Origin of the sequence: Mitsuaria sp. RG, from assembly GCF_028369275.1 — a bacterium.
GTDB lineage: Bacteria > Pseudomonadota > Gammaproteobacteria > Pseudomonadales > Pseudomonadaceae > Aquipseudomonas > Aquipseudomonas peradeniyensis.
In genome coordinates this window covers 1-56,599 of the sequence record NZ_JAQMYQ010000010.1, presented here as the reverse complement: position 1 = coordinate 56,599, position 56,599 = coordinate 1, and the positions used below count along the sequence as shown (strand labels likewise).

General features: G+C 65.5%; 50 protein-coding genes and 1 riboswitch (1 of these 51 cut by a window edge). Of the genes, 22 read left to right on the top strand and 28 right to left on the bottom strand.

All coding sequences use genetic code 11. From position 1 onward, the window contains the following. Nucleotides 1–1,538: the 5' portion of a hypothetical protein gene (locus tag POF53_RS08315; protein WP_498967209.1), read on the bottom strand. The gene continues 184 nt to the left of window position 1, outside the view; only the first 1,538 of its 1,722 coding nucleotides appear in the window; it begins with the start codon at nucleotides 1,536–1,538; its stop codon lies off the left edge, out of view. Between the two features lie 243 nt (nucleotides 1,539–1,781). Here POF53_RS08315 and POF53_RS08310 point away from each other — a divergent pair, with 243 nt between their 5' ends. Then, the gene (locus POF53_RS08310) at nucleotides 1,782–3,449 is read left to right on the top strand and encodes an alpha/beta hydrolase (RefSeq protein WP_232856108.1); all 1,668 of its coding nucleotides are present in this window, start codon (nucleotides 1,782–1,784) and stop codon (nucleotides 3,447–3,449) included. A gap of 64 nt (nucleotides 3,450–3,513) precedes the next feature. Here POF53_RS08310 and POF53_RS08305 read toward each other — a convergent pair whose 3' ends face one another. The 3 genes from POF53_RS08305 to POF53_RS08295 are packed head-to-tail and all read right to left on the bottom strand — an operon-like array spanning nucleotide 3,514 to nucleotide 5,425. Further along, nucleotides 3,514–3,984, bottom strand: coding sequence for an arginase family protein (locus tag POF53_RS08305; RefSeq protein ID WP_332880079.1), 471 nt, complete (start codon nucleotides 3,982–3,984; stop codon nucleotides 3,514–3,516). Next, nucleotides 3,932–4,204, bottom strand: coding sequence for an arginase family protein (locus tag POF53_RS08300; protein ID WP_269806745.1), 273 nt, complete (start codon nucleotides 4,202–4,204; stop codon nucleotides 3,932–3,934). The genes POF53_RS08305 and POF53_RS08300 overlap by 53 nt, the downstream gene beginning before the upstream one ends. Before the next feature lie 24 nt (nucleotides 4,205–4,228). Next, the gene (locus POF53_RS08295) at nucleotides 4,229–5,425 is read right to left on the bottom strand and encodes an IS256 family transposase (protein ID WP_232856109.1); all 1,197 of its coding nucleotides are present in this window, start codon (nucleotides 5,423–5,425) and stop codon (nucleotides 4,229–4,231) included. Nucleotides 5,426–5,481: 56 nt separating this feature from the next. Here POF53_RS08295 and POF53_RS08290 point away from each other — a divergent pair, with 56 nt between their 5' ends. Then, the gene (locus POF53_RS08290; RefSeq protein ID WP_498967205.1) at nucleotides 5,482–7,020 is read left to right on the top strand and encodes an FAD-binding oxidoreductase; all 1,539 of its coding nucleotides are present in this window, start codon (nucleotides 5,482–5,484) and stop codon (nucleotides 7,018–7,020) included. Between the two features lie 243 nt (nucleotides 7,021–7,263). Here the strand turns inward: POF53_RS08290 and POF53_RS08285 are convergent, their stop codons facing one another. Both POF53_RS08285 and POF53_RS08280 read right to left on the bottom strand, forming a co-directional pair. Beyond that, complete coding sequence (locus tag POF53_RS08285) at nucleotides 7,264–8,208, bottom strand: serine hydrolase domain-containing protein (RefSeq protein ID WP_498967203.1); 945 nt, start codon at nucleotides 8,206–8,208, stop codon at nucleotides 7,264–7,266. A gap of 24 nt (nucleotides 8,209–8,232) precedes the next feature. Further along, entirely contained in the window at nucleotides 8,233–8,634 is a 402-nt protein-coding gene (locus tag POF53_RS08280) for a GFA family protein (RefSeq protein ID WP_498967201.1), read from the bottom strand. Between the two features lie 370 nt (nucleotides 8,635–9,004). Between POF53_RS08280 and POF53_RS08275 the strand changes: the two genes are divergently transcribed. After that, on the top strand, nucleotides 9,005–10,231 hold the full coding sequence (locus POF53_RS08275; RefSeq protein WP_232856112.1) for an MFS transporter: 1,227 nt from the start codon (nucleotides 9,005–9,007) through the stop codon (nucleotides 10,229–10,231). Between the two features lie 90 nt (nucleotides 10,232–10,321). On the opposite strand, the gene POF53_RS08270 is transcribed toward POF53_RS08275, so the two are convergent. The 3 genes from POF53_RS08270 to POF53_RS08260 all read right to left on the bottom strand — a co-directional run bounded on the left by POF53_RS08270 (nucleotide 10,322) and on the right by POF53_RS08260 (nucleotide 15,080). Beyond that, nucleotides 10,322–11,299 (bottom strand): hypothetical protein, encoded by a 978-nt coding sequence (locus POF53_RS08270; protein ID WP_498967199.1) that lies wholly within the window; start codon nucleotides 11,297–11,299, stop codon nucleotides 10,322–10,324. Between the two features lie 54 nt (nucleotides 11,300–11,353). Further along, nucleotides 11,354–12,010 (bottom strand): YEATS-associated helix-containing protein, encoded by a 657-nt coding sequence (locus POF53_RS08265; protein ID WP_498967197.1) that lies wholly within the window; start codon nucleotides 12,008–12,010, stop codon nucleotides 11,354–11,356. A gap of 205 nt (nucleotides 12,011–12,215) precedes the next feature. Continuing rightward, nucleotides 12,216–15,080 (bottom strand): HD domain-containing phosphohydrolase, encoded by a 2,865-nt coding sequence (locus tag POF53_RS08260; protein ID WP_498967195.1) that lies wholly within the window; start codon nucleotides 15,078–15,080, stop codon nucleotides 12,216–12,218. A 734-nt stretch (nucleotides 15,081–15,814) separates the two neighbouring features. Here POF53_RS08260 and POF53_RS08255 point away from each other — a divergent pair. Then, nucleotides 15,815–17,173 carry an 8-oxoguanine deaminase gene (locus POF53_RS08255; protein WP_050706082.1) on the top strand — a complete coding sequence of 453 codons (1,359 nt, stop codon included), beginning with the start codon at nucleotides 15,815–15,817 and terminating at the stop codon, nucleotides 17,171–17,173. A gap of 62 nt (nucleotides 17,174–17,235) precedes the next feature. Here POF53_RS08255 and POF53_RS08250 read toward each other — a convergent pair whose 3' ends face one another. The 3 genes from POF53_RS08250 to POF53_RS08240 are packed head-to-tail and all read right to left on the bottom strand — an operon-like array spanning nucleotide 17,236 to nucleotide 20,847. Next, on the bottom strand, nucleotides 17,236–18,159 hold the full coding sequence (locus POF53_RS08250) for an ABC transporter substrate-binding protein (RefSeq protein WP_498967193.1): 924 nt from the start codon (nucleotides 18,157–18,159) through the stop codon (nucleotides 17,236–17,238). Beyond that, entirely contained in the window at nucleotides 18,152–18,880 is a 729-nt protein-coding gene (locus POF53_RS08245; protein ID WP_498967191.1) for a (2Fe-2S) ferredoxin domain-containing protein, read from the bottom strand. Before POF53_RS08245 ends, POF53_RS08250 begins: the two co-directional genes overlap by 8 nt. An 11-nt stretch (nucleotides 18,881–18,891) precedes the next feature. Continuing rightward, nucleotides 18,892–20,847 (bottom strand): TonB-dependent receptor plug domain-containing protein, encoded by a 1,956-nt coding sequence (locus POF53_RS08240; RefSeq protein ID WP_498967189.1) that lies wholly within the window; start codon nucleotides 20,845–20,847, stop codon nucleotides 18,892–18,894. Nucleotides 20,848–20,936: 89 nt separating this feature from the next. Then, nucleotides 20,937–21,140, bottom strand: a riboswitch (cobalamin riboswitch). Nucleotides 21,141–21,282: 142 nt separating this feature from the next. On the opposite strand from POF53_RS08240, the gene POF53_RS08235 reads away from it, so the two are divergent. The 3 genes from POF53_RS08235 (at nucleotide 21,283) to POF53_RS08225 (ending at nucleotide 25,356) form a co-directional block, all read left to right on the top strand. Continuing rightward, a complete protein-coding gene (locus POF53_RS08235) occupies nucleotides 21,283–21,672 on the top strand; it encodes a DUF2946 family protein (RefSeq protein WP_203652483.1) in 390 nt (129 codons plus the stop codon). Between the two features lie 70 nt (nucleotides 21,673–21,742). Further along, entirely contained in the window at nucleotides 21,743–23,896 is a 2,154-nt protein-coding gene (locus tag POF53_RS08230; RefSeq protein ID WP_498967187.1) for a TonB-dependent receptor, read from the top strand. After that, nucleotides 23,896–25,356, top strand: coding sequence for a PepSY domain-containing protein (locus POF53_RS08225; protein ID WP_498967185.1), 1,461 nt, complete (start codon nucleotides 23,896–23,898; stop codon nucleotides 25,354–25,356). Before POF53_RS08230 ends, POF53_RS08225 begins: the two co-directional genes overlap by 1 nt. A gap of 163 nt (nucleotides 25,357–25,519) precedes the next feature. On the opposite strand, the gene ykgO is transcribed toward POF53_RS08225, so the two are convergent. Further along, nucleotides 25,520–25,666 carry a type B 50S ribosomal protein L36 gene (gene ykgO, locus POF53_RS08220; RefSeq protein WP_023632134.1) on the bottom strand — a complete coding sequence of 49 codons (147 nt, stop codon included), beginning with the start codon at nucleotides 25,664–25,666 and terminating at the stop codon, nucleotides 25,520–25,522. A 137-nt stretch (nucleotides 25,667–25,803) separates the two neighbouring features. On the opposite strand from ykgO, the gene POF53_RS08215 reads away from it, so the two are divergent. Both POF53_RS08215 and POF53_RS08210 read left to right on the top strand, forming a co-directional pair. Beyond that, nucleotides 25,804–27,894, top strand: coding sequence for a TonB-dependent siderophore receptor (locus POF53_RS08215; protein ID WP_498967183.1), 2,091 nt, complete (start codon nucleotides 25,804–25,806; stop codon nucleotides 27,892–27,894). A 22-nt stretch (nucleotides 27,895–27,916) separates the two neighbouring features. Beyond that, nucleotides 27,917–28,639 carry a DUF4198 domain-containing protein gene (locus POF53_RS08210; RefSeq protein WP_498967181.1) on the top strand — a complete coding sequence of 241 codons (723 nt, stop codon included), beginning with the start codon at nucleotides 27,917–27,919 and terminating at the stop codon, nucleotides 28,637–28,639. A 330-nt stretch (nucleotides 28,640–28,969) separates the two neighbouring features. Here the strand turns inward: POF53_RS08210 and POF53_RS08205 are convergent, their stop codons facing one another. Further along, a complete protein-coding gene (locus tag POF53_RS08205; protein WP_498967179.1) occupies nucleotides 28,970–29,389 on the bottom strand; it encodes a TonB-dependent receptor domain-containing protein in 420 nt (139 codons plus the stop codon). Nucleotides 29,390–29,623: 234 nt separating this feature from the next. On the opposite strand from POF53_RS08205, the gene mrdA reads away from it, so the two are divergent. Then, entirely contained in the window at nucleotides 29,624–31,510 is a 1,887-nt protein-coding gene (gene mrdA, locus POF53_RS08200) for a penicillin-binding protein 2 (protein WP_498967177.1), read from the top strand. Between the two features lie 117 nt (nucleotides 31,511–31,627). Here the strand turns inward: mrdA and POF53_RS08195 are convergent, their stop codons facing one another. From POF53_RS08195 to POF53_RS08160, 8 genes are all read right to left on the bottom strand, one after another. Then, a complete protein-coding gene (locus tag POF53_RS08195; RefSeq protein ID WP_232856122.1) occupies nucleotides 31,628–32,395 on the bottom strand; it encodes an RHS repeat-associated core domain-containing protein in 768 nt (255 codons plus the stop codon). 170 nt (nucleotides 32,396–32,565) lie between these two features. Continuing rightward, nucleotides 32,566–33,285: a thioesterase II family protein gene (locus POF53_RS08190; protein WP_498967175.1), complete on the bottom strand. Its 720-nt coding sequence runs from the start codon at nucleotides 33,283–33,285 to the stop codon at nucleotides 32,566–32,568. 4 nt (nucleotides 33,286–33,289) lie between these two features. Continuing rightward, complete coding sequence (locus POF53_RS08185; protein WP_003256222.1) at nucleotides 33,290–33,511, bottom strand: MbtH family protein; 222 nt, start codon at nucleotides 33,509–33,511, stop codon at nucleotides 33,290–33,292. A 241-nt stretch (nucleotides 33,512–33,752) separates the two neighbouring features. Further along, a complete protein-coding gene (locus POF53_RS08180) occupies nucleotides 33,753–35,147 on the bottom strand; it encodes an efflux transporter outer membrane subunit (protein WP_475858776.1) in 1,395 nt (464 codons plus the stop codon). After that, a complete protein-coding gene (locus tag POF53_RS08175; RefSeq protein ID WP_498967171.1) occupies nucleotides 35,144–38,227 on the bottom strand; it encodes a MexW/MexI family multidrug efflux RND transporter permease subunit in 3,084 nt (1,027 codons plus the stop codon). Before POF53_RS08175 ends, POF53_RS08180 begins: the two co-directional genes overlap by 4 nt. Nucleotides 38,228–38,245: 18 nt before the next feature. Then, nucleotides 38,246–39,340 carry an efflux RND transporter periplasmic adaptor subunit gene (locus tag POF53_RS08170; RefSeq protein ID WP_203652470.1) on the bottom strand — a complete coding sequence of 365 codons (1,095 nt, stop codon included), beginning with the start codon at nucleotides 39,338–39,340 and terminating at the stop codon, nucleotides 38,246–38,248. A gap of 14 nt (nucleotides 39,341–39,354) precedes the next feature. After that, nucleotides 39,355–39,840: a DUF2165 family protein gene (locus POF53_RS08165; protein WP_203652469.1), complete on the bottom strand. Its 486-nt coding sequence runs from the start codon at nucleotides 39,838–39,840 to the stop codon at nucleotides 39,355–39,357. 284 nt (nucleotides 39,841–40,124) lie between these two features. After that, nucleotides 40,125–41,315, bottom strand: coding sequence for a sugar transporter (locus POF53_RS08160; protein ID WP_498967167.1), 1,191 nt, complete (start codon nucleotides 41,313–41,315; stop codon nucleotides 40,125–40,127). Nucleotides 41,316–41,546: 231 nt separating this feature from the next. Here POF53_RS08160 and POF53_RS08155 point away from each other — a divergent pair, with 231 nt between their 5' ends. Further along, nucleotides 41,547–42,863 (top strand): hypothetical protein, encoded by a 1,317-nt coding sequence (locus POF53_RS08155; protein ID WP_498967165.1) that lies wholly within the window; start codon nucleotides 41,547–41,549, stop codon nucleotides 42,861–42,863. Between the two features lie 37 nt (nucleotides 42,864–42,900). On the opposite strand, the gene POF53_RS08150 is transcribed toward POF53_RS08155, so the two are convergent. Beyond that, nucleotides 42,901–43,362, bottom strand: coding sequence for a sterol desaturase family protein (locus tag POF53_RS08150; RefSeq protein ID WP_203652466.1), 462 nt, complete (start codon nucleotides 43,360–43,362; stop codon nucleotides 42,901–42,903). A 73-nt stretch (nucleotides 43,363–43,435) separates the two neighbouring features. On the opposite strand from POF53_RS08150, the gene POF53_RS08145 reads away from it, so the two are divergent. Then, entirely contained in the window at nucleotides 43,436–44,206 is a 771-nt protein-coding gene (locus POF53_RS08145) for a class I SAM-dependent methyltransferase (protein WP_498967163.1), read from the top strand. Between the two features lie 338 nt (nucleotides 44,207–44,544). Continuing rightward, nucleotides 44,545–45,258 carry an MgtC/SapB family protein gene (locus POF53_RS08140; RefSeq protein ID WP_203652464.1) on the top strand — a complete coding sequence of 238 codons (714 nt, stop codon included), beginning with the start codon at nucleotides 44,545–44,547 and terminating at the stop codon, nucleotides 45,256–45,258. Here POF53_RS08140 and dksA read toward each other — a convergent pair. The 3 genes from dksA to POF53_RS08125 form a co-directional block, all read right to left on the bottom strand. Next, a complete protein-coding gene (gene dksA, locus POF53_RS08135) occupies nucleotides 45,255–45,662 on the bottom strand; it encodes an RNA polymerase-binding protein DksA (protein WP_232856127.1) in 408 nt (135 codons plus the stop codon). The genes POF53_RS08140 and dksA overlap by 4 nt on opposite strands. Before the next feature lie 220 nt (nucleotides 45,663–45,882). Continuing rightward, on the bottom strand, nucleotides 45,883–47,220 hold the full coding sequence (locus POF53_RS08130) for a dihydroorotase (RefSeq protein ID WP_498967160.1): 1,338 nt from the start codon (nucleotides 47,218–47,220) through the stop codon (nucleotides 45,883–45,885). 2 nt (nucleotides 47,221–47,222) lie between these two features. Then, nucleotides 47,223–47,783, bottom strand: a complete 561-nt coding sequence (locus POF53_RS08125) for a gamma carbonic anhydrase family protein (RefSeq protein WP_062362175.1) — start codon at nucleotides 47,781–47,783, stop codon at nucleotides 47,223–47,225. A 32-nt stretch (nucleotides 47,784–47,815) separates the two neighbouring features. On the opposite strand from POF53_RS08125, the gene POF53_RS08120 reads away from it, so the two are divergent. The 4 genes from POF53_RS08120 (at nucleotide 47,816) to POF53_RS08105 (ending at nucleotide 51,382) form a co-directional block, all read left to right on the top strand. Then, entirely contained in the window at nucleotides 47,816–48,046 is a 231-nt protein-coding gene (locus tag POF53_RS08120; protein ID WP_203652733.1) for a hypothetical protein, read from the top strand. Between the two features lie 6 nt (nucleotides 48,047–48,052). Next, on the top strand, nucleotides 48,053–48,562 hold the full coding sequence (locus POF53_RS08115; protein ID WP_498967157.1) for a GNAT family N-acetyltransferase: 510 nt from the start codon (nucleotides 48,053–48,055) through the stop codon (nucleotides 48,560–48,562). A gap of 64 nt (nucleotides 48,563–48,626) precedes the next feature. Continuing rightward, the gene (locus POF53_RS08110) at nucleotides 48,627–50,255 is read left to right on the top strand and encodes an MFS transporter (RefSeq protein ID WP_498967155.1); all 1,629 of its coding nucleotides are present in this window, start codon (nucleotides 48,627–48,629) and stop codon (nucleotides 50,253–50,255) included. Beyond that, nucleotides 50,252–51,382: an HlyD family secretion protein gene (locus POF53_RS08105; protein WP_498967153.1), complete on the top strand. Its 1,131-nt coding sequence runs from the start codon at nucleotides 50,252–50,254 to the stop codon at nucleotides 51,380–51,382. Before POF53_RS08110 ends, POF53_RS08105 begins: the two co-directional genes overlap by 4 nt. A gap of 5 nt (nucleotides 51,383–51,387) precedes the next feature. On the opposite strand, the gene POF53_RS08100 is transcribed toward POF53_RS08105, so the two are convergent. Then, complete coding sequence (locus POF53_RS08100; RefSeq protein ID WP_232856132.1) at nucleotides 51,388–52,140, bottom strand: anti-sigma factor family protein; 753 nt, start codon at nucleotides 52,138–52,140, stop codon at nucleotides 51,388–51,390. Further along, nucleotides 52,137–52,655, bottom strand: a complete 519-nt coding sequence (locus POF53_RS08095; RefSeq protein ID WP_498967151.1) for a sigma-70 family RNA polymerase sigma factor — start codon at nucleotides 52,653–52,655, stop codon at nucleotides 52,137–52,139. The genes POF53_RS08100 and POF53_RS08095 overlap by 4 nt, the downstream gene beginning before the upstream one ends. A 133-nt stretch (nucleotides 52,656–52,788) precedes the next feature. Between POF53_RS08095 and POF53_RS08090 the strand changes: the two genes are divergently transcribed. The 5 genes from POF53_RS08090 (at nucleotide 52,789) to POF53_RS08070 (ending at nucleotide 56,569) form a co-directional block, all read left to right on the top strand. After that, nucleotides 52,789–53,835 carry a catalase family peroxidase gene (locus POF53_RS08090; RefSeq protein WP_498967149.1) on the top strand — a complete coding sequence of 349 codons (1,047 nt, stop codon included), beginning with the start codon at nucleotides 52,789–52,791 and terminating at the stop codon, nucleotides 53,833–53,835. After that, nucleotides 53,832–54,365: a cytochrome b gene (locus tag POF53_RS08085; RefSeq protein WP_232856135.1), complete on the top strand. Its 534-nt coding sequence runs from the start codon at nucleotides 53,832–53,834 to the stop codon at nucleotides 54,363–54,365. The genes POF53_RS08090 and POF53_RS08085 overlap by 4 nt, the downstream gene beginning before the upstream one ends. 78 nt (nucleotides 54,366–54,443) lie before the next feature. Next, nucleotides 54,444–55,649 (top strand): MFS transporter, encoded by a 1,206-nt coding sequence (locus tag POF53_RS08080; protein WP_203652457.1) that lies wholly within the window; start codon nucleotides 54,444–54,446, stop codon nucleotides 55,647–55,649. 79 nt (nucleotides 55,650–55,728) lie between these two features. After that, entirely contained in the window at nucleotides 55,729–56,274 is a 546-nt protein-coding gene (locus tag POF53_RS08075) for a cupin domain-containing protein (RefSeq protein WP_050705832.1), read from the top strand. Nucleotides 56,275–56,281: 7 nt separating this feature from the next. Further along, nucleotides 56,282–56,569, top strand: coding sequence for a DUF7693 family protein (locus POF53_RS08070; protein WP_498967146.1), 288 nt, complete (start codon nucleotides 56,282–56,284; stop codon nucleotides 56,567–56,569). The last annotated feature ends 30 nt before the right edge of the window (nucleotides 56,570–56,599 follow it).

Here is a 56,599-nt window from a genome sequence, read left to right as displayed (position 1 = left end):
GATTTTCCATCCGCCTTGCGCCGCGCGACGATCAACGCCACGCCGCCCTGGTTGGCGGCCTGCTGCAATTTGCTCAACGTGCCCGTCTGGCGCCAGCCGAAGTCGGGGCCAAAATCGCGCAGCCAGCGGAACAGGTCGTTTGCCCGCATTTCGCGGAGTGTCGTGCCGATCAGCGGCTCGACCGGCTTACCCTGCGACAGCGTGATCAGGGCTTTCTCCGTCCACCACACGCGCGGCAGGTATGCACCTGCCAGCATGCAGTAGTCATGGCAGTAGATATTGCAGAAGGTCATGCCGTCCCTGGGTTGGAAGCGCTTGTGAGACGGCTTGTCCACCGCCAGCCAGTCAACGATCGCCGCCAGTTCAGCGCGCAAACTGTCGGCCGAGTCACCGCGCCGCTGCGGCATGCTCGCTTCGTTGAGTGAGTGGGCACCGGCGAAATCGATCCGCCGCGTCACTACCCCTGGTTTGTGTGGCATGGCGACGGCGGTGATACCGCTGGCAGGTGAGGATACAGATGGGGCGACAACCGGAATGTCCCTCACTGTTGAGTCTGCAATCAGGAATTTCTGCGCAACGAAACCGCGCAGCAAGGCACCATTGAGTGATGTCTCCACTTCCAGGAAGCCATTGCGCGCCTTGCCGGTGAGGGCTCGCACTGGCTGGCCGTCCGGCAGGTTGGCGATCACGTTGGCTTGCGCCGGGTCGCTTTTGCGCGGTTCGCTGCGCATGCGCAACGGGCCCTCGCGCGTGTCGACCCTGAAGAGTTCGCCTTGTGCCGTCAGCTCGCTGGGAGGGGGCACCAATGAGCGTCCCGGCGCAGGCTGAGGCATCAGTGGGGGCTGGCCGTCCACGGCAACGGTGTGGGCCAGGCGGATGAAGTCGAAGAGGTTCTCGCCGTAGAACCGCTTACCGTCGAAAAAGCCCTGGCGCAGCCCTTTGCGGGGATTGAAGCCGCCGGTATTGTAAGCGATGCCGACCGCCGCAAGCTCCATGTCACTGAGGGACGATCGCTTGGTCAGACCGAGTTGCTTGAGGCCGCGCTTCAATTCGGCAACGCTCAGTTGCAACGCATCGTCGAAGTTGACGTAGCGCCGTTGCAGGAAGTAGTCGGGATCGGTCTTGAAGAACTGCAAATCACGTTGGAAGATCCCGAATCCATGGCAAAGCTTGTCCGGGTTGCGGGCGACTTTGGCGTAGCCGTCAATATGGTTGGCCATGTCCACCAGGGCCTGATGGGCAATGTCGAACATGGCCTGGCCGTTGGGAGCGGCCAGCAGTGCCGCCTTGTCCTTGGGGAAGGCCTGGCGCCCCTTCTTTGTATCCTGCTTGTTTACATCCAGGGTGTCGCCGACACAGAGCTCCAGGATTTCGGGCACCGGCAGGCCTTTGTTGCGCAGAACCGGCCAGACCTGTCCCGTTTCCTGACACGCGATCGCAGCCATGAAATCCACCGTCAGGGGCGTATTGGCTAGCGCAGGCGACATCTGGCTCTGAAACTGGTTCTTGAACCACTTCACATCGTTGGCATTGGGCATGTGGGGGATCTTTGACCGGTGAGTCGCCGGTCCGCTTGCGCCCCCATCGCAAACTGCTGAGAAATGAATGACCTGACGTCTTCATTAAAGTCTCGAATGTTCGAGTGTCAAGTTCATGGCGCATCTCGCCGCTCAGCGGCCTTGAAACCATCGGAGGCGGTGAATGCTGAATGCGCGAAAGCCGCTAAAGTCATTTTGACATCACCCCAACCAGACGGAATACATCGCTCCACGGAGGACTCCATGCTCAGGCTCACGCAAGCAGGTTTGACGACACTGTCCGCGCTTTTGATGCCCATGGCCATGACCGCCTGCACCTCGACGGATCGCGTCATGACGCCCTACGAGAACAAACTGGAGGTAGATAGCGTCAACGCAGTGAAATTCCACAGCATGCTCTATTTCCCCTCCGGAACAGCCCTCCACTACCCCGGTTACGTGGTCGCGCTCGAAAAGAGCCCACAACCGATCATCGGTGGGCCCAAGGTCAGCAACGAGAGCAAACAGCTGTTTCACGGCGACGCCAATTACTTCAGGGAAGAAGAAGATACCGCTAGCAACACGTCTCACCAGATCAAACGCATCCAGCAGTGGGACACCAAGGCGATGTTCGTCTCGCACATACTCAAGAATGGCGTGCTGTTGGACCAAGACACAGGCTACATGGCCAAGTCCCATTGCTTTGTCTACAACGCCTATGCAGCCGACGCCTTGGCTGGCATCCGCAAAGACTACGACCTGAAGAAAGTGAGCGATTGGAATGCCTGCGATGCCTCACGCAATCTGGAGCAGACCCACTCAGACCTCACGAACTTGTACCAGGAGAGCGCACGAGCGCTGAGATCGCTTGAGCAAAACCTGACCAGGGACCTTACCGGTTCACGCTACACCCATGTCGTCGTCGTGGTCATGGGCTGGAACACTGCCCAGGACGAGGCCATCCGCAACATCAACGACATCACGGGCAACCTGATGGCTGCCGCCTATGAAGTTGGCCAGGCGCAAAAGGCGCCGCTCAACCAGGCCAAGGCGTTGCAGAGCAACCAGATCTTCCAGCCAACAGGCGAAAAAGGTATTTACACCACGCCCAAGACAGACGTCCTCGACACTGCTCGATTTCGCCCTCTCGTCATCGGTGTGACCTGGCCATCGTTCTGGTCCAATTCGGTCACCAATTTCTTCAGCTATGGCAACAAGGCCAATGACGCCGACGAGATCGGCCTGACTTGGTTGAACATGCTCGTCAACCAGAGTGTGCCCAACGCGCTTGCGGCGTCCAAGAGCAAGGCCAAAGTCGTCACCATCGGCCACAGCTTCGGTGCACGCGCCATGATGCGTGCGCTGTTCAGTTCGCCCGCGCTGGTGCCACAGCAGGCCTATCCGCAAAGCCATGTGGACCTGGCGGTAGGCCTTCAGGGCGCGGTCAGTATCAATCGCTTCACCGTGGGTGATGGCAAGGAAGGCGCCCCCTATCGGGATTTTGCAAAACTGCAGAACACCCACATCGCGCTTACCGCCTCGGAGCATGACGGCGCTGCCGGCGGCCCGGTGTTCTGGTACGACCCGTCCGGCTCGATCAAGTCCTGGAACCAGGTGTGTGGGGCGTTAGCTCCGGCGAGGTCCGCCACGTTCGACTGCTTGAAAGCCAGCGATACCTCCGCCTCCCTGAATGGCCTTTTCAGCCTGTGCAAGGTAGGTGACAGCCATTGCACGGCATCGACGCTGAGTCGGAACAAGGTCAGCTACATCGACGCATCCAACGGAATAACCCAATTCAACTCACCGGGTTCGGGAGGGGGCGCTCATAGCGACATCTACCGGCTTCCCATGGGCAGATTGTTGTGGCGCCTGATCGAGCAATATGCACCGAGCGCCGAGCCTCGGGCCGAGACGCCGCTAGCGGCCCAGTAAATGCTGCGCATCACGCCGGGGCCTGCCGCTGGCGACCGTCAGCGGCAGCGAATGGCGGTAGACCTCAATCGGCACCGTTGGGAAACGGGAGCCGCGCCAGGATCCCGACGATCACGGCGGCAAATCGTCCGTCAGGGTCGAGGTCAGGATCAAATACGGTAACGGTCATGCCCCGGCAGCGTCGGTCGGCCACAAAGGGCGTCATGATCTTCACCAGATCGTCCGGCGTGAGCCCTGGAGTGCCTGGGGAATCGACAGCGGGCATCGTGGCTTGGTCCAGCACATCGACATCGAGGTGAATCCAGAAGCCTTGGGCGGGAGCTTGGTCAAGTACATCGCCGATGCGCCGCACAACGGCCTCGGGGCCGATCGCCAACGCCTCGAAGACATCAATCCGGTTGATCGACGTGTGGTTGATATCGGGCCATGCGAAATCCTCGTCACGGTTTTCGCGCTCCCCCAGTTGCACGACGTAGGTATCGTCAAACAGCGGGGCCGGTACACCCGGCCAATGCGTTGCCAGCGCCTTCGCCACGCCCGGTCGCCAGGGCAAGGTCCATGCCCGCCACGGTGCCCAGCGTTTGCTCGGGGTCATAGTTGCCGGGATGACGAAAATCGCTGTGCCCATCGATGTGGATCAGTGAAAGCGGCCCGGCCTGCCGCGCGCCTGCAAGCGCCCCCAGTAGAATCGAACAATCGCCGCCGATCACAAGCGTGAATTCGATCGTGTCCCAGGAAGTGGTGTAACTCATCATGGCCTTGACCACTGAGTTTGCCGTTTAGTTGATCACGGCCGACAGCTTGGCCTGTGGATTATCGCTGACTGCCTCGAACGCCTCCAACTGCATATAGCGCCGTTGCAGGCACCACTCGTCGTTCTGCTCCAACAGCATCGCGCCTACCAGCCGTGTGATGGCAGGATCGTTGGGAAAGATGCCCACGACGTCGGTGCGGCGTTTGATTTCAGCATTGAGCCGTTCCAGTGGATTGGTGCTGTGCAACTGCTGTCGATACGCTTTGGGAAACGCCATGTGGGCCAGCACTTCATCCTCGCAACCATCCATGAGCGCCGCGATCTTGGGGTACTTTTCGCGCAACTGATCGACGACCAGGCGCCACTGCTGGTGGCATTCGGTGCGGCTGTCCTGGGCGAAAACCGTACGCAAAAGCGCCGCCACCATGGTGCGCTGGCCCTTGCCCACATGGGCCATGGCGTTGCGCATGAAGTGCACGCGGCAACGCTGCCAGGTCGCGTTGAAGACCTTGGAAACAGCTGCCTTGAGCCCTTCGTGGGCGTCGGAGATGACCAGCTTCACGCCACGCAGGCCACGCCGCATCAGGCTTCGCAGGAAGTCCGTCCAGAACGGTTCTGCCTCCGAAGGGCCAACCCGCATGCCCAAGATCTCGCGCCCGCCATCGGTGTTCACGGCCACGGCGATTATTACAGCGACCGAGACGATGCGCCCGGCCTCCCGCACCTTGACGTACGTGGCATCAATCCACAGGTAAGGCCAATCGCCTTCCAGGGGACGGTCCAGAAAGGCGTGGACACGCTCATCGATCTCGCCGGCCAACCGTGACACTTGGCTCTTGGAGATGCCGGTCACGCCCATGGCTCTGACCAGCTCGTCCACCGAACGGGTTGAAACGCCTTGAATGTAGGCTTCCTGGATCACCGTAGCCATCGCCTTCTCAGTGGTGCGCCGAGGCTCAAGAAAGCCAGGAAAGTAGCTACCTTGGCGCAACTTCGGGATCTTCAGGTCAACGTCGCCAGCACGGGTTTGCCAGAGGCGATCCCGGTAGCCGTTACGGCTGTTTGTCCGGTCGGGGCTTTTGACATCGAAGCCGGCGCCGCACAGGCCTTCGACATCGAACTCCATCATACGTTGGGCAACGAACTGGATCATTTGCTTGAGCAGATCAGCGTCTGCCCCTTTCACAACCAACTCGGTCAATGCGATAGTGGGCTTGGTCATTGTGGTTTCTCTGGTGAAGGTTAAGTCCGCAAACTCAACGTTAGCCAAGAACCACGATGACCATCCTCTTTCGCCCGCAGGGCGCCTTCGGTTGGTTTAGTTACACCACTTCCTGGGACACGATCCAATTGATCGACAGTACACAACAGCACGCCGTTTCAGAGTCGTCGCCTATTTTCACTCGGCGCCATCTACTCCAGGCCGGGATGACCGGGATTGCCGTCAGTGTGCTTTCACCGTGGTCGTCATGGGCGGCACCATCGGGCGTCCTGGTGAACGATGTGACGATGCTCAATCCGATTTGGGTCAATCGTTTGCTCGCACCTCGCACCACGGGCGAAATACAGCGGGCGCTCGCGATGTCGTCAGGCCCAGTCAGCATCGGTGGTGGCCGCTATAGCATGGGGGGGCAGATTGCTACCGAAAACAGCCTGCACCTCGACATGCGTCAGTTTAATCAGGTAATCCGATACTCGCCTGAGAGCAGAGTCATACGCGTGCAAACAGGGATGCGTTGGCGTGACCTGCAGTCGGTCATAGACCCGGACGACCTCTCGATAAAAATCATGCAGAGTTATGCCAACTTCACCGTCGGCGGATCGCTGTCAGTCAATGCTCATGGACGCTATGTCGGCGCAGGTCCAGTCATCAACTCGGTGCGTTCTCTGCAACTGGTGCTTGCAGACGGTTCGGTAGCAGAAGCGTCCCGCACCACAAATTCCGACCTGTTCTACGCTGCTATCGGTGGCTATGGTGCAATGGGGGTGATCACTGAGGTCGAGCTGGACCTTGCGTCCAACATCACAATGGAACGTCAGATACGCCGCATGCCAGTTGCTGATTACCCGCGTTTTTTCAATGAGCACGTCCGCGAGAACGAACAGGCTATCCTGCATAATGCCGATTTGGCCCCCCCTTATTTCGACATGGCCACTTCCGTCACTTGGCGTGCCTCGGACAAAGCGTTGACCGTCGCGGAAAGGCTGGTGGCCCCGGGGCAGTCGTACAAGATCAACCAGACCGTCATGTGGAGTGTGACCAAGCTTCCCGGTGGCCCAATGATTCGCAAGGATGTGGTCGATCCACTGCGCTATCTCAATCAGCCGGTCGTACGGCGCAACTACGAGGCCAGTGCGGATGTCGCTTCGCTTGGCCTCATTGCAACCCGAAACAGTACCTATGCGTTGCAAGAATATTTTGTGCCAGTGACACAGTTCAATGCGTTCGTAACGCAAATGGCCGCCATTCTTCAGGCGCACAGCGTTGACGCCGTTAATATCTCCATCCGACACGCTCCGGCCGACCCCGACTCGTTTCTGTCCTGGGCACGCGAAGAAGTGTTTTCATTCGTGCTCTATTATTGGCAGCGCGTCGGGGTGGATGATCGCGAGGCCGTTGGCGTGTGGACACGCGAACTCATCAACGCGGCGCTGTTGCTTGGCGGTACCTACTACCTTCCCTACCAACTGCATGCAACGCAGGCACAGTTTTCAAGTGCCTACCCAAACGCGCGCCGTCTGTTAGCACTCAAAGCGCAAGTCGATCCAGGAGGGCGATTCCGGAACAAGCTCTGGGACAAGTACCACGCGGGATAGTGTAAAGCTCGTGGCAAGGGTGTCTGAGCCCAAGCGGGTGTTGATCCGAATCCGTTGTTTCGGCAATTGCCACTTCATTCGTAGGCATATCCGAGCGGTCGCATTTGGCCGATTACTGCGCTTCATGATTGTCCGCTTTGGGTCGGAAGCAGCCGCTCACGTGTATCCGTTACCAATTCAAAATGGGTATTGAATCGGGCAGCAAGTGATATCCATTGAAAGCGGAACAAGAACCAGGCAGCCTCAGCGCACAGCCTCAAGCACCTTGCGTATCTCCTGAGCGACCAGCGCCTCGATACGCCCCTCATCCAAGGCCCTCGAAAACACTGCGCAACACGCGATGGCCTCCCCAACCGCACATCGATAGACCGCCACCACACTGCCGGGGCCACACCCGGTATGCCCGGCCAGCGTCAGGCCGCCCTCGATCGTCCCTCGCATCAGACCCAGGGCATAGCCTGGTGCGATCCACGGCCGGCCGGCCATTGGCCCACCCAATACCTTCGTTGCCTGCATTTCCTGGAGCAGGTCGGCCGGAAGCAGTGTCCCGGCAAGCAGGCGATCCAGGAAAAGGGCAGCCTGGGAAACAGGGCCGATCAGCAACCCGTGGTAGACCCAGCCAGGGTCGTAGTTCAACGAATGGCCGAGGTAGTCACCGTGCAGGTCTGCGCGTTTCGTTGCCAAGCGAACCGACAAGATGCCAAGTGGAGCCAGAACTTGCTGCCTGAGCGCCTCTTCAAGCAGCAGGCCTGTGGCACGTTCGATGAGCCTGGCGACCAGCATGTAGCCCACATTCGAGTAGCGCCAACCCGCTCCAGGGTCGTAGCGAAGCCGAGCGCCATCCAGGCGCTGCATCATCTCGTCCGCCGACCACGCGAATTCATGATTGGCAACCGCCGCGTGGTACGCGGGAAGCTCGCCATAATCCGCAAGACCCGCTTCGTGACGCAGCAGCTGACGCAGGGTGTAATTTGTTTCAGGCAGCGCGGCATCCAGGGCGAGTCGTCCGTCGCGCACCAGAGTCAGGGCGGTCGCGGCCAACACCGTCTTGGTGAAACTCCACCATGGCACACAGGGTTCGGCCTGGAGCGATGGCGTAATGAATCGACCGTTGGAAAGCGTGGAAATCAGCATCGAGTACTCAAGCAGTGATGACAGGCCAGTAAACAAGCGCAGAGGCAACAACATACCCCGTTCCGGCGATGCAAGCCGTCAGTCGGCCTCGGGACAAGAACTGGATGGTGTATACCAGGGCACCGCAGAATCGATGTAGACGTGCTTTTGCTTGCCTGGCTGGAACGGTGTATCAAGTGTACCCAGCGCGATCGAGATCCAGTCGGCGAACTCACCTTCGGATCGTGACCAGAACAACGTCGAGCCACACGCCCCGCAGAACTCGCGTAACACTGTCTGCGATGAGGCGTAGGCATTGATGCTGTCGACCCCGCGAAGTATGCGAAGCGCGCTGCGCAGCACGCTACCGTATGACGCGAATGCAGCCCCGTGGCCTTTGCGGCACTGGCTGCAGTGACAATGGCTCACGGCCTTGGGTGGCGTGAGCAACTCGTAGCTGACCGCTGCGCACAGGCAGCTTCCTTGATGTGCCGCTGTCATATGCCCTTCTGTGCAGGTGAAAAATTGTGATGCCTGTCAGTCAGCGTACTGGGGCTGCGTTGCAGCCCTTTCGCGGCACGAGGCCGCTCCTACATGGGGTACGCGATCCCTGTAGGAGCGGCCTCGTGCCGCGAAAGGGTCGCAAAGCGACCCCGGCAATCTTGAATTGAGCAGTCATATCCCGACAATCGCAATACCCTCAAAGGGATGGCCAAACGCTCTACCCCAAGCCACCCATCGATCCCACTGATGATTACTATCAAGCCGCCCGCCTGTCGAGCTGCAAAATCCACCCCCTATAATCGCCTCCCCGTTTTCCCCTCGCTGCAGCGCCTGTCCCAGGCGACAGTCCCCTATGGAAGCCCGCACCATGCCAAGCCCCAACCCGTCCCCCCACAGCCCACCCGAACACAGCCAGCAGAGCGTCCGTCAGCAGTGGCTGGCGATTCTCTCGGTCGCCGTGGGCGCTTTCGCCCTGGTGACCAGCGAGTTCCTGCCGGTGGGCGTGCTCAACGATGTCGCCGCTGATCTTGGCATCAGCGCCGGCCAGGCCGGCCTGATGGTGACCCTGCCCGGCATCATGGCGGCCCTGGCCGCGCCCTTGCTGTCGGTGGGCATCGGTGCCCTGGACCGACGCTACCTGCTGATCGCCCTGACGCTGATCATGATCGTCGCCAACGCCGTGGTGGCCTACGCCACCGACTTCGGCCTGCTGCTGTTCGGCCGGGTGCTGCTGGGCATCAGCATCGGTGGTTTCTGGGCGACCGCGATCGCCCTGAGCGGCCGCCTGGCGCCCAAGGGCGTGGGCGTGGCCCAGGCCACCTCGATCATCATGGTCGGCGTGACCCTGGCCACCGTGCTCGGCGTGCCCGTGGGCACTTGGCTCAGTGGGCTCATGGGCTGGCGCATGACCTTCCTGGTCACCGCGCTGGTCGGCGTGCCGGTGCTGCTGGCGCAGGTCCTGCTGCTGCCGCGGCTCAACCCGGAGAAGGCCATCCGCATCAGCGACCTGCCGGCGCTGTTCATCAACCCGCAGGCGCGGGTCGGCCTGATCGCGGTGTTGCTGATCGGCCTGGCGCACTTTGCCGCGTATACCTACGTCGCGCCGTTCTTCAAGCACAACGCCGGCTTCGACGGGCCGATGATCGGCTCGCTGTTGCTGCTCTACGGCGTGGCCGGGGTGCTGGGCAATGTCTTCGCCGGTTTTGCCGCCAACCAGAGCGTGCGCTACACCCTGATGCTGGTCGCCTTGATGATCGGCGTCGGCACCGCGCTGTTCCCCTACTTCGCCACCAACCTCACCGGCGCGGCGATGCTGATCGCGCTGTGGGGCTTCGCCTTCGGCGCCTTCCCGGCCTGCGCCAGCATCTGGATGTTCGTCGTGGCGCCCAAGGATGTGGAGCGCGGCATGCCGCTGTTCGTCGCCATGTTCCAGGTGATCATCGCCCTGGGCTCGTTCTTCGGTGGGCGGATCGTCGACCAGATGGGCAGCGCGGTGCTGTTCAGCCTGGCCACGGCGCTGGTGGGCTGCGGCTTTGTCACGGTGCTGGTGCTGGGGCGCAGCGTCAGCAATCGCCTGGCGGCCCAACCGTCCTGAGCGATCGCTGTGGGAGCGGGCTTGCCCGCGACGCAGGCGGCGCGGTGGATGGCGCCGGCTTCGCAGGTGCCCCCGGAGATGAGCGAGTCGTTATCTTGCACGGCGAGATAGCGGCTCCAGCATCATTTGTTTCTTTGACCAACGATTGTCCAAAGTGACGACCAGGCCATCCGCCTGTACGTGACTCGGTTGGGCCGTCCGCTCCTCGGCGATCAGTGCAGCTAGCTTGCTGACGCTTTCGGGCACATCGGACATTTCCTGCAGTGCCTTGTGCATTCGCCGGCTTATCCCTATCGTTACGCCCGATTCGGGCATGTTCATGAACACATAATCCTGCCCATTAAGCTGACCACGCCCTAGCCGCTCTTGCGGAGCCTGGATAATGAACGAGTAGTAGTCTTGAATTGCCGCGACAACATCAAAGTCTAGATCCTCCGCATCGTCGTCATATTCCTCCGGATCAGCAATATGAAAGTCCAGGCTGGGAGAGAAACACGCCTGCACCGCCACACGAAGGGAAGGAAACTGACCATTCACCTTGCGCAGTTGCCGGGTCTGGGTCTTTGCTTTGCGCAACGCATCAGCATCAAATTGATTGCTACGCCCCTTGGCTTCTGCAACCACCCAACCACCACGGCTGTTCAGACCAATCAAGTCTGGCTGGGAACGGTCTATAAGCACCGCCGTCCCTCCCAGGGACTTCAGCATCGACAAGTGGAAAAGCCATGGCGCATCGAGAAGCCGCGAGCACAATACCTTCGTAGCTAACATACCAAAAAAGTAAGAAACACCCCCTTTCTCACTCGGGTCCAACCCCTCATATAGTTTACTTTGCGCGATCGTGTACTTCCCGAACTTGAGATTCGCATAGACCGTGTGAGCACGCACTATGCAATCACTCACAGAATACAGGCCATGAGCAAAAAGATGCGCCATCCCTGGTTTCCCCATGGAGATGGCGGCCCATACCAACTCTGTCATTTCAACGGTGAGCCACCGCCGCCCTCTGAGGAGCCTTCCGTAATGCGCTGGAAAATGAGTGGGTGAATAACGAATCAGGTACGTCATCAGTAAAAATCCATTTCAAGTATTCCACCTCACTGACATGCCATATCCGAAATACTAATTACCAGCCGCTGTCATACCCACGACACGCCCGCTGGCACTCGGATACCATCGCATTTCGTTTCGTGAGTTGAGGCCACTTTCAACCAGACCTTTGCTGGCCAGGTAGGAAAGTGTCTCGTGCGATTCGGTGGTGCTCACCCCCAACTCTTTACTCAACCCAGTGGCCGAGCGCATGGTGTAAGGGCCAGTGCACATGTGAGCAAGCAGTTTTTTCTGCAAGGCGGAAAGCTCAGAGAGCAACGCCTTGCTCTGCTCTTCTTCTACTTCGGCTTCGCCAGGTTCACTCTGCTCGACTATCTGCAATGCTGTACGCGCCTTGCTTTCAGCAGCCGCAGCCTTCTCTTTTGTATCGCTCAATTCCTGCAAGAACTTTTCACTAAGGCCTCTTATGAAGCGCAGCGAGGAAACCGAGGCCACCAATGAAAAACCCACCAAAACCAGCAGCTTGCTGAGATCAAATTCGTTGCTTTTCAAGATATCGCTGACCAGCGTACTTGATATCGTATTCAAGAACAAAGGCACCATCAGTGAAGCGCAAACCCCAATGGCCATATGTTGCAAGCACGAGAGCCGCCCCTCCGCACTTGCAGTAATACGGGCAACGACGCCACCAAATGCTCCAGACAACAACAGAGAGGCGAGAACAATCATTGACATATCATTCACTACAGTGTTTCCCTTCACAATTCCATGGATCGCAAGAAAAGGTTTCTGGCTCCTGCTTCTGGCATCCAGCCTGATCGCAGAGTGGCATAAGCAATGGCATATAGCCACACCTTCTCTTGAGGCAGCTCCTGCATCCAAGCGTTCAGCCTCATAGCGGTCCCATGCCTGAGCAGTGCTGAACCTATACAGGCTACTGCAGTGATGGCTGATCGCTCCCTTCAACCAGCCCCAACCAATATTCCACGTCCACCTCATCGATCTGCTCGGGGCGCAGGAACTGCTCGGCATACTGGCGATACACGCCGGTGTTGAGGAACAGCCGCAGCAACTGCCCGTCGATATGGTTGTCACGGGCCATCGACACCAGGATCTTCACCGACTCGGACAGGGTCTTCGGCGCCTTGTACGGCCGGTCCGCCGCGGTCAGCGCCTCGAAGATGTCGGCGATCGCCATCACCCGCTCGGGGATGCCCAACGCATCCTTGCCGAGCCGGCGCGGATAGCCGCTGCCGTCCATCTTCTCGTGATGGTTGCCGGCAATCGCCGGCACGCGCCGCAGCTGACGCGGGAACGGCAACGCGCTGAGCATGATGATGGTCTGCACGATGTGCTCGTTGATCTTGAAACGCTCCTCATCGTTGAGCGTGCCACGGCGAATCGACAGGTTGTACAGCTCGCCATGGTTGCTGGCATGGGCCGGCAGGCGCATGTCGAAGCCCCAGCGGTTGCGCGGATCGTCCTTGGCCACTGGTGGCTTGCGCGGCCCCCAGGGCACCTGGTGCTCGTCGCGGTCGGCCAGCAGCGGTTCCTCCACCGGCAGGGGCGCAGGTGGCATGTCGGCGAAGCGCGCGGCCTCGTCGCGGGAGATGCCCAGGCGGTTGTCGAAGTGCCGCAGCCAGCGGCGCTGGCCGATGCGGCGCAGGCGTTCGATGTCGGCCTCCTGCATGAACTCGCCGCCGATATTGGCTTGGGCGACGAAGGCGAACTCGTCTTGCAACTCGGCCCGGCACTGCTCCAGCGCCTGGCGCAGCAGCAACTCGTCATCGCCGTTGGCCACGCCTTGCCAGTAGGCGATCTCGGCGTCGCGCCAGAGCACCTCGAAGCGCATGCGCACCTCATGCACACGGTTGTACAGGGTCTCGAGCTTGGTCGCCTTGTCCACCACGTATTCGGGGCTGGTAATCTTGCCGCAGTCGTGCAGCCAGGCGGCCACGCGAAACTCGTAGCGCTCGTCCTCGTTCATGCTGAAGCCGGCATAGGGGCCGCTTTCGGCCTGCACGGCCTGGTCCAGGAGCATCTGCGCCAGCTGCGGCACTCGCTCGCAATGGCCGCCGGTATAGGGGCTCTTGGCGTCGATGGCGTCGGCCAGCAGCTTGATCATGGCATCCAGCAGGCGCTGCTGGGCCTCGACCAGCTGGCGGGTCTCGATGGCCACGGCGGCGGCGCCGGACAGTTCCTCGACGAAGCGCCGGAACGCCTGCCCGGCGTGTTCGTCCTCCAGTTGCAGGACCAGAATGCCGAGGAGCGACTGGCCGCGGTCGTTGAGCACCACCGCCAGGCTGCGTCCCTGCAACGACAAGGCCTGGGTCACGGCATTGGCGAGGTCTTGATGGTCGTGCTCATGTACCGCCAGTTCAGCCGGATAGTCCTGGGCCCGGCAGGCCGCAGCCAGGCGCAGGCGTGCGTTGTCGGCATCGTACAGGTACACCGCGCCGGCACTGGCGCTGGCAGCCGCCACCAGGTGGTTGAGCACGCCGTCGAGCATACGCTCGAGCTGGGTCTCGCGGCTGAGCGTGAGGGTGATCGCCTGGAAGTTGCGGATGGTGCCGGACATGCGGCTGAGCACCCGGCTCAGTTCACGCACCTCCGACACCCGCGAGAGCACACCCACCTCACGGCTGAAATCAAAACCGGCCAGGCCCTGCACCTGCTCCGTAAGCCGGCGCAACGGGCGGCCGATGCGCCGGCCGAGCAAGCCACCGAGCAACAGCAACACCGCCGCCAGCGCGCCGGCCCAGAGCAGTTGCTCGAACAACACCTGGCGCGCGCCGGCCAGCAGCTCGTGGGCCGGCACGGCAATCAGCACCTGCAGGTCCTGCCCGGCCACGGTGGTCAGCGGCACGCGCATGCCATACCAGGTCTGCCCTTCAACCTGATACGGCTGTGGCCGGGTACCCTGGAGGGTATCAGCATGGATCCGTGCGAGGCTGGCAATGCCCAGTTCATCGATGCGCGACAGGCGCACGCCCTCGCCTTCGCGGACGATGACCCGCTGCAGGTCCGGATAGGCCACCACGCTGCCCTGGTCATCGACCACGGCGATCTCGGTGCCAGCCGTCATGCGCAGGTCGCGGCTCTCGCTGGCCAGGTCGGTGACCGAGACGTCCATGCCGATCACCGCCGCGCCATCGACGCTACGCTGGGCCATGGTCAGGCCGATCTCGCGGGTGGTGAAGAACACATAAGGGCGGGTAAGCACGGTGGTGGCTTGCGCAGAGGCTTCGACGAACCAGGGGCGCTGACGCGGATCGTAGCGGTAGTCCGGCTTGGGCTGGTGCAGCAGCAGGGTCATCGCCTGGTCGTAGAAACGCCATTCGCCATGCAACGCACCGTCTTCGCCCAGGCTGACGGTCTGTACCAGGAACATCGTGCCTGCCGGTGCCGCGAAGCGCTGCAGCAACTGTGGGTCGCGCAGGCGGCGGACCAGCAGGAACTCGCCATTGGGGTAGCCGAGGTAGGCGGCGCTGAGCATGCGGTTGGCGCGCAGGCTCTCGACCAGTTGCGGCAGGCGCTCCAGGTGCTGCGCCATTGTGCCCGCAGCGGTATCGAAGGCCAGCAGGCGGATGCTGCTCTGCACCGGATCGACCAGGCGTCGGGCGCGCTCGTCGATGGTCCGGCCGATCTGCTGGGCGGCATCGCCGGCGGCGGCCACCAGGGTCTGGCGCACCCCCAGGTAGCCCTGCCAGGCCAGGGCCGCGCCCAGCGCCAGCATGCCCAGCATGATCGCCAGCGCCACCAGCCATTGCAGGGAGATACTCCGGCCACGGTTGTTCATGAACGCCTGCCCCGTGCAGACGCCAGCCTTGCCGCATGCCCCATCAACGCGCAGCCCATCCCAGGTACTCCCCGTGTGGCGATTTCCACAGTGTAATCAGCCCGCGCGAACCTGCCGGCCTGTGACAGTGGCTGGTAGCGAGACAGTCGCATGCTGGCGCAACGACATCAATCATGCCCTGAATCATTGTGGGAGCAACTGTCTTGCTCAATTTTTAGAATCTGGCGCGATCCCCGTGGGAGCGGGCTTGTCGGACCGCCGCACCGCCGCGAACACCGGCGCAGCCGGTGCCATACACCGCGCTGGATTCTTCACGGCGGTGCGGCGGTCCGATAAACCCGCTCCCACAGGGTCAAGCTAAATCAAGTTTGTTCCATGAGAGTGGCCCGTCCCGCAGTCGTCAGAATTGCGGCAAAAAACTCGTATACAAAAAAAAGAAATTCTGTTTACACTGCCTCACGCCTACGACAACGGTCATCGCCGTTGCGTATTGCGACAGGCTCAAGCCATGCGACATCCGCTATCGCCCAACCTCCCCGGGCCCCCTTCTCGAATGCCGTGCGTCCTGAACGCCGCATCCGCCCTGCTGCCATCGACCCACACGCCCGATACGCCCTCGCCAGGGCCGATCCTGCGCGTGCGCGGTTCTGCTCCAGCCTTCGACGCCGGGCTTCGCCACGGCGCCTGACGCTTCCCTACAATCAGAAAACACACCCCAAGCGGGAGGGACACCCATGCCCAAGACACTACTGGTCAAGAACGCCGAACTGCTGGTGACCATGGACGGCGAACGCCGCGAGATCAAACGCGGCGGCCTCTATATCGAAGACAATGTGATCAGGCAGGTCGGCCCCAGCGATACCCTGCCGCAACACGCCGACGTGATCCTCGACATGACCGGCAAGGTGGTCATCCCGGGCCTGGTCAACACCCACCACCACATGTACCAGAGCCTCACCCGCGTGGTGCCGGCGGCCCAGGACGGCGAACTGTTCAACTGGCTGACCAACCTCTACCCGATCTGGGCGCGGCTGACCCCGGAGATGATCTCGGTATCGACCCAGACGGCCATGGCCGAGCTGATCCTCTCGGGCTGCACCACCTCCAGCGACCACCTGTACATCTACCCCAACGGCTGCAAGCTCGACGACAGCATCCACGCCGCCGAGGAGATCGGCATGCGCTTCCACGCCGCGCGCGGCAGCATGAGCGTCGGCCGCAGCCAGGGCGGCCTGCCGCCGGACTCGGTGGTGGAGAAGGAAAGCGACATCCTCAAGGAGTCACAGCGCTTGATCGAGGACTACCACGATGCCAGCCACGGCTCGATGCTGCGCGTGGTGGTGGCGCCCTGCTCGCCGTTCTCGGTCAGCCGCGACCTGATGCGCGAGGCGGCGGTTCTGGCCCGCCAGTATGGCGTGTCGCTGCACACCCACCTGGCCGAGAACGTCAACGATATCGCCTACAGCCGCGAGAAGTTCGGCATGACCCCGGCCGAGTACGCCGAGGACCTGGGCTGGGTCGGCCACGACGTCTGGCACGCCCACTGCGTGCAGCTCGACCAGCACGGCATCGAGCTGTTCGCCCGCACCGGCACCGGGGTCGCCCACTGCCCGTGCTCGAACATGCGCCTGGCCTCAGGCATCGCGCCGATCCGCAAGATGCGCGACCACGGCGTGCCGGTGGGCCTGGGGGTCGATGGTTCGGCGTCCAACGACGGCGCCAGCATGATCGGCGAGGTGCGCCAGGCGCTGTTGCTGCAACGGGTCGGCTTCGGGCCGGATGCGATGACTGCCCGCGAGGCGCTGGAGATTGCCACCCTGGGCGGCGCCAAGGTGCTCAACCGCAACGATATCGGCGCCCTCGCCCCGGGCATGGTCGCCGACTTCGTCGCCTTCGACCTTGGCCATGTGGCCTATGCCGGCGCCCTGCACGACCCGCTGGCGGCGCTGGTGTTCTGCACCCCGACCCATGTCGACACCAGCGTGATCAACGGGCGTGTGGTGGTTCAGGGTGGGCGCATCACCACCGTCGACCTGCCGCGGGTACTGGAGCGGCACAACCAGCTGGCGCGTCAGTTGGTCATCGGCGAGTAGCACCCAGCCCATCGCGGGGCAGGCCCGCTCCCACGCCAAGCTTCGCGATCAGGGCGGGCCAGCTATGGGACAGCCACTTCCCTGAGCCGCCGCGCCAGTTCCAGGGCCACCCGCCCGCTGGCCGGCGTGGGTACCAGCTCGGTGAACGGGATATCGATCATGCGATTCTCGCGCACCGCCCGCAGGCTCGAGAGCACCGGGTCGCGGGTCAGCAGCTGACGCTTGCGGCTGGCCGGCGACCACAGGGCGTCGGCCAGCAGGATCACATCGGGGTCGCTGCTCAGCAGCGCCTCGCGGTTGACCGTCACCCGGTACTGGTCAATCCCGCCGAGCACATTGCGCGCCCCGGCGGCGGCCAGCAACGGCGTGACGAAACCCCGCCCGCCTTCGCTGTCCAGCCCCCGGACCTCGCTGTCGAGGTAGAACACCGACAGCGGCTTGCCGACAGGCGCGATCGCCCTGGCCCGCGTCAGGTCCGCCTCCATCGCCTCGATCAACGCCTGCGCCCTCGCCTGCCTGCCGAGCATTTCGCCAAGGAGGGTCAGGTCACGCCGGACATGGGCGTAGTAGTCCAGGGAATGACCGGCACAGGCCGACTCGAGCAGGTAGGTGGCGATCCCGTTGCCGGCCAGCCGGGTTCGCGAGCTGACCCCATCGCCGAAAGCCGTGGCGAATCCACCGACCACCAGGTCCGGCCTTTGCGCGTACAGCACCTCGCTGGCCGGATACTCCCGGGCGATCACCGGCACGCCCTGGTAGCGGCCCTGCTTGTAGGCGACGCCGTTGTCGTCCAGGTAGGCCACCCCGACCATCGACGGCCCCGCACCGAGGGCGAGCAGCAGGTCGGCCGCGTGCTGGTTGAGGGCGACGATACGCGCAGGCGTCGCCGCAGGCCGTTGCCAGTCCTGCCCGCAGTTGCGAAAGCTCTCGGCCAGGGCCGGTGTGCCACAGCACAGGGCCAGCGACAGCAACCAGGCTTTACGCATCGCATGTCCCTCCCTTGATCAGCAATCTTTCGGCGATCCTTCCGCCCTCTAGATGCGTTTCCACCAATTCCTCCACCTCCCGATCATCACGTACCCGATACCAGCAGCCGTCCGGGTGCACCGTCAGCACTGGCCCCAGGTTGCAGGGGAACTGGCACCCCGTGCGAGTCAGCAGCACGCCGCCCGGCGTCTCGATCAGGTCACGCTCCAGCAACTGGCGACGCAGGCGTTTCCACAATGGCAAGGCACCGCGCCGCACGCAGCGTGGGCCGGTGCACAGGAACACCTGGCGGGCATGCTCGGGTATCCGCGACCAGTCCGGATCGCTGGCCACCGCGTTGACCTGGTCGCATGGCAGGTGACGGGCATGCTCGCCGACGCTGGCACACGCCGCCCGAGCATCCAGCCCGCGCCGACCCAGGGCCTGGGCCGTGACCCAGATGCCGGCGCGACCTTGCGCCAGGCGCCCCAGTTCATCGCGCAGCCAGTCGAGGTAGGCGCTGTCCGAGGTGGGTTCCAGGTCCACTACCAGCAAGCGCTCAATGCCCAGGTCAAGGGCCTCGCGGATAACCACCCACAACCCGTCGAAGCCCTCCAGGGTATCGACGATATCCCGGTCCGCCTCGCGGCCACGCAGGTCGCGAACCTCGGCGCCGAACGCCTCGGCCACCGAGCCACTCGCCAGACCGGGGCCCACGAACAGCACACGCTGATAGTCCATGCTCACGCCCCTCAGAAGGTGTAGGTGTACCGCAGTTCGCTGGTGAACGGCCGCCCGAGGTTGTCGACATTGCTCGCCCGGCTGGTGACATAGTCGCGGTCGAACAGGTTCTCCACCAGCAGGCTCAGCCGGTGCTGGCGGGCGCCGTCCAGGTAGCGATAGGCATCGGCGTCGACCACCGAGTAATGGCCGTAGTCGACGCCCTTGGAGCTGACCACATCGCGAATGTAGCGAATGGCCCCTCCGGCACCCCACCTGCGGTCTGCCGATTCGTAGCCGAGCCGCGAGCGGGCGAAGAAACTCGGCACGTCGTTGATCGTCGCCCCGGTACGCGACTCGGTGAGGTTACGGGTCATGTCGGCCTGCAGGCTCCATTGGTCGTCGAGCTGGATACGTGCATCGGCCTCGAAACCACGCATCTGCACCTGCCCCTGGCCATTCACCCACTGGCTGCCGTCCAGGGTGATCAGGTCGGTGATCTTGCGCCGGAACACGGTGACGCTGGCGCTGAACTCACGCGCCAGCAGCAGGCCGTGGTAGTCCAGGCCAAGCTCGGCATTGCGGCTCTTCTCGGGCTTGAGGTCGCGGTTGCCGATCTCGTCGCCAGGCTCGTTGACGAACAGCTGCTCGGCGTTGGGCAGCTTGTAGGCGCTGCCGTACTGGCCGCGCAGCTGCCAGTTGTCGTTCAGGTCGTACAGCGAGGTGAGCATGCCCACCGTGGCGCTGTCGCCGCCGCTCATGGCCTCGTGGCGCACGCCGAGGCTCGGGTGCCAGTTCGGCAGGGCCTCGATCCTCGGTCGCAGCTGGGCATACAGCGCATTGGCCTGGGCCTTGTTGTCGTCGATCACCAGCACGTCGTCCTGGCCCTTGAACCACTGGTTGTCGGAACCGAACACCAGCACATGGCCGCCGTCGAGCTCGGCCTTGCCCTCGGCCTGCACACCCCAGTCGGTGAAGCCCCAGTAGTCGTTGTGGTTGACCACGTTGCGGCTGCCGTCGGCGCGGTTGTTGATGCGGGTGTAGCGGGTGTCCCAGTCGTTGACATGGCCCTTGACGAAGTAGCTCAGGCGCTCGTTGAGGCGCTGCTCGAAGGTGGCGGTGGCGATCTGCTGCACGCGGTCATTGGTGGTCTTGTAGTTGTTCACCGGCCGGGCGAAATCGAGGTTGGCGTCGGTGTACTGGTAGAACAGCTCCAGCCGCGTATCGTCGCCGAAGGCCTGGATCGCCTTGCCGCCGAAGGTGGTTACCTCGTAGCCGCGTTTCTTGTCGCTGACGTTGCCGCTGTAGTCACGGTTGCGAAACGGTTGGTAGCCGTCGGAGACGTTGTGACTGACATAGGCCAGCAGCCCCAGGTCGCCGAAACCATTGCTGAAGATCCGCTCGACGCGGGCGTCCTTGCTGTTGCCGGCGAAGCTGTCCAGGCCCAGGTTGACCTCCCCCGAAGCCTCGCGGCGCTGCGGGCTGCGGGTGACGATATTGATCACCCCCGCCACCGCCTGGGTGCCGAACAACAGGCTCTGGCCGCCCTTGAGCACCTCGATGCGCTCCACCGCGTTGGCCGGCAGGGTGTCCAGGTACAGGCCACCGTACAGGCGGTTGTTCAGGCGCACGCCGTCGAGCAGGATCAAGGTGTCGTCGTTGCGCCCGCCCAGCAGCGAGTAGGTGCCGTAGTCGAACGGGCCGTTCTTCGGCGCGACGTAGAAGCCGGGGATGAACATCTGCATCACCCGGGTGATGTCGGCGCCGGGGCCGGCGCGCTCGATCTGCTCGCGGCTGACGATCTCGACCTTGCTGCCGTACTGGGCCATGGCGGCGACCGTGGTCGACTCCACCGAGGGCGCGGCGACGATCTGCTGGTCGAGGATCAGAGGGGTGTTTTCGGCCAGTGCCAGGGGGCTGGCCAGGCAGCCCAGAAGCAGGGTCCGGGCCTTGGGGGAGAAACGTCGGGAGTGAATCACAGCAATCATGCTCTTCTCGAAAGTGACTTTCGCAGAAGCACGCAGGAGCAGGGATCGCGCACAGCCAATACCGGCCCATGCCCGCCCACCGCAGGAGTTTGCCTACCACATTCCAGGCCGGTCTCCGGGCTCGCAAGACAAGACACCTTCACCTTCCCATGGCGCACTGGCCACAGTGGTCTGTCGAAGGCATCACTTGCATACCGTTGCGGGGGCAGCACCGGACTGGCGCGAAGCGCGTACCGGTTTCCCGTTTCACCCCATGCGCGGCGGCATGGGACACCTGAAATCGGTCGGCATCTGAACACCTGGGGCCGAGAGGCGTCAAGCCAGCCAGGTGAATCGATTCGAATGTTTTTTATCGGCCGAGCACTCTAGGCAGATGTTTCAAACGCTGTAGAATCCGCACGCCGAACCTATTCTCATTCCCTTCGAGCTTTGCCGATGAAGCTGGCCCGCCACACACGATCGCAAGTCGCCTGGGTGCTGTATTTCAGCATCCTGTTCGGCTCGTTGCTGTGCGCCATGGGCCATGGACAGATGGCGGGCTTGCGCCTGGCCGGCCTGGATGACGCCGCCTGGTGCGCGGCCGACAGCAGCGGCGTGTTCAAGGGCGACCAGGACATCAGCGACCCGGTGCTGCCCGCCGGCGGCGACTGCGTGATCGCCAGCCTGTTCAGCGCCACCCTGCTGGCGGTGTTCTTCGGCCTGCTGGCCTTGCTCGCCGGGGAGTCGAGCAAACCCTTACCCAGGCAACCCGCGCCACCCCTGCCCAAGCAGCGCTGGCCACTGGTCAATCCGCGCGCCTCTCCTGCTTCGCTTCTCGCGTTCTGACATCGCCACGCCCTGCGCTGCCTGATCGGCAGCGGGCGTGCGCTCACCGATTTCAGCCAGGAAGCCTTGCATGTTTCGCATGACCACTTTGGCGCTGCTCGTTGGCAGCGCAACCTGCGCCTGGGCGCAGGAAGACACCCTGACCCTGCCCGCCAGCAACGTCACGGCCACCGCCGACCAACCCAAAGAAGCCACCACCCTGGACCTTGACCGGCCTATCGAAAGCGGCTCGCGACTGAACCTCAGCGCCCGCGAGAACCCCGCCTCGGTCAGCGTCGCCGACCGCAAGACCATGGAACGCATCGGCGCGCGCAACTTCCAGGACGCCGCCAACGCCCTGCCCGGGGTCAACGCTTCGGCACCGCCCGGCTGGGGCGGCTACGTGTCGTACCGCGGCTTCAACGGTGCCCAGGTCAGCCAGCTGTTCAATGGCATCAACCTGCAGTACGGCGCTGCCGGGCGACCGGTCGGGGCGTGGATCTACGACCGCGTCGAACTGCTCGGCGGCCCCTCGTCGTTCCTCAACGGCAGCGGCGCCGTCGGCGGCAGCCTGAACATGATCACCAAGCTGGCCAACCGCGACGAGGATACCTTCGAAGGCCGCGTCAGCTATGGCCGCTACGACACGATGGAGACCTCGGTCGGCTTCAACAAGGCGCTCAACAGCGGCGACGGCCCACGCCACTACGCCCGGCTCGACTACAGCCGCACCAGCACCAATGGCTATATCGACCGCCAGGAGAACGGGGCCGGCAACCTGGCCTTCTCGCTGCTCAGCGACATCAACGACCAGTTGTCGCACACCCTGGCCATCGAGTACCTGGAAGAAAAAGAGGACAGCCCGTACTGGGGCTCGCCGGTGCTGCAGCCGGCGGTCGGCACCCTGCATATCGACAAGCACAATCGCTTCAACAACTACAACGTCGAGGACGGCCGCTACGAGCAGCGCACGCGCTGGCTGCGCTCGATCACCGACTACCGCATCGATGACAGCAACCAGCTGCGCAACACCTTCTACCACTACAACGGCCAGCGCGATTACCGCAACCTCGAGGTGTACCGCTACAACGCCGGCAACACCGCCATCGACCGCTCCGGCGGCTACCGCCAGCGCCACGACCAGGAGGTCAACGGCAACCGCGTCGAGCTGACCCACCAGGGCCAGCTGTTCGGCCTGGCCAGCGACTGGGCGTTCGGCGTGGACTACAACCGCAACCAGCAGACCAACTACCCGCTGTCCAAGGGTGCCTTCGACCGCATCGACCCGAACGGCTTCCAACCTGATCACTTCCTCGACATCCCCGGCATGGACGCGCCGCGGGCCAAAGGCCGCAGCACCAACACCGACACCACCGCGGGCTTCGTCGAAAACCGCACCCGCCTGACCGACCAGCTGTCGCTGATCACCGCGCTGCGCTACGACCATATCGACTTCGACGTGGTCGACCACGTGACCCGGGCCAAGCTGGACCGGCGCTGGGACGCCTTCACCGGCCGCCTGGGCCTGGTCTACGAGCTGACGCCCAATGTCAGCCTGTACACCCAGTACAGCACCTCGGCCGAGCCGCCGGGAGGCTCGCTCACCGGCGCCTCGATCAGCCAGGTCGGCGACTTCGACCTGAGCACCGGCCGCCAGGTGGAAGTGGGCAGCAAGTTCGACTTCCTCGATGGGCGCGGCTCGGCCACTGCAGCGGCCTATCGCATCGTGCGCAAGAACATCTCGGTGCCCTCCTCGACCGTGCCCAACACCACCGAGCAGGCGGGCCAGCAGACGTCCACCGGCATCGAGCTGGCGGCCTCGTTCAAGGTCACGCCCAAGCTGCTGGCGGCGGGCAACTTCAGCTGGGTCAACGCCGAGTACGACGAGTTCAACGAGACCATCGGCGGCGTGGTGTACTCGCGCAAGGGCAAGAACCCGGTGAACATCCCCGACCGGGTCGCCAACCTGTGGCTGACCTACGACCTGGCGCCGGGTTGGCAGGTCGGCGCCGACGCCCGCTATGTGTCGTCGGTGTACGCCAATACCGCCAACACCGCCTGGGTGCCGTCGTACACCGTCTACGGGCTGTCGATGACCCACGACCTGGACCAGCACGTGCAGCTCAGCGCGCGGCTGCGCAACCTCACCGACGAGGTCTACGCCCGCTTCATCCACCAGACCAACACCCAGTACTACCTGGGTGAGCCGCGCAGCCTGGAAGTCGCTGTGCAGTGGCGCTACTGATGGGCCTGAAACGCCAGCTGTACCTGTGGCACCGCTGGCTGGGTATCGTCGCCTGCCTGTTCATGGCGCTGTGGTTCGTCTCCGGGGTGGTCATGCTGTATGTCGGCTACCCCAAGTTGACCCCGGCCGAGCGCCTGGCCCACCTGCCGGCACTGCCGGCGGGTTGCTGCGCCGAGTTGCCGGCGCAGTGGGCGCAGCAGCCGTTGAAGGCACTGCACCTGACCAGCCTGGGCGGGCGGGCGCACTACCTGCTGGAGCTGGCCGACGGGCGCCGCGTCACCCTCGATGCCGCCAGCGGCGCGTCCCTGGCTCAGGCCGATGCCGCCTGGGCCCTGGCCAATGCCCGGCAGTACGCCGGTGACGCGGCACTGGCCTACCAGGGCACGGTGGACGAGGACATGTGGACCCACTCCCGGGCACTGGACGGTGACCGGCCCTTGCACCGGGTGCGGGTGGACGATGCCGCCGGCACCTGGCTGTACCTGTCCGGGCGCAGCGGTGAAGTGGTCCGCGACGCCACCGCGCAGGAGCGCGCCTGGAACTGGGTCGGTGCCTGGCTGCACTGGCTCTATCCCTTGCGCGGCGGGTTCGGCTTCGACAACGGCTGGCGCACGCTGGTGATCGGCCTGTCCGTGCTCGGCACGCTGATGGCGGTCCTGGGCATCGCGGTGGGCATCCTGCGCCTACGCTTGCGCAAGCGCTATCGCAGCGGCTCGTGCAGCCCTTACCCGAGCGGCTGGCTGCGCTGGCACCACATCGGCGGGCTGCTGTTCGGCGGCGTGCTGGTGTTGTGGGTGTTCAGTGGCCTGATGTCGATGCGCCCCTGGGGCCTGACCGACAGCCGTTCGCAGATCGCCCTGCAACCCGGCCCGCTGCGCGCCGCCGACCTCAAGCTGCCGATCGCCACCGCGTTGGCGCGGTTGCGCGATGAGGCAGGCTTCAATGCCGTCGAGTTGCAGTGGCAGCGCCTGGCCGACGTCACCTACCTGGTGGCACGCAACGCCAACGGCGACAGCCGCATCCTTGAAGCCGGCGCGCCACCGGCCCGGGCGTTTGCCCGGCAACGTCTGCTGACGGCCGCGCAGGTCATGGCCCCGGGCATTGCGGTGCAAGACGACTGGCAGACCGCCTACGACTTCCACTACTTCGCCCGCGATCCGCAGAGCATGTACGGTTTCCAGTCCAGGCCGTTACCTGTGCTGCGCCTGCGCTTCGACGACCCGGCCGGCACCTGGGCCTACATGGACCCGGCCAGCGGCATGCTGGTGACCAGCCACGACCGGGCGCAACGCACCGGCCGCTGGTTGTTCAACCTGTTGCACAGCTGGGACTGGCAACCGCTGCTGGCGCGGCCGCTGTTGCGGGAAGGGCTGATCATCGTCCTGAGTAGCGGTGGACTGGTGATTGCCCTCAGTGGTGTGGTGCTGGGTTGGCGGCGTTTGCGCAGGACGCTCCGGTAGCGTCTGCATCGAGCATGCAGCATTCTCGGCGGGCTCTCGTGGGAGCGGCGGTGCGCCGATGCGACTTGCCCCGCGATGGTTGTATGGCACCGGCTTTGCCGGTGATCGCGGGTCAAGCCCGCTCCCACGCTATAACGCCTACAACTCTTAACGGAGCCGCGTGCTACCCCCGCTTCTTCTTCACCCCGCCCTGTCGGGCCTTGAACCGCGGATTGGACTTGCAGATCACATAGATCCGGCCACGACGCTTGACCACCTGGCAATCACGATGACGGCGCTTGGCCTGCTTGAGTGAGGACAGTACTTGCATGAGAACCTCCAGTTACGTAATAACATTACGATAACGCGAATCATTCCCATCTGACAATCACGCCGTAAACCACAGCTCCCTATGGCGTCAGAGCAATCTTAAATGTTACGTTATTACATATTAATTGGAGATCCCTCGTGAACCCTCGCGCACCGCTTCTGGCCGGCCTCACCCTGGGCCTGTTCGGCCAACCCCTCTCGGCAGCCCAACCCCTGCTGCTGGAGGAAACCTCGATCACCGACGCCTACCTCGAAGAGCGTGCCGACGGCCCGGTGCAAGGCTATCGCGCCACCCGCTCGGCCACCGCCACCCGCACCGACAGCGATATCCGCGACACCCCGCAGAGCATCCAGGTGGTGCCCGCCCAGGTGATCAAGGACCTCAACACCACCCGCATCGACCGCGCCCTGGATTTCGCCGGCGGCGTGTCGCGGCAGAACAACTTCGGCGGCCTGACCTTCCTCAACTACAGCGTGCGCGGCTTCACCACCGGCGAGCTGTACAAGAACGGCTTTGCCATCAACCGCGGCAGCTACAGTTCCCCGGACACCTCCAGCATCGAGCGCATCGAAGTGCTCAAGGGCCCGGCCGCCAGCCTCTATGGCCGTGGCGACCCTGGCGGGCTGGTCAATATCGTCAGCAAGCGCCCCCAGGCCGAGACCTTCAGCACCCTCAGCCTGAGCGCGGGCAGCTGGGACCGCTACCGCACCGCCCTGGATGCCAACGCGCCCCTGGACAGCGAAGGCAACCTGCTGGGCCGGATCAACCTGGCGGTCGAGGACAACGGCAGTTTCCGCGATCACGTGAACAGTGAACGACGCATCGTCAGCCCGTCGCTGAGCTGGCAGCTGTCGCCGGACACCCGGGTGATGCTCGATGCCGAGTTTTCGCGCACCGAATCGGTGTTTGATCGGGGCATTCCGGCGGTCAACGGCCAGATGGGTTCGGTGCCGCGCTCGGCCTTCATGGGCGAACCCAACGACGGCAAGATCCGCAACGACAACCAGACCCTCGACCTGGCGCTGGAGCACTTTCTCAACGACGACTGGAAGCTGCGTCTGGCCAACCACTACACCCAGGGCACGCTCAAGGGCAACAGCTCCGAGCCCCAGGCCCTGGTCGGCAACACCCTCACCCGCTTCTACCGCGAGCGTGACTTCGAGTGGAACGACAACATCACCCAGGCCGAGCTGCACGGCCAGTTCCAGCTGCTCGGCTGGCAGCACCAGAGCCTGATCGGGCTTGAATACGAAAACTACCGCAACAGCCAGAAATACCCGCAAAGCGCGACCTCGGCAGGCTATGGCCTGGACATCTACAACCCGGTGTACGGCAAGCCCAAGCCGGCGCTCACACGGGCCAACGACTTCTTCGAACGCACCGAAAGCCATGCCCTCAACCTGCAGGACCAGATCGCCTTCACCGAGCGCCTGCGCGGCCTGCTCGGTGTGCGTCTGGAGCGCATCGAACAGACTGCGCAGAACCGCTCCACCGGGGTCAGCAACAGCCAGGCGAAGGATGTCGCCACGCCGCGCGTAGGGCTGCTGTACCAACTGACCCCGCAAGTGGGCGTGTTCGCCAACGCCTCGACCTCGTTCAAGCCCAACACCATCGGCACCCAGGGCCAGGTCTACAAGCCTGAAAAAGGCCTGGGCTACGAGACCGGACTAAAGCTCGACCTGCTAGACAACCGCCTGGGCGCGACCATCGCGCTGTTCCATATCGACAAGGAAAACGTCATCACCACCGACGCACTCGGCGAAAGCGTGGCGGCGGGCGAAGCGCGCAGCCAGGGGCTGGACCTGCAGTTCAGCGGCCAACTGACCGACGCGGTGCGGGTGATCGGTGCCTACGCCTACATCGATGCCGAGGTCACCAAGGGCGACGCGGCCCTGCCCAAGGGCAGCGACTTGCTGGGCATTGCCCGCAACAGTGGCAGCGTGATGGGCGTGTACGAGTTCCAGGACGGCGCCCTGCGCGGCTCGGACATCGGCGCGGCGTTCAACTATGTCGGCGAGCGCTCCGGCCAGGCCGGCAGCCACTTCACCCTGGATGCCTACAGCACGGTCGACCTGCTGGCGCACTACAAGGCAAGCGAACAGGTCACCGTGGGGCTGAACCTCAACAACCTCTTTGATCGCAAGTACTACGAACGTTCGTACAACAGTTCGTGGGTGCTGCCGGGCGATCCGCGCAACGTCAGCGTAAGCCTGACCCTGAACCTCTAAACCTCTGATTCAAGGGACTGTCATGCATCCATCACTGAAACTGGCCGCCCTGCTGGCCATGACCATCAGCGCCGACGCCGGCGCCCACGGCCTGTGGACCGAGCAGCGACGCGGCAATATCGAGGCGGTATACGGCCATGGCGCCGAGGATGACGCCTACAAGGCCGAGAAGATCAAGCGCGCCTGGGCGTTCGACAGCGCCGGCAAGGTGATTCCGGTCAGCGTCGAGCGCCTGGCCGACCATGCTCGCCTGCAACCGCTCTCCCCGCCCGCGGCGCTGGCCGTGGTACTGGACAACGGACCGTGGTCACAGCGCCCGGACAAACAATGGGTCAACCAGGACCGCAACCAGGTCAAGGATGCCATCGCCTCGACTCACAGCTTCAAGTACAGCCTGGCCATCTACCAGGGCAGCGCCCGTTTGCCCAAGCTGGACATGCTGCGCCTGGCCATCGTGCCGCTGAGCGACCCGCTCAAGGTGGGGCCCGGCAACCTGCTGGAAGTGCAGGTCCTGATCGACGGCAAGCCCGCGCCGGGTATTCCCCTGCAGGGCGACTACCGGGGCGCGCCTGATCAGGTCAGCGCCACGACCGGCGCTGACGGCCGGGCGCTGATCAAGGTGCGCAACGCGGGCCTGAACATCATTGCCGCCCAAGCCACGCAGCCTTTGCCCGAAGGTTCCCCCGTGGCGCAACAGAGCCTGTTCAGCTCATTGACCTTCCTGGGCGAACCGCACCACGAATAGCCACGTCACGCCAGGCCGCAGCGACCGGGGTGCCGATGAGAAAGTTGGCGAACAGCAAACCGCAACAGGTGTGCAGCCATGAAAGGGATTGGGTGATGGTTTTCTGCTTCATCCCAGGCGCTGCGGCAGTTGCGGCCAGAAGCCGATCAGCGCCAACAGCACGGCGGCGACGATGCGCGAGAGCATGGGCCAGGAGAGATTCACGGTTTGCAATCCTTGGGGGCGCGTTGCGCCCCTTTCGCGGCACAAGGCCGCTCCTACAGAAGATCACGTCCCTCTGTAGGAGCGGCCTTGTGCCGCGAAAGGGCTGCGCAGCAGCCCCGCTTGTCATCAGAACGAGGTGGTCACCGACGCATAGAACGCGCGCCCCGGCTCGTTGTAGGTGGCGGCGCCGGCGCTGGTCCCCGCCCCTTCGCGGTACACGCGCTTGTCGAACAGGTTGCTGATGCCGGCGCCGAACGACAGGTTCTTGCTCAGCGCGTAAGTGCCACCGATGCCCCAGACATGGTACGGATCAAGGGTCTTCAGCTCGTTCTGCGCCGTGACGCTGACCTCGCGGGTCGGATTGAACCGCCGCGGCTCCTGCTTGCCGTAGTAGGTGCCGGTCAGGCTCAACGACAGGGCCTCGGTCACCTGCCAGTCGAACATGGTGTTGACGGTGTACTCCGGCACCACCGACAGCGGGTTGCCGTCGCTGTCCTCGTTGGCGAGGATGCGCACCGGGGCATGGGAAGCAAGAGCCGACTGCATGGATTACCTTGCGAATGATAATGATTACTTGTCGCGTATTCTGACAAATCCCATCCCTTCGGCACAAATCCGATCGTTCCCAGCGTTCCATGAAGGAAACTTCATATTTGCCGCCAGCCCCCTGGAAGCGGGGCCGAGCGGCGTTGCGTGGAGGCTGCGCGGCTGGGCTCGCCTTGAGCCCCCCCTGCCCGCCCGCGTAGCATCGCGACCCCATTGCGTGACACCACGAAGCCCATGCCCCAGCCCATTCCCCTCAAGGACCACGAAAAGGAAAAGCACCTGGTCAACCGCCGGTTGCTGGCCTGCGCCCTGCTGGTGATGAGCCTGGTGGCGGTGCTGGTGGGTCGGCTCTATGTGCTCCAGGTGCTGCAGCACGACCAGCAGAGCGCGGTGTCGGAGAACAACCGCGTGCACGTGCTGCCGATTCCACCGGAACGCGGCCTGATCTATGACCGCAACGGCGTGGTGCTGGCCGACAACAAGCCCAGCTTCAACCTGACCATGACCCGCGAGCGGGCTGGCGACCCGGCGCGGGTGCTCGACAGCCTGGCGCAGATCCTCACGCTGTCCGAGGACGACCGCCAGCAGTTCGACAAGGACCTGCGCCGCGGACGCAAGCCGTTCGAGCCGGTGACCCTGCTGGTGGGCCTGAGCGAAGAGCAGATCGCCCTGATCGCGGTCAACCAGTTCCGCCTGCCGGGGCTGGAGGTCGAGCCGCAGTTCATCCGCGAATACCCGCTGGCCGAGCACTTCGCCCATTCGGTGGGCTACGTCGGGCGCATCAACGAAAAGGAAGCCAAGGCCCTCGACAGCACCGCCTACCGCGGCACCCAGTCGATCGGCAAGACCGGTATCGAACGATTCTACGAGAACGAACTGCACGGCCAGGTGGGTTACGAGGAAGTCGAGACCAACGCCCAGGGCCGGGTGATGCGCGTGCTCAACCACCACGACCCGGTGCCGGGCAAGGACATCGTGCTGAGCCTCGACGCCCATCTGCAGCAGGCCGCCGAGAAAGCCCTGGGCGACCGGCGCGGCGCGGTGGTGGTGCTCGACCCGGCCAACGGCGATGTGCTGGCCATGGTCAGCAACCCGGCCTTCGACCCCAACCTGTTCGTCAAGGGCATCAGCTACAGGCAGTACGCCGCCCTGCGCGATTCCATCGACCGGCCGCTGTTCAACCGCGTGCTGCGCGGGCTGTACGCCCCCGGCTCGACGGTCAAGCCCGAGGTGGCCATCGCCGGCCTCGACAGCGGCGTGATCAACCCCGCCAGCCGGGTCTTCGACCCCGGCTACTACGAGCTGCCCAACTACGACCACAAGTACCGCAACTGGAACCGCACGGGCGATGGCTGGGTGGACATGTACACGGCGATCATGCGCTCCAACGACACCTACTTCTACGACCTGGCGCACAAGCTGGGCATCGACCGCCTGCACGACTACATGGCCGAGTTCGGCCTGGGCCAGAAGGTCTCGCTGGACATGTTCGAGGAAGCCCCCGGGCTGATGCCGTCACAGGCCTGGAAGCGCGCTACCCGGCGTCAGGCCTGGTTCCCCGGCGAGACGCTGATCCTCGGCATCGGCCAGGGCTACATGCAGGTCACGCCGCTGCAACTGGCCCAGGCCACCAGCCTCTTGGCCAGCAAGGGCGCCTGGCACCGCCCGCACCTGGCGCTGACCATCGGCGGCCAGGCGCCGGTCGACCCCAACCCGATGCCGGATATCGTGCTGCACGACCGGCACGCCTGGGACCAGGTCAGCCAGGGCATGCAGATGGTCATGCACGACCCGCGCGGCATCGCCCGCGCCGCCGCCGCCGGCGCGCAGTACCGCATCGCCGGCAAGAGCGGCACGGCGCAGGTGGTGGCGATCAAGCAGGGTGAACGCTACAACCGCAACAAGACCCTCGAGCGCCACCGCGACAACGCCCTGTTCGTCGGCTTCGCCCCGGCCGAGCACCCGGCGATGGTGGTGGCGGTGATGATCGAAAACGGCGAGGCTGGAGGTCGGGTGGCGGGGCCGGTGGTGCGGGAGGTGATGGATGCGTATTTGCTGGATGAGCAGGGGCATTTGAAGGCGCAGTATGCGGGGATGGTCAAGGCTGTTCCGCATACATAGGGCCGTGCCTGAATCGAGGCTTGGATACTTGCGGAAAGTGATAGAAAGCGGTGAGACGAAGCGTTGCCCGCGCTGCGCACCGTGAATGACTCCCTTCGCTGATATTAGATGTAGACCTCAGCTTTCCCTGACCAGCGGATTGTTATCCTGCACAAAATTCACGTTTCTATTTTCGCGATCAGCCGCTTGTTTATATAGGCTTGCACCCATCTTTGCTATTTCCTTAGTCCGGCTGGTCAAGGCATCCAAAGCGCCTTCGCTATCAGTCCCCTCCCTAGCTATCGCTTCCCAACGACCAGCTATTTCCTGCATTTCCTTTACGTGAAACGCGAGGACATAGATGGGTTTACCGTCACCGGACTCGAACACATAAAGGTTTTCCACGTGCGACGTAGCCTCGTAGGATTGCGCTTCATGCACGAGACTCACGGTATCTCCAGTGCGGTTTGAGGCCTGTTGTCGGCTAGGGACATACTCTCCGCCGGGAACTGGGCCGCTGGTACGGTCGATCTTGATCTTTATCTTTATCTTGTAGGTACGCGTGTGCCCTGATGGATCGACAGCGTTCACTGGATCTCCGCTGCAATAAACGTAAGCGTTTGGCCCCCCCTCGCCAAAGGGACTCAGGCTGTCTGGTGACAAGAAACGCATCAACATCGGGCTGTACACCCGGTAGCCATTACCAAGCAGATACATTCCGGTCTTCAGATCTTGCAGTTGGCCATTGAACCCAAGCACCGAGGGCAGTTCATTGGCAATAGGCCGGAACCCGAATGCTGTGTAGGGCGTCGGGGGGCTGGCCTGTACTGCATGCTGACGCAATACCGAGCCATGCCGGTCGGTTGCCAGCAATGCAATATTCGAGGTGATGGTCGAGTCCGGCATGAAAACTCCTGAACGAGTTGTCTATCCGTATGACTCTGCGTGCAACACAACAGGCCTGCAACTGGCAAAAATATCAGGCCTGGTCGCCGGAGAACCAGCGACCAACCCAACGCAGGGAAAACAGCTAAGCCACGTTTGAAGCGGCGCTACAACGCGACGGCAACCGCCGCTCAGGCACAGAGCCGCAGCGGCTCCAGGGTCCGACAGAGTACGTCGAGCACCCGGTCTTCCTGCTCGTGGATGAAGAAATGCCCGCCGGGAAACTTCTCCAGCGAATGCGCGCCAACAGTCTCCCGTCCCCAGGCCTGCAACTGTTCGTCACTGGCGCGATCATCCTCGCCGGCAAGCACGTGCAGCGGGCATTGCAATGGCTGGCGCTGCTGGTAGGCGTAGCGGCCGCAAAGCAGGAAGTCCGCTTGCACGATCGGCAGGGTCAGGCTCATCAGCTCCTGGTTGGCCAGTACTTCCTCGGGGGTGCCGCCCAGCTTGCGCAGTTCGGCGATCAGCTCGGCGTCGCCACGGGGTTCGGTCCACTTGCCGCCGGCGTAGTCCTCGCGGCGGGTCGGCGCCGCGGTACCACTGGCGAACAGCGCCAACGGCGGTGGACAGCCCAGCGCCCGCAGCTCGTGGGCCAACTCGAAGGCGACCAGCGCCCCCAGGCTGTGCCCGAGCAGGGCGTAGGGTGCCTGGGTGGCGGCGCGCTGCTCATGGGCCAGCTGCCGGGCCAGGCCGCGCAGGTCGGTGTGCAGGTCATCGCCCATGCGTGCGCCGCGACCGGGCAGTTCCACCGGGCGCACCTGCAGCCAGGCCGGCAACTTGCGCCGCCAGCGGCTGTAGACCATGGCGCTGGCGCCGGAGTACGGCAGGCACAGCAGGTTCAGGCTCGACACCGGCTTACTGCGCCGCGGCTTCGGCCATCTTCTGGCGCAGGCTCAGTGGGCGCATGTCGGTCCAGACCTCATCGATGTAGGCCAGGCAGTCCTTCTTCAGGCCGCTCTTGCCCACCGCGCGCCAGCCGTTGGGGATCGCCTTGTAGTCGGGCCAGATGGAATACTGCTCTTCGTGGTTGACCACTACCTGGAACTGGATATCGTCGCGGTCGAAAACGGAAGTCATTGCCTGTCTCCTTGAATGATGAGTGCCGAACGCGCCGGGCGCAGGGCGGCTTCCATGAAAACGAAGGACGCTGGGGGAAAATTAGGGGCGCTCGACGATAGCATTGCGCGGCACTCAAGATCGAGCGCCGCCCGCGCGGCGCATCGCGGATGAATCCGCTCCTACATCTGTTGCAACGTGGCCATGCCTGACAGGCCATGGTTGCCAGCCCTGTTAGTACGACATGAATGACCGACAGGTGCTACTGGGCCGCACTCCCCCACCCCAACGCCTTGTACAGCGCAATCGCATCCAGGTACGAGGCCGTCTCCGCTTCGGCCACCTCGCGCTTGATCGAGAACAGCGCACGCTGGTTCTCCAGCACCGCCAGGTAGGTCCCCGCGCCGCGCCGGTAGCGCTTGTTGGCAATGTCGATGGCCTCGCTGCCGTGGCCGGCGGAGGCCACCAGGCTTTGCAGCCGTGCCTGGTTGCGCACCAGTTGCGTCACCGCGTTTTCCACCTCTTCGCGGGCCAGCAGCACGGCCTGCTGGTAGCGTGCCTGGCTGCCCTCGGCCAGCGCCTCGCGCACCCGCAGGCGGGCTCGGGCGTTGCCCAGGCGCAGCGCCGGCCAGGTCACCACCGGCGCCAGCTCGTAGGCACGGGCGGCACTGCCCAGGTCGCCGCTGCGCAGGGCGAAGAAGCCGATGAAGCCGCCCAGGTCCAGGCGCGGATACAGCTCGGCGGTGGCCGCGCCGACGTCCTCGGTGCTGGCTGCCAGCTCACGCTCGGCGCTGACAACATCGGGGCGCTGGCCGATCAATGCGTCGACATCGCCCAACGGCAACTGGCGCGCCAACGGCGGCAGGAACGGCGCGGCGCCCTGCTCCTGGCTGCCCGGCACCTGTCCGGTCAGCACGTCGAGGCGGTAGCTGGCCTGCTGGATCGCCGCCTGCAACGGCGGCACCGCCGCCTCGCTGAGCAACAGGTTGGCGTGGGCGTTCTGCTGGTCTTCGTACTGGCCACTGCCGGCGCGCACCTGGGCGCTGGTCAGTTGCAGGGTCTCGCGCCAGGCCTCGACCTGGTCCTCGGCCACGGTCAGGCTGCGTTTGAGCCCAAGCTGGAGGTAGTAGTTGCGGGCCACCTCCGCGGCGATACTCAGCCGCGCCTGGCGCAGGTCCGCCGCCGCCGCGTCGGCGCGAGCCTCGGCGGCGTCGGTCAGGCGTTGCAGGCGCCCGAACAGGTCGATCTCCCACTGCACGTCGAAACCGGCGCGGTACTGCTCGGTGCGCATGCGTCGTGGGTCGCTGCCATCGGCCGGTTGCTGCTGCTCCAGACTCTGGTTGTAGCCGGCGCGGGCAGTGACCCAGGGATAGCGGTCGAGGCTGCGGTCGTCGAACAGCGCCCGCGCCGCCAGCAGGTTGGCGTGGGCCTGGCGGATGTCGTGGTTGTTGGCCAGGGCCTGGTCGACCAGGCGCACCAACTGCGGGTCGTCGAAGAACCGCCACCACTGCGCCGGCAACTCGCCACGGGCGGCGAAGGCCGCGCGCTGCGGGCTGTGCACGCCAGTGGCCGGTACCTCGGCCTTCTGGTAGTCGGGGCCGACGCTGCACGCAGTCAAGGCCAGGGCCATCAGGGAAACGACGAATACAGGCTTCATGGCTGGCCCTCCAGGGTTTCGGCCAACGACCGCGCCCGCGCCGAACGCGCGGTGCTGGCATGGTCACGGGCCAGCAGGCTGTAGATGGTCGGCAGCACGAACAGGGTGAACAAGGTCCCCACCAGCATCCCGGTGACGATCACCACGCCCAGCCCGAACCGGCTGGCGGCGCCGGCGCCCGAGGCGAACAGCAGCGGGATCAGCCCCACCACCATGGCCGCCGTGGTCATCAGGATCGGCCGCAAGCGGATCTGCGCCGCCTTGCCGATCGCCGTGCGCCGGTCCAGGTGCTGCTCGGCCTGCAGGGTGTTGGCGAACTCGACCATGAGGATGCCATGCTTGCTGATCAGCCCGATCAGCGTCACCAGGCCGATCTGCGTGTAGATGTTCACCGTGGCCACCCCCAGCGCCAGGGGCAGCAGCGCGCCGCTGATCGACAGCGGCACGGTGATCAGGATGATCAGCGGATCGACCAGGCTCTCGTACTGCGCCGCCAGCACCAGGTAGATCACCACCACGGCGGCGAGGAAGGCCAGCATCAGGGCGTTGCCCTCCTGCTGGTACTGGCGGGCGTCGGACTGCCAGTCGATGCTGAAGCCAACAGGCAATTCAGCCGCGACCTGTTCAAGGAAGGCCACGGTGTCGCCCAGGGTGACCCCGGCCGCCGGGATGCCCTGGAAGGTCGCCGCGTTCTGCTGGTTGAACTGGGTCAGGCGGTTGGGCTCGACCTGCTCGCTGACCTGCACCACGGTGGACAGCGGCACCAGCCGGCCCTCCTCGCTGCGCACGTACTGTCGGGTCAGGGCCTGCGGGGTCAGGCGCTGGTCACGCGGGCTCTGGGCGATGACGTCGTAGGAACGGCCGTCGAGGCCGAAACGGTTGAGGTAGTTCTCCCCCACCAGCACCGCCAGCGACTCGCCGATGTCCTGCATGCGGATACCCATGCTGTTGGCCTTGGCCCGGTCGACCCGCACCTGCACCACCGGGTTGTTGTAGTCCAGGTCGCTGTCGACCACGGCGAACAGGCCGCTCTGCCGGGCCTTGGCCTTGACCTGCTCCATGGTGTCGAACAGCACCCGGTAGTCCTGGGAGCTGCGCAACACCATCTGCACCGGCAGTCCACCGGTGGAGCCCGGCAGCGCCGGCAGCTGGAAGGCGAAGATGCTGGTGCCCTCGACATCGTTGACCGCCGCCTGCAGGTCGAGCTGGATCTGCGAGGCGTTGCGCGCGCGCTCGTCCCACGGTTGCAGGTTGATGCCGCCGATGCCCGAGGCGATGCCGTCGCTGCCGTTGATGATCCAGGTGCTGACGGTCTCCGGCAGGGTGCGGTAGACCGCGTCGAGCTTGTCGGCAAAACGTTCGACATAGGCCAGGTTGGCATGCTGCGGCGCCTTGATCGCGGTGAGCAGCCCGGCCTGGTCCTCGGTCGGCGCCAGCTCGCGCTGCGGCAGGCTGTACAGCAGCGGCAGGCTGACCAGCACCAGCAAGGCGAAGCCGACGCTGATCCAGCGGTGCTTCAGCGAAAATCCCAGTACGTGGGCATAGCGCTCGGCCAGCCAGTCGAAGAAGCGGTTGGCGGCATGGGCCATGCGCCCTTCGGACTGGCGCGCATCGAGCAGGAACGAGCTCATCACCGGCGACAGGGTCAGGGCCACCACGCCGGAGACCACCACCGCGCCGGCCAGGGTCAGGGCGAACTCGCGGAACAGCGCGCCGGTCAGCCCGCCCATCATGCCGATCGGCGCGTACACCGCGGCCAGGGTGATGGTCATGGCGATCACCGGCCCGGCCACCTCGCGGGCTCCGATCAACGCCGCCGCCACCGGCGTGCGCCCCTCCTCGATATGACGATGGACGTTCTCCACCACGACGATGGCATCATCCACCACCAGTCCCACGGCCAGCACCATGGCCAGCAGGGTGAGCAGGTTGATGCTGAAGCCGAACACCAGCATCAGCGCCGCCGCGCCTAGCATCGACAGGGGAATGGTCACCACCGGGATCAGCACCGTGCGCAGCGAACCCAGGCACAGGTAGATGACCACCACCACGATCGCCAGGGCTTCGAGCAAGGTCTTGGTGACCTCGTCGATGGAGGCCTGGATGAAGCGCGCCGTCTCGAAGGCAAGCTCGGCCTTGACGTCCGGCGGCAGGGTCTGGCGAATCTGCGGCAACAGCTGGCGGATGCCCTCGACGATCACCAGCGGGTTGCCGCCCGGGGTGGCGAACAGGCCCAGGTGCACCGCCGGTACGCCGTCCATGCTGGCGCTGGTCTCGGCCGAGGCGGCGCCGAGCTCGACGGTGCCGATGTCACGGATGCGCACCAGGCCATTGCCGTCGTTGCGGATCACCAGCTCACGGAAGTCGCCGACCGAGGTCAGGTCGGTGTCGACGCGGATATTGGCAATCACATATTGGCCCTTCACCTTGCCGGGCGCCGCCTGATAGTTGTTGCGCCGTACCGCCTCGGCCACGTCGGCGGCGGTCAGGCCCCGGGCGGCCAGGCGCGCCGGGTCGATCCACAGGCGCATCGACAGGGTCTGGCCGCCGAACACCTGGACCTTGGCCACGCCCTCGATGGTGCTGAGCAACGGCTCGACCACCCGCGTGAGGTAGTCGGTCATGGCCGGGATCGGCAGGCTCGGGCTGGCGAAGCCGATATAGGCCACCGCCGTCGACTCGCCGGCCGAGCGCTCGATCACCGGATCGTAGGCGCGCTCCGGCAGGCGGTAACGCACCTGGTTGACCTTGGCCATCACCTCGGTCAGCGCCTGGGTCGAGTCGCGGTTGAGCTCCATGCGCACGGTCACCAGGCTGCGGCCCTGGACCGAGGAGGACGACAGGTAGTCGATGCCTTCCACCGACGACACCGCCTGGGCGATCGGCTGGGTGACGAAGCCCTGCATCAGCTCGGCCGGGGCGCCGGGGTATTCAGTGGTCACGGTGATGGTCGAGCTTTCCAGCAGCGGGTACTGGCGGATCGGCAACTGCAGCAGCGACAGCAGCCCAAGCAACAGGATCAGGGTGCTGACCACCAGCGCCAGCACAGGCCGGCGCACGAACAGGTCGGTGAATGTCATGGCATGTTCTCGCTGGGGTCAGGCGCCGCTGGCCGGGGCCTGCAGGGTGTCTTCGGTGGCTTGCACGGCGGTACCGTCGCTCAGGCGCAACTGCCCGGATACCACCACCTGGTCGTCCTCGTTCAGACCCTGCTCGATCACCACACGGCCGGCCTGGCGCTCGCCGGTGCGCACCGCCACCCGCTGCACCACCAGGGCATCGGCGGCGTCATCGCGGCGGGCGACGAACACCGTGTCGCCATAGGCGGTGTAGGCCACCGCGGTTTCCGGCACGGTCAGCACCTGGCCGTCATCGGGGCTGGCCACCTGCACGCTGGCGTACATGCCGGCCGCAAGGCGCGCATCAGGTTTGGCCAGGGTGGCCTGGACCTGCACCGTGCGCGACCGTCCGATCAGCGGGTCGATGGCCGTGATATGGGCGGTGAAGGGTGTGTCGGGGAAGGCGTCCAGGCGCACCTCAACCGGCTGGCCGGGGCGCAGCTGGGCGCTCAACTGCTCTTCGAGGGAGAAGTTGACATACAGGCTGCGAGTGTCGATCAGGCTGACCACCGGATCGCCGACATTGAGGTACTGCCCCTGGTTCACCCGGCGGATGCCCAGGCGCCCGTCGAACGGTGCGCGCACCGCCTTCTGGGCGATCACCGCCTCGGTGCGGGCCAGCTCGCCCTGGGCCATGTCGCGGGCTGCCAGGGCATTGTCCAGCTGTTCCTGGGTGGCAGCGTTCTCGCGCAGCAGGTCCTTGACCCGCCGGTGGTTGGTCCGCGCATTGTCCAGCTGGGCCTTCAGGCGCAGGCGCTCGGCCTGCTCCGGGGCATCGTTGAGGGTGACCAGCACATCGCCCTTGCGCACCTGCTGGCCGGATGTGAAGTTGATCGCCGTCACCCGTCCGCCGATTTCGGCCGAGACCAGCACCTGGTGTACCGCCTCCAGCTCGCCGACGCCGGCGAAGGCGCGTTTTTGCGGTGCTTTCTGCACCGTGGCCAGGGCCACCTTGACCAGGTGCCGCGCCGGTGTCGCCGTGGCCTGGGCCTGGCCGGTGTGGCGCCAGGCCAGACCGCCGGCGGTGACCAGCGCCAGTACCAGGGCGCTGCCAAGTATCGTCTTGCTATTCATCGCGCGTCCTCGCCTCAGGCCCAGTTCAGGTTGAACAGGAAGAACGCCAGGATCGCCCACAGCACCAGCACCAGATGGGTGAGCTGCAGGCCTTCCTGGCGAATCCAGTAGCCGAACCACAGGCCACCGAGCAGCATGGCGAAGGTGAAGGCTAGGAACGCGGCGAGCGCCAGGTTCAGCCAGGCGCGGGCCATGAGCGGATCCTGGGCGATGATCAGCCCGTAGCAGCCGACCCAGGCCGCCAGGCTGGCGACGATCTGCAGCAGCAGGATCACCAGCAGCGCGGCGCGGGCCAGGCCGGCCGACTGGCAGGCCCGGCGCAGCAGGGGGAAGTCGATGGCCGGCGGTTGGCGCAGCGGCGCCATGGCCAGGGTGGCGCCGATGGCGCCGACGGAACTGGCGAAAGCCTGCAGGTTGTTCAATACCGCGATGCTCAGCCATAACGCCAGGCCCACGGCCTGGATGGCCTGGAACAGCCACAGGGAGGTGTGCAAATCCATATCAACGTCCGTATTGATGGCCTGGCCAGGGGGAACAGGCAATTACACAAGAAAACGCTTGGATATTAGTGGCAGCCTTGCCGATGCACAAGCGCCCCTATTACAGGGGCGCTGGTTGCCAGGGGGATTGATGCGGATCAGTCGGGAGAGATTCCCAGGGGTGGAGGTGCCGGGAAGCGGGTTTTTTCTGTAGGAGCGGCTTTAGCCGCGATGCAGGCAACGCGGAGCCTGGCACCCGCTTCGCGGGTGATCGCGGCTAAAGCCGCTCCTGCAGAGGTCGCGGTTCAGGCCTGGCCGGGAACTCGCGTCAGGGCTTCGCGAAAGCGCTGGATGCTGGCCAGCGCCAGCACCAGGCCAACGACGGCGACGCCGCCACCGACCAGGCCGATATGCGCCACGCCCAGCTGGCTGCTGACGATGCTGCCCAGCAGCGCGCCGCCGCCGATGCCGATGTTGTAGATCCCCGAGAACAACGCCATGGCCACGTCGGTGGCGTCCGAGGCGAGCTTGAGGGTCTTGGACTGCAGGGCCAGGCTGAAGCTCAGGATCGCCACGCCCCAGACCATGTTCAGGGCGGCGAACACCTGGAAATTGCCCGACAGCGGCAACAGCAACAGCAGGCACGCGGCAAGCGCGCCGATGGCGCCCACCAGGAAGCCATGGGGGAAGCGCTCGCTGTAGCGGCTGAACAGCACCGAGCCGAACACGCCGGCACCACCGTACAGCAACAACAGCAACGTGGTGTGTTCACCACTGATCTGCGCCACGTGCAGGGCGAACGGCTCGATGTAGCTGTAGGCGGTGAACTGCGCGGTGATCACCAGCGTCACCAGCACGTAGGTGATCACCAGCGCCGGGCGCTTGAACAGGATAGGCAAGCTGCGCAGCGAGCCGGAGTTCTGGCTCGGCAGCAGCGGCAGCGACTTCATCAGGCACAGCATGGTCGCCAGCGCCACCCCGGCAATGCACAGGAAGGTAATGCGCCAGCCCAGCGCCTCGCCCACCACCCGCCCCAGCGGGATGCCCATGACCATCGCCAGGGTGGTGCCGGTGGCCAAAAGGCCCAGCGCCTTGGCCTGCTGGCCGGGCGGCGCCACGCGCACCGCCAGCGACGCAGTGATGGCCCAGAACACCGCGTGGGCCAGGGCGATGCCGATACGGCTGACCAGCAGCATGGCGAAGCTCTGCGACAACCACGACAACAGGTGGCTGGCGATGAACACCAGGAACACGATCAGCAGCAGGCGCCGCCGCTCGATATTGCGGGTCATCAGCATCATCGGCAGCGACGCCAGCGCCACCACCCAGGCATAGATGGTCAGCATCAGGCCGACCTGCGCGGTGGTCATCTCGAAGCTGCGGCCGATATCGCTGAGCAGCGCCACCGGGACGAACTCGGTGGTGTTGAAGATGAACGCCGCAAGGGCCAGGGCGATGACGCTCAGCCAACTGCCATTGCCGGCTGTGGGAGGCATGGAGGTAGGTACGGGTCCATTCATGTGATGAGGTTTTTCTCCGCGGGCAAGGCAACAGGACGCACATCGCCTGCCCAGGTGCCAGGCCGGTGACGCACGTTTGATTATTGGAAGGATGCCCAGCATGGTACGCATCAAGCCCGGCCCTCACAACCTCGGGTGCGGACGGAGTACCATGCACCCTTTTGTGGCATCGCCACCCCCCTGCGGAACAAGGAGTTCGATCCGCCCATGGACAAGCAGCACCCCCAGCAGCAGTGGCGCGAGGCGGTCATCGCCTACGCCGAGGCCATCAACCGCTATGTCGCGCAGGGCCGTGCGCAAGGCTGGGACGATCTGGAAGAGCCGCAGGCAGCGGCCACCGAACACCTGCTCGACGCCTGGCTGGCGGCGCTGCGGGCCATCAACCGGCCCGGCGTCGACCCGGCACAGCGCCAGCTGTTCCGCGAGGCCTGGCCGCCGGCGCACCTGCCACTGGTGCCCTTGTTCGAGGAACAGGCCCAGGGCATCGGCAGCCTGCTGCTGCTCGACGACGGCAGCCTGCTGGCGCGCATCGGCATGCCGTTCGACCGGGGGCAGGTGCTGCGCATCGACGACCAGGGCGTCACCCCGGTGATCGGCGTCGAGCATTTCGGCCGCTGCCCGCAACGGCGCTACTACGCCCTGGCCAATGCCGAAGGGGTGCGCGTGACCGATGGCTGGGGCGGCCCGCAGGTGGCCAGGCTGGCCTGGCCCCATGGCCTGGAAGGGTTGCCCGCCGGCTACCCGTTCGACCCCCTCGACCTGCCGCCGATACCCACCGCGCTGCTGCCCTTCCCCGATGGCCAGCGGGTCCTGCTGGTCAGCAGCGACGGCATCTTCGTGCTCGCCGCCAGCGGTGCCACGCGCCTGTTGCCGCGGCAGGCGGACATTCTCGATGAACTGCGCCAGGGCACCGATCCGGACGACATCGTCCTGGGCCTGGCCATGGAGCATGCCGCGCTGTCACCGGATGGCCGGCTGATCGCCCTGGGCGAGCAATGCGGCCGACACCTGGTGCTCGACGAGCAGTTCAAGCCCATCGCCGAAGTGGGCCCGGCCAGCGAATACCCGCACTTCGCCCTGTTCAACCGGCGTGGCGACCAGCTGATCCTCAACGCCTGCCACTTCTACCGGGGCGGCACCGTCGGCGTGCGGGTGGCCGACCTGCCGGGGCTGGATACCGGTTTCTACAGCGAGGACCCGCGCACGCCGCTGTTGCAGGACGGCGCACGGATCTACGCCGGCGTGGCCCGTGAAAGCGAGTACATCGTCGGCGACGCCCATGGCTACCTGCGCGCCTTCGGCGAGGACGGCAGCGAGCACTGGCAGCACTACCTCGGCTCGACCATCAGCGCCATGGACATCAGCGCCGATGGCCGCACCCTGGCGGTGGCCAGCCATGCCGGTTTCATTTCACTGATCGCCCTGGACAGCGGCAGGCCGCAATGGCAGATCGGCACCGGGGCGCATGGCGAGGTGAGGCGCTGGTTGTGCTGGAAGGGATTCGAGCAGCCGCTGGCCTGGTAGGCCGGCGGCGCCTGAAGGTCGGGGAGAGGCGTGAAGCTCAGCCCCGCCGCCGCTTCAGCTGTTGCTTCAACACCCGCAAGGGCGGCGCGTAGAAGAAGCCGAACGAAACGCTGCCCTGGCGCCCCTTCACCGCATGGTGCAGGCGATGCGCCCGATACAGGCGCCTGAGGTAGCGGTTGACCGGTTTCGGTGCTCGCGGCCAGTGCCGGTGGAAAAAGCCATCGTGGGCCAGCACATAAGCCACGCCATACCCCGCTACCCCAGCGCCAACCCATTGCAACGGTGCATGCCCGGCCTTGCCCAGGGCCACCAGCGCCGTGGCGATCAGGCCCAGGGCCAGCAGGTAGAGGTCGTTGGTCTCCAGCATGCCCAGCTGCGGCTCATGGTGCGAGCGGTGCAGCCACCAGCCGCAGCCGTGCATGACATACTTGTGGGCCAGCGTGCCGACGCCCTCCATGGCCACCAGGGTGCCGAACAGCACGGCGAGATTGAACAACATGGATCGGTCCGGGGGGTTGGCAACGAAAGGCGCAAGGGTACCATTGCCGCCAGGTCATTCGGAGGGATTTTCCATGAAGGATGTGCACGTCTCAGCCAGCACCGGCTACACCCGCCAGTCGAGCAACTACGAGCAGGGCCGGCCCGACTATCCCGGCGCCTTGCAGGGCTGGCTGCGCGACACCCTGGGCATCGGCGCCGGCACCCCGGTCCTCGACCTGGGCGCTGGCACCGGCAAGTTCACCCGCCTGCTCGCCGCGTTGGCGCCGCGCCTGACGGCGGTGGAGCCGGTGGCCGCCATGCGCGAGCGATTCAGCGAGCGGCTGCCCGAGGTCCCGGTGCTCGAAGGCACCGCCCAGCACATCCCGCTGGCCGACGCCAGCCAGCAGGTGCTGGTCTGCGCCCAGGCCTTCCACTGGTTCGCCGACGCCGCCGCCCTGCGCGAAATGCACCGGGTGCTGGCGCCGGGCGGGCGCCTGGGGCTGATCTGGAACGTGCGTGACGAAGCGGTGGACTGGGTGGCGCGGATCACCGAGATCATCACCCCCTACGAGGGCGACACCCCACGCTTTCACACCGGTCGCTGGCGCGACGCCTTCGCGGGCAGCCGCTTCAGCGCGCCGCAACTGACCACCCTGCCCCACGTCCATGAAGGCAGCCCGCAGACGGTGATCCTCGAACGCCTGCGCTCGGTCAGCTTCATCGCCGCCCTGCCCCAGGCCGAACAGGACAGGGTCATGGCCCAGTTGCAGGACCTGATCGACAACCACCCGGACCTCAAGGGCCGCAAGCGCATCGCCTTCCCCTACCGGACCCAGGCCTACGTCTGCCAGCGCCTGGTGTAACGCAATTGTCATGATTCACGCCTTGACCCTGCGCGGGTCGAGGCGTATGGTCCGCCGCGCACTCAAGCATCCCCCACACAGGAGTCCCCTGCATTGGACAGTAGCCCCAGTCGATTGCGACAGGCCCACACGGCGAGCTAGTCCGGCAGCGTTCCTGCCACTGTCTCGCCGCACACGGTAGACGGTGGTTCCCTTCGGCCCTGCGGGGCTGAACATTCCTCCTTCCTTTCCTGCCCTGCCACCTGGCATGGCGCGTGGTCCTGCGCATTCCTCGCTTTCATTCGCGCCGTCTGCGGTCGGTGCTCGTGCGGGCCATCGCCCGCGGAACGGAGTTCGCTATGGATTGGAAAATCTTTCTGCTGCGCGTCAGCGTGGCCCTGCTGCTCGGTGCCCTGATCGGTGCCGAACGTCAACTGCGCCAGCGCCTGACGGGCCTGCGCACCAACGCCCTGGTCAGCACCGGCGCCTGCCTGTTCGTGCTGATGACCCAGGCCGTGCCGGGCATGGCACCCACCGATGCCTCACGCATCGCCGCCTATGTGGTGTCGGGCATCGGCTTTCTCGGCGGTGGCGTGATCATGCGCGACGGCTTCAACGTGCGCGGCCTGAACACCGCCGCCACCCTCTGGTGCACCGCCGCGGTCGGCGTGCTGTGCAGCCTCGGCTTGCTGCTGGAGGCCTCCCTGGGCAGCCTGGTGGTGCTGTGCGCCAACATCCTGCTGCGCGACCTCGCCCAGCGCCTGGACCGCCAGGACGTGGTGCCGGCCAGCGAGGTCGAGCAGCGCTACGAGGTGCGCATCGTCTGCCGCGCCGAGGACGAGATCCAGGTGCGCAGCCTGATGCTGCACAGCCTCAGCGACCCGGGCCTGCGCCTGCAGTCGCTGCACAGCGAGGACCTGGCCGATCCGGCACGCCTGGAAGTGCGCGCCGAGCTGCTCGGCACGCCGCAGGCGCCGACCCAGCTGGAGCGCCTGGTCGGGCGGGTGAGCCTGGAGAAAGGCGTGAGCGCGGTGCGCTGGCAATTGCAGGCCCAGGGTCTGCCCTCTGACTAGACGTCGTCGCGCACATGCCGTTCGCGCAGCTCCTGGCGCTCCTTGGCCTCGACGCACAGGGTGGCGGTGGGCCGCAGCAGCAGGCGGCGCAGGCCAATCGGCTCGCCGGTTTCCTCGCACCAGCCGTAATCGCCCCGGGCCAGGCGCTCCAGCGCCTGGTCGATCTTGTCCAGCAGCTTCTTCTCCCGCTCCAGCGAGCGCAGTTGCCAGTGACGTTCCTCCTCGGCGCTGCCGATGTCGGCGGGGTCGCTGTGCACTTCCTGTTCGCGCAGGGCGCGCAACTCCTGTTCGATGCGCGTCTGCAGCTCGCCGCGCTGGGTCAGCAGCAGGTTGCGGAAGAACTGGCGCTGGGGTTCGTTCATGTAGGCGCTGGCGGGTTGTTGCAGCAGTTGCTCTTCAGTCATGGGGGTAACTCCAGAATGCTGGGGGCGCGAGACCGCCCTCATGGAACAAAACGTAACTTGCTGACTTGAACAGCGTGGGAGCGGGCTTGCCCCGCGATGCGGTGTATGGCACCGGCTTTGCCGGTGATCGCGGGGCTAGCCCGCTCCCACGTTGGTGATGCGTGCTCTTCTGTTCCGTGCGCGACAGAGCAGCCCGAAGGGATGGGCGATCTGGGGGGATTCAGCGGTCGAACATCAAGGGCAAGCCCTGGCATTGGTCGCGTACCCGCCCCTGGTGCCAGGCCAGTTGCCCGGACACCACCGTGCTGCGCACCACATGGTGGAAGGCGCGCTGCTGGAACGGCGTCCAGCCGCAATGCGCCAGGATCGGGTCGTCCGCCACCGCCCGTGGGCTGGCCAGGCGCTCGACGATGGCGAAGTCCGCCCAATAGCCCTCGCGCAGGAAACCGCGTTCGCGGATAGCGAACAGTTCGGCCACTGCGTGGCTGGTCTTGTTCACCACCTGGGCCATGCTCAGCACCCCTTCGCAGACCAGCTCCAACGCCGCCGGCAAGGCATGCTGCACCAGCGGCAGGCCCGACGGCGCCCGGGTATACACCCGGCGCTTTTCCTCCAGGGTATGCGGCGCATGGTCGGTGCCGATCACATCGATGCGATCGCGAGCCAGGGCCTTGCGCAGGGCATCGCGGTCGGTGCCGGTCTTGATCGCCGGATTGCACTTGATCAGGTGGCCGAGGCTTGCGTAGTCGCTGTCGTCGAACAGCAGGTGGTGCAGGCACACCTCGGCGGTGATGTGCTTGCCGCTCACCGGGCCCGGTTGGAACAATGCCAGTTCTCGCACCGTGGTCAGGTGCAGCACGTGCAGGCGCGTGCCGAAGCGCCGGGCCAACTCCACCGCCAGGCTCGAGGAGCGGTAGCAGGCATCGGCGTCGCGGATCAGCGGGTGCGCGGCCGGGGGAATGAACTCTCCGTGGCGGGCCCGCCACCAGCTCTCGTTCTCCAGGATGCTCGGGGTGTGCTCGCAGTGCGCCAGGACGATGGTCGGCGCATAGACGAAGAGCTTTTCCAGCACCTGCGGATCGTCCACCAGCATGTCGCCGGTGGAGGCCCCCATGAACACCTTGATCCCGGCCACTTCGCGCGGGTCGAGGGCGGCGATGGTGTCGAGGTTGTCGCGGCTCACGCCGAAGTGGAAGCCATAGTTGGCCCGCGAACTCGCCGCCGCCCGTCGCTTCTTGTCGGCCAGCGCCTCCAGGGTCAGGGTCGGCGGGTTGGTGTTGGGCATGTCCATGTAGCTGGTGATGCCCCCGGCCACCGCCGCCCGCGACTCGCTGGCGATGCTGCCCTTGTGCGGCGCCCCCGGCTCGCGGAAATGCACCTGGTCGTCGATCATCCCCGGCAGCAGCCAGGCGCCCCGGGCATCGATCTCCAGCGCCGCCCGGGCATTGTCGAGGCTGCCGGCGATCCGCTCGATGCGCCCGTGGCGCACCAGCAGGTCGCCTTCGAACTCGCGCCCTTCATTGACCAGCCGTGCGTTGCGCACCAGCAATGTGTCCATGTTCAGAACTCGTTCTGCAGGGCCTTGTAGCCCTGGACCAGGTCGATGTTGGTGCGCGCCACGTCCTCGGAGAACTCCGAGGCCGACACGCTGACCGGCGGGTAACGCTCCAGGTCGGTGTGCGGGCCGATGTGCTCGGTGGGCGGCACATAGAAGCGCGGTGGCAGGTCGCGACCGTCGACCACCGAGTTGTGCCGCACCACGCTGCCGTCGCCGACCTTGCAGTTGAACAGCACGCTGTTGAAACCGATGAACACCCGGTCACCGACCTCGCACGGACCATGGACGATGGAGCGGTGGGCGATCGAGCTGTACTGGCCGATGCGCACCGCCGCGCCGGACTTGGAGTGGATCACCACGCCGTCCTGGATATTGGAGTTGGCGCCGATGACGATCGGCTGCATGTCGCCGCTGCCGTCCACCTCGTCGGCGCGGATCACCGCATAGGGGCCGACGAACACGTTGTCGTGGATGATCACCTTGCCGCAGATGATGGCGGTGTGATCGATATAGGCCGATTCGGCGATTTGCGGGAGATGGCCGGAGGGGTTTCTGCGGATCACGGTGGAGGCCCTGGATGAAAGGAAGATCATAAATGTTACGTTATAACAGTTACAATGCAACACCTTCACACACCGATCTGGCAAACTCCACTCTTCCTGCGCAGATTGGAACAGCGTGGGAGCGGGCTAGCCCCGCGATCACCGGCAAAGCCGGTGCCAAGCACCGCGACGCCTGCTTCGCGGGCAAGCCCGCTCCCACAGGGGTACAGTTCTTTATGCAACAGCGCAGCCCAATGGGCTGCGCGATTTCCTACAGGCCCTGATCCACCATGCACGTGCGCCCCACCCGCGTCAGCGACATCCCCCTGCTCCCTACCCTGGAACGCTCTGCGGCCCAGGCTTTCCGGCAATTGCCGCACCTGGCCTGGCTGGCCGACAGCGATGTGATGAACGAAGCCGAGCACCTGACGTTCGTCACCGAGGGCGGCAGCTGGGTTGCCGTGGATGGCCGGGACCTGCCGCTGGGTTTTCTCTGCGCCAGCACCACAGGCGACGCCCTGCACATCCATGAGATATCGGTCCGCCAGGAAGCCCAGGGCCAGGGCCTGGGTCGCGGCCTGCTGGACCAGGCGCGCACAGCCGCGCGCCTGAACGGCCTGGCCTGGCTGACCCTGACCACCTTCGACGATGTCCCCTGGAATGCCCCGTTCTACGCCCGCTATGGTTTCGAGCGCATCCCCCCGCCGCAGCTTGATGCGCGCCTGCAAGGCATCCTTGCCGGCGAGCTGGCCCATGGCCTGGGCAATCGCTGCGCCATGCGCCTGGCGCTCGGCGTTTGAGCGATGATTTCATCCAAACGGCCATTGACGTAGAGTCGGATCACCTGCGGTAGCGGACAACCCGATGGACAAGTACACCCCCCGCCAGTGGCTCCCCCATGAGAAGCCCAGCCTGCCCGGCTCGCCCTCGACGCCGCTGCACGCCCCGGCCAAGCGCCTGGCCTTCGGCCTGGTCGGCCTGCTGGTGGCCATCACGGGCGGCCTGGGCAACGCCCTGGTGGTCGCCAACCTGCCGTTCCTGCAGGGCGCGCTGGGTGCCACCAGTGCCGAAATGGCCTGGCTGCCGGCGGCCTTCGTGATGACCAACGTGTCGATGAACCTGCTGCTGGTGAAGTTCCGCCAGGAGTTCGGCCTGCGCGCCTTCACCGAGGTGTTCCTGGTGCTCTATGCCCTGGTCACCCTCGCCCACCTGTTCGTCAACGACCTCAACTCGGCCATCGCCGTGCGCGCCGCCCATGGCATGGTCGGCGCCGCTCTGAGTTCGCTGGGCCTGTACTACATGATCCAGGCCTTCCCCGCGCAGTGGCGGCTCAAGGCGATGGTCCTGGGCCTTGGCGCCTCGCAGCTGGCGGTGCCGCTGGCCCGGGTGTTCTCCGAGGACCTGCTGCAGATCGCCGAGTGGCGGGGGCTGTACCTGTTCGAGTTGGGCCTGGCCCTGGCCGCGCTGGGCTGCGTGCTGCTGCTAAAGCTGCCCCCCGGCGATCGCTTCAAGACCTTCGAGCCCCTGGATTTCCTCACCTTCACCCTGATGGCCAGCGGCACCGCCCTGCTCTGCGCGGCGCTATCGCTGGGGCGCATCGACTGGTGGCTGGACGCGCCGTGGATCGGCGTCGCCCTGGCGTGCTCCATCGCCCTGATCCTCTCGGGCCTGGCCATCGAGCACAACCGCAGCAACCCGCTGCTGATGACCCGCTGGCTGGGCAGCGGCGCGATCATCCGCCTGGCCCTGTGCGTGATCCTGATCCGCATGGTGATCTCCGAGCAGTCCACCGGCGCCGTGGGTTTTCTCCAGGCACTGAACATGGGCAACGAGCAGATGCGCGCGCTGTACGCGGTGATGCTGCTGGGCGCGGTCACGGGGCTGACCACCAGCGCCTTGACCATCAACCCCCAGCACCTGGTGCTGCCGTTGTTCATCTCCCTGGCGGCCATGGCCACCGGCGCCTTCATGGACAGCACCTCGAGCAACCTGACCCGTCCGGCGCAGATGTACCTCAGCCAGTTCCTCCTGGCCTTCGGAAGCACCTTCTTCGTCGGCCCGTCGATGGCGCTGGGCATCGGCCATGTGCGCGCCAACCCGCGCAACCTGGTGAGCTTCTCGGTGCTGTTCGGTATCTGCAACAACCTCGGCGGACTGATCGGCTCGGCGCTGCTGGGCACCTTCCAGACCGTGCGCGAGAAATTCCACTCCAACCAGCTGATGGACCGCCTGAGCGCCCTGGAACCCTTGGTCAGCGCCCGCGTGCAGGGCGGTGGCGCCGGTTACGCCGGGGTGTTCGCCGACCCGGCGCTGCGCAACGAGGCCGGCATGCGCCTGCTGGCCAACGCTGCGACCCGCGAGGCCAATGTGCTGGCCTACAACGATGTGTTCATGCTGATCGGCGCCATCGCTATCCTGACCATGATCTGGATCTTCATCCGCAGCCTGTACCTGCGCTACAACCACTCCACCAGCGGTACCCCGAGCCGATGACCCAAGAGACGCCAACGACCACCACCACCGCCATCGCCGAAACCCCAGAAGGCGCGCAACCACCCAGCGAACCGACCAGCCCGGCGCGCAGCCGGCGGGTGCGCCTGCTGTCGTCGCTGAGCTTCGCCGCCGTGGCCCTGGCCGGCATCCTGCTGGTGCTGTACGCCTGGCGCCTGCCGCCGTTCAGCAGCGCCATCGAGAGCACCGAGAACGCCCTGGTGCGCGGCCAGGTGACGATCATCGGGCCACAGTTGGGCGGCTATATCGTCGAGGTGCCGGTGCACGACTTCCAGTTCGTCAAGCAGGGCGACCTGCTGGTGCGCCTGGATGACCGCATCTACACCCAGCGCCTGGCCCAGTCCATCGCCCAGCTCAAACAGCAGGAGGCGGCGCTGGCCAACAACCTGCAGCAGCGCAACAGCGCCGAGGCCGGCATCGCCCAGCGTCAGGCCGCGATCAGCGACGCCGCGGCCCAGGCCGACAAGGCCAAGGCCGACCTGCAGCGCAACCAGGCGCTGGTCAGCGACGGCTCGGTGTCGCGCCGCGAACTGGACCTGAGCCACGCCAGCCATGCCGCCGCCGTCGCCAGCCTGGCCCAGGCCAGGGCCGCGCTGGAAATCGCCCGCCAGGACCGCGAGACGGTAATCGTCAACCGTGCCGCGCTGCAGGCCTCGGTGGAGAATGCCAGGGCCGCGGTGGAGCTGGCCCGCATCGACCTGGACAACACCCGGGTCAAGGCGCCACGGGACGGCCAACTGGGGCAGATCGGCACCCGCCTGGGCGCCTACGTCAATCCCGGCGCGCAGTTGATGGCGCTGGTGCCGGACACCTTGTGGGTGATCGCCAACCTGAAGGAAACGCAGATGGCCAAGGTGCGCATCGGCCAACCCGCCACCTTCACCGTCGATGCGCTCAACCACCTGAAGCTGCGCGGCCACGTGCAGCAGATCTCCCCGGCCACCGGCTCGGAATTCGCCCTGCTGCAGGCCGACAACGCCACCGGCAACTTCGTCAAGATCGCCCAGCGCATCCCGGTGCGGATCACCGTCGATGGCGACCAGCCCGAGGCCAGGCAGCTGCGGCCGGGGATGTCGGTGGTGGTGAGCATCGATACCCGGGACAGGTGACTGGCCTACAGGCTGACGCCGAGTGCCCGGCGCACCTGCTCGCCACGGGCATCGTCCACCGCGCTGACCAGGGCGAAGTTGTAGTCACCGTGGGACCAGTAGCGGGCCTGCAACTGGCCGTCGGTGCGCTGGCCGCTGGGCATGCGCTCGAAGTGCTCGCCGGGCGAGCGCAGGAACAGGCTGATGCGCAGCCCTTGGCGGTCCTGGAACACCAGCAGCGCCGCCGGCCCCGCCTCGTTGCTCAGCAGGCGTGCGCCCACCGGCTGCAGACCATAGCCAGACAGGTCCGGCAATTGGCCGACACGGTTGAAGTGACGTCCCAGCCAGGCCTGCAGCCGCGCCGGATCACTGGCCTGGATATCCAGCGTGCTTGCGTCGGCGAACAGTCGGTGGGCCTCCACCGCATCGGCCATGGGCAACATGCCGGCGAACAGCGTCGCCTCGCGCGCCTGCCAGCCGCCCAGGCCACCCAGGCCCATGGCCAGCAGCAATACCGCCGCCTGTGCCAGGCGCCATTGCCGACGCTGGCGCAGGCGGCGGCGCAGGGGCGCCAGGTCCAGCGCCGGATCGCTGGGCTGCTCGCCGAAGCCGGCCAGGGCCGCCCGCAGGCGCCGGGCATCGCCGCGCCAGGCCTCGATCCGCGCCGCCTCCTCGGGATTGACCGCCAGCCACGCCTCGACCTCGGCCCGACGAGCCGGCTCCAGGCGCTCGTCGACATAGGCGTGCAACTCGTGCTCGGTGGGGATCAGGCGCGTCATTTGAGTCTCCGCAGGGCCGGGGGCGTGGGGTTGCCCTCGGTCAGTTCACGCAGGGCGGCACGGGCACGCGACAGGCGCGACATCACCGTGCCGATGGGAATGCCGAGGGTGTCGGCCGCCTCCTTGTAGCTCAGGCCTTCGACGCTGACCAGCAGCAACAGGGCGCGTTGCTCCGCCGACAGCCGGGCGAAGGCGCGCAGATCGGCCTGGGCCAGGACGATGCTCTCGATCTCGCCACCGGTCGGTTCCTCGGCCTGGCCCCGACCGAACCAGGCCAGCCAGCGGGCGTGCAGGCGCTCGCGGCGCTTGCCGTCGAGGAACAGCCGGTAAAGGATGGTGAACAGCCAGGGCCGCAGGCTGTCGGCGTCGCGCTGCTGGTCACGGCGGCTCAGGGCACGCTCGACCGTGGCCTGGACCAGGTCGTCGGCGCCGCCGGGCTCGCGGGTCAGCCACAGGGCGAAGCGGCGCAGGCGTTGCAGCAGCTCGCGCCATTGTTGGTCGTCCAGATCGTGCATGGTCGGGTTCCGGGCCCCAATGGGCAGTCAGTGTAATGGGCAGACGGCCCGGCACGAAATCTATTCCCCCGGCGGGAATAAATCGTTCGCCCTTGCGTCGTACCGGCTCATCCCACCTGACCGGAGCGTCCCCATGACCACTCCCCTGCATGGCACCGCCAAGGCCCTGCGCCTGGCCGCCATCGGCGCCACCCTCGCCGCCCTCGGAGCGGGCTTCGCCTATGCCGCCGGCTGGATCGGCGCGCCAGGGCTGACCCCGCAGCGCATCATCGACACCTTCGAGGCCCAGGCCGGCCATTATCCCGGCTATCGGAAAAACCATGCCAAAGGCCTGTGCGTCAGCGGTTACTTCCAGGCCAGCGGGCAGGCTGCGGCGCTCTCCAGCGCCCGCGTCTTCAGCCAGGCCCAGGTGCCGGTGATCGGTCGTTTCGCCATCGGCGGCGCCAACCCCTTCGCCCCGGACACCGCCATACCGGTACGCAGCCTGGCCATCCAGTTGAGCAGCGACGACGGCCAGGTCTGGCGCACCGGCATGAACAACCCGCCGGTGCTGGCGGTGAGCACGCCCGAGGCGTTCTACCAGCAGGTGCTGGCCGGGGCGCCCGACCCGGCCACCGGCAAGCCGGACCCAGCGAAGCTGCAGGCGTTTTTCGCCAGCCACCCGGAAAGCGCGGCGTTTCGCCAGTGGGCGGCCAGCTACAAGCCCAGCGACAGCTTCGCCAGCACCGCCTACAACAGCATCAATGCCTTTCGCCTGATCGATGCCCAGGGCAACGCCCACCCGGTACGCTGGGCCCTGGAGCCGCAGACAACGTTCGCTGCCCTGCCCGCCCAGGTCGATGACCAGCAGTTCCTCCAGCACGACCTGCAGCAACGCCTGGCCCAGGGCCCGCTGCGCTGGACCCTGCGCCTGACCCTGGCCGAGCCCGGCGACCCGGTGGACGACCCTGCCCGTCCCTGGCCCGCCGAACGTCGCAGCATCGACGCCGGCACCCTGGTCGTGGAACGGGTCGACGGCCCCGAGCAAGGCGCTTGCCGCGACCTGAACTTCGATCCGCTGATCCTGCCCCACGGCATCGAACCGTCCGCCGACCCGATCCTCGCCGCCCGCTCGGCCGCCTATTCAGTGTCGTTCAACCGCCGCAGCCACGAAGCGCTGAGCGAAGGAGCCCGCCCATGACCGCCACCGCCTTCCACCCCCTGGCCCGCCTGCTGCACTGGCTGATGGCCGCGCTGATCCTGGCCATGCTGTTCATCGGCGTGAACATGGTCGGCGACCTGTCGCCACGGCATCCGCTGCTGGTCGAGCTGCACAAGGCCACAGGCCTGGCCCTGCTGGTGCTGGTGATCCTGCGTATCGCCTTGCGCCTGGCCCTGCCACACCCGGCGCTGCCCGGCGACCTGCCGCGCCTGCAACGGCTGGCCGCCGGCGCCTCGCACCTGCTGCTGTACGGCCTGATGCTGGCCATGCCGCTGCTCGGCTGGGCCATGCTCTCGGCCGGTGGCTATCCACGGCCCCTGCAACTGCCCGCCATCGCCCCCCACGACTTGCAGTTGTACGCCATACTGCGCCAGGCCCACGGCTGGGCCGGCTACCTGCTGTTCGCCACCGTGCTGCTGCACCTGGGGGCGGCGTTGGTGCATGCCCTGGTGCGCCGCGACGGCGTCTTGCGTAGCATGTGGCCAGGCCCGCTGCGCCGCAGTGAATGAGCATTGCCGGGGTCGACACATGTAAATAATTATTACTAACATTGGCGCTCATTTCGTCGAACTGCCCCGGACTGCCCCATGAACGTTGCAAAGGACCCTGCCGCCTTGACCCCGTCCAGCACCCTGGACCTGCGTCCACTGATGCTGGTGAACATGGCCTGCACCATGTCGATGATGGCCTTCGTCGCCCTGATCGGCCCCATCGCCCGCCTGCTGGGCATGGCCACCTGGCAGGCCGGCGCGGCGGTGACCGTGGCCGGCGTGGTCTGGGTGCTGCTGGCGCGGCCCTGGGGGCGCCTGGCCGACCGCTATGGCCGGCGCCGCGTACTGTTGCTGGGCAGCGGCGGCTTCACCCTGGCCTACTGGGTGCTGTGCCTGTTCATCGACGGCGCATTGCGCTGGCTGCCGGGCGCGAGCGTGGCGTTCTTCGGGCTGATGCTGGCCCGCGGCCTGATCGGCGCCTTCTATGCCGCGCTGCCGGTGGGCGGCAATGCCCTGATTGCCGACCATGTCGAGCCCCAGCGCCGGGCGCGGGCCATGGCTTCGCTGGGCGCGGCCAATGCCGTCGGCCTGGTGGTCGGCCCGGCACTGGCCGCGCTGCTGTCGCGCTACAGCCTGAGCCTGCCGTTCTATGCCATGTCGCTGCTGCCGGCCACGGCGTTCGTGGTGCTGCTGTTCAAGCTCAAGCCGCAGCCACTGGCACACGTTCATGCGCCCAATCCGGTGCGCCTGTCCGATCCACGCCTGCGCCGCCCGTTGCTGGTGGCCTTCAGCGCCATGCTGAGCATCACCGTGTCGCAGATCGCCGTCGGTTTCTTCGCCCTCGATCGCCTGCACCTGGAGGCCGGCGACGCCGCCCAGGCCGCGGGCATCGCCCTGACCTGCGTGGGCGTGGCGCTGATGCTGGCGCAGGTGTTCCTGCGCAGGCTCGAGTGGCCGCCGGCGAAAATGATCCGTGTCGGCGCCAGCATCTCCGGCCTGGGCTTCGCTGCCGCAGCGCTGGCAACCCACGCACCCTGGCTGTGGAGCGCATTCTTCGTCGCTGCGTTTGGCATGGGCTTCGTCTTCCCGGCATTCTCCGCCCTGGCGGCCAACGCCATGCACGCCAGCGAACAGGGTGCCACGGCCGGCTCGATCGGCGCCGCCCAGGGCATGGGCGCGGTGATCGGGCCGCTGGCCGGCACTCTGGTCTATGCCCTCGACCCGCGCCTGCCGTTCCTTGCCGTGGGTGCCCTGCTGTTGCTGGTGGGGCTGTGGCCGGCAGCGAGCGACCAGCGTCACTGAGACGCACAGCGCGCAAGCCTGCAGAGTGTGTTTTAATGCCTCGCCCATTATTTTTGACACCTCTGCAAACAAGGCGGCTATGGACACGGGGACACGACTCAAACTGGTGCGTGAACGCAACAACCTCTCCCAACGGGAACTGGCCCGCCGCAGCGGGCTGACCAACTCGACGATTTCGCAGATCGAGCAGAACCGGGTCAGCCCTTCGGTCAGTTCCCTCAAGAAACTGCTCGAAGGGATCCCCATGTCCCTGGCGGAGTTCTTCAGTTTCGACGAGCCCGTGCGCGAGGAACGTTACGTTTTCCGTGGCGGCGAGCAGCCCGACCTGGGCCGTAACGGCCTGCGCATGCTGCTGGTCGGTGCCAGCGTCGAGGGCCGACAGATGCGCATGCTGCGCGAGCTGTATGCGCCGGGCGCCGATTCCGGCGAGCCGATCGTCCACGCCGAAGGCGAGGAATGCGGCCTGGTCACCCGAGGCACCATGGAGCTGTGGGTCGATGGCCAGGTCAGCGTGCTTAACGCCGGCGATGGTTACTACATCCCTACCACCCTGCCCCACACCTTCAAGAACATCGGCCCCGACGAGGCCGAGATCATCAGCGCCAATACCCCGGCGAACTTCTGACCCGCCCATGACCACCGTCGCCAGCCGCGAGGCGTACCAGTGCCTGCGTGACGCCGCCCTTGGCGTCCGATCGCTGGTAACGGTCGCCCGCCTGGCCGGCGGGCAGGTCGAGGTGCTAGTCGACGGCTGGCGCCTGAGCCTGGTGCTGGACAGCGAGGGACTGGCCCACTGCAGCCACTGCCAGAGCCCGGATGGGCGCCAGGGCACGCTGGACGACTGGCACCGCTATGGCACCAATCCGGTGGATCGCCTGAGCCTCTGGGAACGCGATCAAATAGAACGACTGTTGGTCTGATCCCCTGTAGGAGCGGCCTTGTGCCGCGAA

Bases quoted from the DNA above. Each gene is read 5' to 3' on its own strand.
- ykgO (WP_023632134.1), bottom strand. From the start codon at position 25,666: ATGCAAGTACTGTCCTCACTCAAGCAGGCCAAGCGCCGTCATCGTGAT.
- POF53_RS08095 (WP_498967151.1), bottom strand. From the start codon at position 52,655: ATGCACGATCTGGACGACCAACAATGGCGCGAGCTGCTGCAACGCCTG.
- POF53_RS08255 (WP_050706082.1), top strand. From the start codon at position 15,815: ATGCCCAAGACACTACTGGTCAAGAACGCCGAACTGCTGGTGACCATG.
- POF53_RS08205 (WP_498967179.1), bottom strand. From the start codon at position 29,389: ATGCAGTCGGCTCTTGCTTCCCATGCCCCGGTGCGCATCCTCGCCAAC.
- POF53_RS08170 (WP_203652470.1), bottom strand. From the start codon at position 39,340: ATGAATAGCAAGACGATACTTGGCAGCGCCCTGGTACTGGCGCTGGTC.
- POF53_RS08090 (WP_498967149.1), top strand. From the start codon at position 52,789: ATGACCACTCCCCTGCATGGCACCGCCAAGGCCCTGCGCCTGGCCGCC.
- POF53_RS08140 (WP_203652464.1), top strand. From the start codon at position 44,545: ATGGATTGGAAAATCTTTCTGCTGCGCGTCAGCGTGGCCCTGCTGCTC.
- POF53_RS08260 (WP_498967195.1), bottom strand. From the start codon at position 15,080: ATGAACAACCGTGGCCGGAGTATCTCCCTGCAATGGCTGGTGGCGCTG.
- POF53_RS08185 (WP_003256222.1), bottom strand. From the start codon at position 33,511: ATGACTTCCGTTTTCGACCGCGACGATATCCAGTTCCAGGTAGTGGTC.
- dksA (WP_232856127.1), bottom strand. From the start codon at position 45,662: ATGACTGAAGAGCAACTGCTGCAACAACCCGCCAGCGCCTACATGAAC.
- POF53_RS08210 (WP_498967181.1), top strand. From the start codon at position 27,917: ATGCATCCATCACTGAAACTGGCCGCCCTGCTGGCCATGACCATCAGC.
- POF53_RS08265 (WP_498967197.1), bottom strand. From the start codon at position 12,010: ATGATTGTTCTCGCCTCTCTGTTGTTGTCTGGAGCATTTGGTGGCGTC.
- POF53_RS08270 (WP_498967199.1), bottom strand. From the start codon at position 11,299: ATGACGTACCTGATTCGTTATTCACCCACTCATTTTCCAGCGCATTAC.
- POF53_RS08100 (WP_232856132.1), bottom strand. From the start codon at position 52,140: ATGACGCGCCTGATCCCCACCGAGCACGAGTTGCACGCCTATGTCGAC.
- POF53_RS08070 (WP_498967146.1), top strand. From the start codon at position 56,282: ATGACCACCGTCGCCAGCCGCGAGGCGTACCAGTGCCTGCGTGACGCC.
- POF53_RS08310 (WP_232856108.1), top strand. From the start codon at position 1,782: ATGCTCAGGCTCACGCAAGCAGGTTTGACGACACTGTCCGCGCTTTTG.
- POF53_RS08150 (WP_203652466.1), bottom strand. From the start codon at position 43,362: ATGTTGTTCAATCTCGCCGTGCTGTTCGGCACCCTGGTGGCCATGGAG.
- POF53_RS08075 (WP_050705832.1), top strand. From the start codon at position 55,729: ATGGACACGGGGACACGACTCAAACTGGTGCGTGAACGCAACAACCTC.
- POF53_RS08230 (WP_498967187.1), top strand. From the start codon at position 21,743: ATGTTTCGCATGACCACTTTGGCGCTGCTCGTTGGCAGCGCAACCTGC.
- POF53_RS08275 (WP_232856112.1), top strand. From the start codon at position 9,005: ATGCCAAGCCCCAACCCGTCCCCCCACAGCCCACCCGAACACAGCCAG.
- POF53_RS08285 (WP_498967203.1), bottom strand. From the start codon at position 8,208: ATGTTGTTGCCTCTGCGCTTGTTTACTGGCCTGTCATCACTGCTTGAG.
- POF53_RS08235 (WP_203652483.1), top strand. From the start codon at position 21,283: ATGAAGCTGGCCCGCCACACACGATCGCAAGTCGCCTGGGTGCTGTAT.
- POF53_RS08225 (WP_498967185.1), top strand. From the start codon at position 23,896: ATGGGCCTGAAACGCCAGCTGTACCTGTGGCACCGCTGGCTGGGTATC.
- POF53_RS08280 (WP_498967201.1), bottom strand. From the start codon at position 8,634: ATGACAGCGGCACATCAAGGAAGCTGCCTGTGCGCAGCGGTCAGCTAC.
- POF53_RS08245 (WP_498967191.1), bottom strand. From the start codon at position 18,880: ATGGACTATCAGCGTGTGCTGTTCGTGGGCCCCGGTCTGGCGAGTGGC.
- POF53_RS08115 (WP_498967157.1), top strand. From the start codon at position 48,053: ATGCACGTGCGCCCCACCCGCGTCAGCGACATCCCCCTGCTCCCTACC.
- POF53_RS08165 (WP_203652469.1), bottom strand. From the start codon at position 39,840: ATGGATTTGCACACCTCCCTGTGGCTGTTCCAGGCCATCCAGGCCGTG.
- POF53_RS08250 (WP_498967193.1), bottom strand. From the start codon at position 18,159: ATGCGTAAAGCCTGGTTGCTGTCGCTGGCCCTGTGCTGTGGCACACCG.
- POF53_RS08195 (WP_232856122.1), bottom strand. From the start codon at position 32,395: ATGCCGGACTCGACCATCACCTCGAATATTGCATTGCTGGCAACCGAC.
- POF53_RS08180 (WP_475858776.1), bottom strand. From the start codon at position 35,147: ATGAAGCCTGTATTCGTCGTTTCCCTGATGGCCCTGGCCTTGACTGCG.
- POF53_RS08160 (WP_498967167.1), bottom strand. From the start codon at position 41,315: ATGCCTCCCACAGCCGGCAATGGCAGTTGGCTGAGCGTCATCGCCCTG.
- POF53_RS08290 (WP_498967205.1), top strand. From the start codon at position 5,482: ATGACCATCCTCTTTCGCCCGCAGGGCGCCTTCGGTTGGTTTAGTTAC.
- POF53_RS08085 (WP_232856135.1), top strand. From the start codon at position 53,832: ATGACCGCCACCGCCTTCCACCCCCTGGCCCGCCTGCTGCACTGGCTG.
- POF53_RS08080 (WP_203652457.1), top strand. From the start codon at position 54,444: ATGAACGTTGCAAAGGACCCTGCCGCCTTGACCCCGTCCAGCACCCTG.
- POF53_RS08130 (WP_498967160.1), bottom strand. From the start codon at position 47,220: ATGGACACATTGCTGGTGCGCAACGCACGGCTGGTCAATGAAGGGCGC.
- POF53_RS08120 (WP_203652733.1), top strand. From the start codon at position 47,816: ATGTTACGTTATAACAGTTACAATGCAACACCTTCACACACCGATCTG.
- POF53_RS08110 (WP_498967155.1), top strand. From the start codon at position 48,627: ATGGACAAGTACACCCCCCGCCAGTGGCTCCCCCATGAGAAGCCCAGC.
- POF53_RS08300 (WP_269806745.1), bottom strand. From the start codon at position 4,204: ATGATGAGTTACACCACTTCCTGGGACACGATCGAATTCACGCTTGTG.
- POF53_RS08240 (WP_498967189.1), bottom strand. From the start codon at position 20,847: ATGATTGCTGTGATTCACTCCCGACGTTTCTCCCCCAAGGCCCGGACC.
- POF53_RS08295 (WP_232856109.1), bottom strand. From the start codon at position 5,425: ATGACCAAGCCCACTATCGCATTGACCGAGTTGGTTGTGAAAGGGGCA.
- POF53_RS08145 (WP_498967163.1), top strand. From the start codon at position 43,436: ATGAAGGATGTGCACGTCTCAGCCAGCACCGGCTACACCCGCCAGTCG.
- POF53_RS08175 (WP_498967171.1), bottom strand. From the start codon at position 38,227: ATGACATTCACCGACCTGTTCGTGCGCCGGCCTGTGCTGGCGCTGGTG.
- POF53_RS08155 (WP_498967165.1), top strand. From the start codon at position 41,547: ATGGACAAGCAGCACCCCCAGCAGCAGTGGCGCGAGGCGGTCATCGCC.
- POF53_RS08105 (WP_498967153.1), top strand. From the start codon at position 50,252: ATGACCCAAGAGACGCCAACGACCACCACCACCGCCATCGCCGAAACC.
- mrdA (WP_498967177.1), top strand. From the start codon at position 29,624: ATGCCCCAGCCCATTCCCCTCAAGGACCACGAAAAGGAAAAGCACCTG.